This is a genomic window from Yinghuangia aomiensis, assembly GCF_039542225.1.
Lineage (GTDB): Bacteria > Actinomycetota > Actinomycetes > Streptomycetales > Streptomycetaceae > Yinghuangia > Yinghuangia aomiensis.
In genome coordinates this window covers 1-55,925 of record NZ_BAABHS010000037.1, presented here as the reverse complement: position 1 = coordinate 55,925, position 55,925 = coordinate 1, and the positions used below count along the sequence as shown (strand labels likewise).

51 protein-coding genes and 1 pseudogene are annotated in these 55,925 nt (G+C 72.8%); 20 read left to right on the top strand and 32 right to left on the bottom strand.

Translation table 11 applies throughout. The features are described 5' to 3' along the window. Window positions 1–36 precede the first annotated feature (36 nt). From ABEA93_RS34785 to ABEA93_RS34770, 4 genes are all read right to left on the bottom strand, one after another. Entirely contained in the window at window positions 37–648 is a 612-nt protein-coding gene (locus ABEA93_RS34785) for a class I SAM-dependent methyltransferase (protein WP_345679918.1), read from the bottom strand. Window positions 649–1,071: 423 nt separating this feature from the next. Next, on the bottom strand, window positions 1,072–1,212 hold the full coding sequence (locus ABEA93_RS34780; protein ID WP_345679917.1) for a hypothetical protein: 141 nt from the start codon (window positions 1,210–1,212) through the stop codon (window positions 1,072–1,074). Then, the gene (locus ABEA93_RS34775) at window positions 1,209–2,306 is read right to left on the bottom strand and encodes a hypothetical protein (RefSeq protein WP_345679916.1); all 1,098 of its coding nucleotides are present in this window, start codon (window positions 2,304–2,306) and stop codon (window positions 1,209–1,211) included. Before ABEA93_RS34775 ends, ABEA93_RS34780 begins: the two co-directional genes overlap by 4 nt. 201 nt (window positions 2,307–2,507) lie before the next feature. Further along, window positions 2,508–3,329, bottom strand: a complete 822-nt coding sequence (locus ABEA93_RS34770) for an alpha/beta fold hydrolase (RefSeq protein WP_345679915.1) — start codon at window positions 3,327–3,329, stop codon at window positions 2,508–2,510. 258 nt (window positions 3,330–3,587) lie between these two features. Between ABEA93_RS34770 and ABEA93_RS34765 the strand changes: the two genes are divergently transcribed. Beyond that, window positions 3,588–4,376: an SDR family NAD(P)-dependent oxidoreductase gene (locus ABEA93_RS34765; protein WP_345679914.1), complete on the top strand. Its 789-nt coding sequence runs from the start codon at window positions 3,588–3,590 to the stop codon at window positions 4,374–4,376. 78 nt (window positions 4,377–4,454) lie between these two features. Here the strand turns inward: ABEA93_RS34765 and ABEA93_RS34760 are convergent, their stop codons facing one another. Together ABEA93_RS34760 and ABEA93_RS34755 are read right to left on the bottom strand one after the other, a co-directional pair. Then, complete coding sequence (locus ABEA93_RS34760; protein WP_345679913.1) at window positions 4,455–5,687, bottom strand: metallophosphoesterase; 1,233 nt, start codon at window positions 5,685–5,687, stop codon at window positions 4,455–4,457. A gap of 78 nt (window positions 5,688–5,765) precedes the next feature. Continuing rightward, on the bottom strand, window positions 5,766–6,431 hold the full coding sequence (locus ABEA93_RS34755) for a TetR/AcrR family transcriptional regulator (protein WP_345679912.1): 666 nt from the start codon (window positions 6,429–6,431) through the stop codon (window positions 5,766–5,768). A gap of 91 nt (window positions 6,432–6,522) precedes the next feature. Between ABEA93_RS34755 and ABEA93_RS34750 the strand changes: the two genes are divergently transcribed. The 3 genes from ABEA93_RS34750 (at window position 6,523) to ABEA93_RS34740 (ending at window position 9,113) form a co-directional block, all read left to right on the top strand. Then, window positions 6,523–7,452: a zinc-binding dehydrogenase gene (locus tag ABEA93_RS34750; protein WP_345679911.1), complete on the top strand. Its 930-nt coding sequence runs from the start codon at window positions 6,523–6,525 to the stop codon at window positions 7,450–7,452. A 152-nt stretch (window positions 7,453–7,604) separates the two neighbouring features. Further along, window positions 7,605–7,961 carry a hypothetical protein gene (locus tag ABEA93_RS34745; RefSeq protein ID WP_345679910.1) on the top strand — a complete coding sequence of 119 codons (357 nt, stop codon included), beginning with the start codon at window positions 7,605–7,607 and terminating at the stop codon, window positions 7,959–7,961. 195 nt (window positions 7,962–8,156) lie between these two features. Further along, entirely contained in the window at window positions 8,157–9,113 is a 957-nt protein-coding gene (locus ABEA93_RS34740; protein WP_345679909.1) for a DUF4328 domain-containing protein, read from the top strand. Window positions 9,114–9,213: 100 nt separating this feature from the next. On the opposite strand, the gene ABEA93_RS34735 is transcribed toward ABEA93_RS34740, so the two are convergent. Together ABEA93_RS34735 and ABEA93_RS34730 are read right to left on the bottom strand one after the other, a co-directional pair. After that, window positions 9,214–10,062 (bottom strand): hypothetical protein, encoded by an 849-nt coding sequence (locus ABEA93_RS34735; protein ID WP_345679908.1) that lies wholly within the window; start codon window positions 10,060–10,062, stop codon window positions 9,214–9,216. A gap of 201 nt (window positions 10,063–10,263) precedes the next feature. After that, window positions 10,264–10,539 carry a hypothetical protein gene (locus ABEA93_RS34730; protein ID WP_345679907.1) on the bottom strand — a complete coding sequence of 92 codons (276 nt, stop codon included), beginning with the start codon at window positions 10,537–10,539 and terminating at the stop codon, window positions 10,264–10,266. Window positions 10,540–10,821: 282 nt separating this feature from the next. Between ABEA93_RS34730 and ABEA93_RS34725 the strand changes: the two genes are divergently transcribed. The 3 genes from ABEA93_RS34725 to ABEA93_RS34715 all read left to right on the top strand — a co-directional run bounded on the left by ABEA93_RS34725 (window position 10,822) and on the right by ABEA93_RS34715 (window position 12,672). Beyond that, window positions 10,822–11,574, top strand: a complete 753-nt coding sequence (locus ABEA93_RS34725; protein ID WP_345679906.1) for an RNA polymerase sigma factor — start codon at window positions 10,822–10,824, stop codon at window positions 11,572–11,574. 3 nt (window positions 11,575–11,577) lie between these two features. Continuing rightward, window positions 11,578–12,243, top strand: a complete 666-nt coding sequence (locus ABEA93_RS34720; RefSeq protein ID WP_345679905.1) for a hypothetical protein — start codon at window positions 11,578–11,580, stop codon at window positions 12,241–12,243. A gap of 255 nt (window positions 12,244–12,498) precedes the next feature. Beyond that, entirely contained in the window at window positions 12,499–12,672 is a 174-nt protein-coding gene (locus ABEA93_RS34715; RefSeq protein WP_345679904.1) for a DUF6461 domain-containing protein, read from the top strand. Window positions 12,673–12,727: 55 nt separating this feature from the next. On the opposite strand, the gene ABEA93_RS34710 is transcribed toward ABEA93_RS34715, so the two are convergent. After that, entirely contained in the window at window positions 12,728–13,720 is a 993-nt protein-coding gene (locus ABEA93_RS34710; RefSeq protein ID WP_345679903.1) for a zinc-dependent alcohol dehydrogenase family protein, read from the bottom strand. A gap of 107 nt (window positions 13,721–13,827) precedes the next feature. Then, entirely contained in the window at window positions 13,828–14,043 is a 216-nt protein-coding gene (locus ABEA93_RS34705) for a hypothetical protein (RefSeq protein WP_345679902.1), read from the bottom strand. A 175-nt stretch (window positions 14,044–14,218) separates the two neighbouring features. Here ABEA93_RS34705 and ABEA93_RS34700 point away from each other — a divergent pair, with 175 nt between their 5' ends. Beyond that, complete coding sequence (locus ABEA93_RS34700; RefSeq protein WP_345679901.1) at window positions 14,219–14,761, top strand: pyridoxamine 5'-phosphate oxidase family protein; 543 nt, start codon at window positions 14,219–14,221, stop codon at window positions 14,759–14,761. A gap of 85 nt (window positions 14,762–14,846) precedes the next feature. Here ABEA93_RS34700 and ABEA93_RS34695 read toward each other — a convergent pair whose 3' ends face one another. From ABEA93_RS34695 to ABEA93_RS34685, 3 genes are all read right to left on the bottom strand, one after another. Continuing rightward, a complete protein-coding gene (locus ABEA93_RS34695) occupies window positions 14,847–15,986 on the bottom strand; it encodes an alkene reductase (RefSeq protein WP_345679900.1) in 1,140 nt (379 codons plus the stop codon). 85 nt (window positions 15,987–16,071) lie between these two features. Continuing rightward, the gene (locus ABEA93_RS34690; RefSeq protein ID WP_345679899.1) at window positions 16,072–17,292 is read right to left on the bottom strand and encodes an MFS transporter; all 1,221 of its coding nucleotides are present in this window, start codon (window positions 17,290–17,292) and stop codon (window positions 16,072–16,074) included. Window positions 17,293–17,341: 49 nt separating this feature from the next. Further along, window positions 17,342–18,070: an SDR family oxidoreductase gene (locus tag ABEA93_RS34685; protein ID WP_345679898.1), complete on the bottom strand. Its 729-nt coding sequence runs from the start codon at window positions 18,068–18,070 to the stop codon at window positions 17,342–17,344. Between the two features lie 130 nt (window positions 18,071–18,200). Between ABEA93_RS34685 and ABEA93_RS34680 the strand changes: the two genes are divergently transcribed. Further along, window positions 18,201–21,404: an AfsR/SARP family transcriptional regulator gene (locus ABEA93_RS34680; protein WP_345679897.1), complete on the top strand. Its 3,204-nt coding sequence runs from the start codon at window positions 18,201–18,203 to the stop codon at window positions 21,402–21,404. Between the two features lie 81 nt (window positions 21,405–21,485). Here ABEA93_RS34680 and ABEA93_RS34675 read toward each other — a convergent pair whose 3' ends face one another. The 5 genes from ABEA93_RS34675 to ABEA93_RS34655 all read right to left on the bottom strand — a co-directional run bounded on the left by ABEA93_RS34675 (window position 21,486) and on the right by ABEA93_RS34655 (window position 29,417). Continuing rightward, entirely contained in the window at window positions 21,486–21,977 is a 492-nt protein-coding gene (locus ABEA93_RS34675; RefSeq protein WP_345679896.1) for a hypothetical protein, read from the bottom strand. Window positions 21,978–22,098: 121 nt separating this feature from the next. Next, on the bottom strand, window positions 22,099–23,700 hold the full coding sequence (locus ABEA93_RS34670; protein WP_345679895.1) for an ABC transporter substrate-binding protein: 1,602 nt from the start codon (window positions 23,698–23,700) through the stop codon (window positions 22,099–22,101). 193 nt (window positions 23,701–23,893) lie between these two features. Beyond that, a complete protein-coding gene (locus ABEA93_RS34665; RefSeq protein WP_345679894.1) occupies window positions 23,894–27,808 on the bottom strand; it encodes an ABC transporter ATP-binding protein in 3,915 nt (1,304 codons plus the stop codon). 60 nt (window positions 27,809–27,868) lie between these two features. Next, window positions 27,869–28,345 carry an NUDIX hydrolase gene (locus ABEA93_RS34660; protein ID WP_345679893.1) on the bottom strand — a complete coding sequence of 159 codons (477 nt, stop codon included), beginning with the start codon at window positions 28,343–28,345 and terminating at the stop codon, window positions 27,869–27,871. Window positions 28,346–28,433: 88 nt separating this feature from the next. Then, complete coding sequence (locus ABEA93_RS34655) at window positions 28,434–29,417, bottom strand: polysaccharide deacetylase family protein (RefSeq protein ID WP_345679892.1); 984 nt, start codon at window positions 29,415–29,417, stop codon at window positions 28,434–28,436. Between the two features lie 512 nt (window positions 29,418–29,929). On the opposite strand from ABEA93_RS34655, the gene ABEA93_RS34650 reads away from it, so the two are divergent. Beyond that, the gene (locus ABEA93_RS34650) at window positions 29,930–30,130 is read left to right on the top strand and encodes a hypothetical protein (RefSeq protein ID WP_345679891.1); all 201 of its coding nucleotides are present in this window, start codon (window positions 29,930–29,932) and stop codon (window positions 30,128–30,130) included. 600 nt (window positions 30,131–30,730) lie between these two features. On the opposite strand, the gene ABEA93_RS34645 is transcribed toward ABEA93_RS34650, so the two are convergent. Further along, window positions 30,731–31,003 carry a helix-turn-helix domain-containing protein gene (locus tag ABEA93_RS34645; protein WP_345679890.1) on the bottom strand — a complete coding sequence of 91 codons (273 nt, stop codon included), beginning with the start codon at window positions 31,001–31,003 and terminating at the stop codon, window positions 30,731–30,733. 232 nt (window positions 31,004–31,235) lie between these two features. On the opposite strand from ABEA93_RS34645, the gene map reads away from it, so the two are divergent. Further along, the gene (map, locus tag ABEA93_RS34640; protein WP_345679889.1) at window positions 31,236–32,003 is read left to right on the top strand and encodes a type I methionyl aminopeptidase; all 768 of its coding nucleotides are present in this window, start codon (window positions 31,236–31,238) and stop codon (window positions 32,001–32,003) included. Window positions 32,004–32,015: 12 nt separating this feature from the next. On the opposite strand, the gene fabG is transcribed toward map, so the two are convergent. Both fabG and ABEA93_RS34630 read right to left on the bottom strand, forming a co-directional pair. Continuing rightward, window positions 32,016–32,765 (bottom strand): 3-oxoacyl-ACP reductase FabG, encoded by a 750-nt coding sequence (gene fabG, locus ABEA93_RS34635; protein ID WP_345679888.1) that lies wholly within the window; start codon window positions 32,763–32,765, stop codon window positions 32,016–32,018. Window positions 32,766–32,848: 83 nt separating this feature from the next. After that, window positions 32,849–34,618 (bottom strand): serine/threonine-protein kinase, encoded by a 1,770-nt coding sequence (locus ABEA93_RS34630; protein WP_345679887.1) that lies wholly within the window; start codon window positions 34,616–34,618, stop codon window positions 32,849–32,851. 315 nt (window positions 34,619–34,933) lie between these two features. Between ABEA93_RS34630 and ABEA93_RS34625 the strand changes: the two genes are divergently transcribed. The 4 genes from ABEA93_RS34625 to ABEA93_RS34610 all read left to right on the top strand — a co-directional run bounded on the left by ABEA93_RS34625 (window position 34,934) and on the right by ABEA93_RS34610 (window position 41,114). Next, window positions 34,934–35,872 (top strand): SDR family NAD(P)-dependent oxidoreductase, encoded by a 939-nt coding sequence (locus ABEA93_RS34625; RefSeq protein ID WP_345679886.1) that lies wholly within the window; start codon window positions 34,934–34,936, stop codon window positions 35,870–35,872. Window positions 35,873–36,427: 555 nt separating this feature from the next. Next, on the top strand, window positions 36,428–36,814 hold the full coding sequence (locus ABEA93_RS34620) for a hypothetical protein (protein WP_345679885.1): 387 nt from the start codon (window positions 36,428–36,430) through the stop codon (window positions 36,812–36,814). 270 nt (window positions 36,815–37,084) lie between these two features. Next, window positions 37,085–38,680 (top strand): fibronectin type III domain-containing protein, encoded by a 1,596-nt coding sequence (locus ABEA93_RS34615; protein ID WP_345679884.1) that lies wholly within the window; start codon window positions 37,085–37,087, stop codon window positions 38,678–38,680. A 112-nt stretch (window positions 38,681–38,792) separates the two neighbouring features. Continuing rightward, on the top strand, window positions 38,793–41,114 hold the full coding sequence (locus ABEA93_RS34610) for a HelD family protein (RefSeq protein WP_345679883.1): 2,322 nt from the start codon (window positions 38,793–38,795) through the stop codon (window positions 41,112–41,114). A 28-nt stretch (window positions 41,115–41,142) separates the two neighbouring features. On the opposite strand, the gene ABEA93_RS34605 is transcribed toward ABEA93_RS34610, so the two are convergent. The 4 genes from ABEA93_RS34605 to ABEA93_RS34590 all read right to left on the bottom strand — a co-directional run bounded on the left by ABEA93_RS34605 (window position 41,143) and on the right by ABEA93_RS34590 (window position 44,815). Further along, entirely contained in the window at window positions 41,143–41,742 is a 600-nt protein-coding gene (locus ABEA93_RS34605) for a septum formation family protein (protein ID WP_345679882.1), read from the bottom strand. A 250-nt stretch (window positions 41,743–41,992) separates the two neighbouring features. Beyond that, entirely contained in the window at window positions 41,993–42,598 is a 606-nt protein-coding gene (locus tag ABEA93_RS34600) for an FMN reductase (protein WP_345679881.1), read from the bottom strand. Then, a complete protein-coding gene (locus tag ABEA93_RS34595) occupies window positions 42,595–43,713 on the bottom strand; it encodes an LLM class flavin-dependent oxidoreductase (protein ID WP_345679933.1) in 1,119 nt (372 codons plus the stop codon). The genes ABEA93_RS34600 and ABEA93_RS34595 overlap by 4 nt, the downstream gene beginning before the upstream one ends. A 133-nt stretch (window positions 43,714–43,846) precedes the next feature. Continuing rightward, complete coding sequence (locus ABEA93_RS34590; RefSeq protein WP_345679880.1) at window positions 43,847–44,815, bottom strand: aldo/keto reductase; 969 nt, start codon at window positions 44,813–44,815, stop codon at window positions 43,847–43,849. 95 nt (window positions 44,816–44,910) lie between these two features. Here ABEA93_RS34590 and ABEA93_RS34585 point away from each other — a divergent pair, with 95 nt between their 5' ends. Beyond that, window positions 44,911–45,276 carry a cupin domain-containing protein gene (locus tag ABEA93_RS34585; protein WP_345679879.1) on the top strand — a complete coding sequence of 122 codons (366 nt, stop codon included), beginning with the start codon at window positions 44,911–44,913 and terminating at the stop codon, window positions 45,274–45,276. A 52-nt stretch (window positions 45,277–45,328) separates the two neighbouring features. On the opposite strand, the gene ABEA93_RS34580 is transcribed toward ABEA93_RS34585, so the two are convergent. From ABEA93_RS34580 to ABEA93_RS34570, 3 genes are read right to left on the bottom strand one after another with little or no spacing between them, the layout of a single operon-like run. Continuing rightward, complete coding sequence (locus tag ABEA93_RS34580; protein ID WP_345679878.1) at window positions 45,329–46,603, bottom strand: alpha/beta fold hydrolase; 1,275 nt, start codon at window positions 46,601–46,603, stop codon at window positions 45,329–45,331. Window positions 46,604–46,629: 26 nt separating this feature from the next. Further along, window positions 46,630–47,520, bottom strand: coding sequence for an SDR family NAD(P)-dependent oxidoreductase (locus tag ABEA93_RS34575; protein ID WP_345679877.1), 891 nt, complete (start codon window positions 47,518–47,520; stop codon window positions 46,630–46,632). A gap of 29 nt (window positions 47,521–47,549) precedes the next feature. After that, window positions 47,550–49,127, bottom strand: coding sequence for a flavin-containing monooxygenase (locus tag ABEA93_RS34570; RefSeq protein ID WP_345679876.1), 1,578 nt, complete (start codon window positions 49,125–49,127; stop codon window positions 47,550–47,552). A 129-nt stretch (window positions 49,128–49,256) separates the two neighbouring features. Between ABEA93_RS34570 and ABEA93_RS34565 the strand changes: the two genes are divergently transcribed. Continuing rightward, complete coding sequence (locus ABEA93_RS34565) at window positions 49,257–49,871, top strand: TetR/AcrR family transcriptional regulator (protein ID WP_345679875.1); 615 nt, start codon at window positions 49,257–49,259, stop codon at window positions 49,869–49,871. 204 nt (window positions 49,872–50,075) lie between these two features. Here ABEA93_RS34565 and ABEA93_RS34560 read toward each other — a convergent pair whose 3' ends face one another. Both ABEA93_RS34560 and ABEA93_RS34555 read right to left on the bottom strand, forming a co-directional pair. Then, on the bottom strand, window positions 50,076–51,485 hold the full coding sequence (locus tag ABEA93_RS34560) for a CoA transferase (RefSeq protein WP_345679874.1): 1,410 nt from the start codon (window positions 51,483–51,485) through the stop codon (window positions 50,076–50,078). Window positions 51,486–51,540: 55 nt separating this feature from the next. Further along, complete coding sequence (locus tag ABEA93_RS34555) at window positions 51,541–51,969, bottom strand: MarR family winged helix-turn-helix transcriptional regulator (RefSeq protein ID WP_345679873.1); 429 nt, start codon at window positions 51,967–51,969, stop codon at window positions 51,541–51,543. A 138-nt stretch (window positions 51,970–52,107) separates the two neighbouring features. On the opposite strand from ABEA93_RS34555, the gene ABEA93_RS34550 reads away from it, so the two are divergent. From ABEA93_RS34550 to ABEA93_RS34540, 3 genes are all read left to right on the top strand, one after another. Next, window positions 52,108–53,037 (top strand): MBL fold metallo-hydrolase, encoded by a 930-nt coding sequence (locus ABEA93_RS34550; protein ID WP_345679872.1) that lies wholly within the window; start codon window positions 52,108–52,110, stop codon window positions 53,035–53,037. A gap of 211 nt (window positions 53,038–53,248) precedes the next feature. Continuing rightward, on the top strand, window positions 53,249–53,623 hold the full coding sequence (locus ABEA93_RS34545) for a hypothetical protein (RefSeq protein ID WP_345679871.1): 375 nt from the start codon (window positions 53,249–53,251) through the stop codon (window positions 53,621–53,623). Window positions 53,624–53,753: 130 nt separating this feature from the next. Then, entirely contained in the window at window positions 53,754–54,209 is a 456-nt protein-coding gene (locus tag ABEA93_RS34540) for a DUF4442 domain-containing protein (RefSeq protein WP_345679870.1), read from the top strand. A 69-nt stretch (window positions 54,210–54,278) separates the two neighbouring features. Here the strand turns inward: ABEA93_RS34540 and ABEA93_RS34535 are convergent, their stop codons facing one another. Together ABEA93_RS34535 and ABEA93_RS34530 are read right to left on the bottom strand one after the other, a co-directional pair. Next, window positions 54,279–55,673 carry a type I glutamate--ammonia ligase gene (locus tag ABEA93_RS34535; RefSeq protein WP_345679869.1) on the bottom strand — a complete coding sequence of 465 codons (1,395 nt, stop codon included), beginning with the start codon at window positions 55,671–55,673 and terminating at the stop codon, window positions 54,279–54,281. A gap of 150 nt (window positions 55,674–55,823) precedes the next feature. Further along, window positions 55,824–55,925, bottom strand: a pseudogene (locus ABEA93_RS34530) (IS982 family transposase); the annotation flags it as partial.

Genomic DNA, 55,925 nt, shown 5'->3' with positions numbered 1-55,925 from the left:
CCACATCGAGCAGGAAAACCCAGCCGTCGGGGTCGGTCACCAGCACTGGGGCGGCAACGTAGCGGCGCGGGAACGCGGCAAGCCACTCTTGTCGCGGCAGCAGGGCGGTTCCGGCGGCGAACGGTCGGTCATCGGCCGCCTACGGTCGTCGGGGGACGCGCACGATGGCCTCCCACTGCGCCCGGCTCCCGCCCTGCTCCGGGGCCGTTCGCGGCGGGTGAGCCGGATCGGGAGCACAGGTTCGCAATCGGCCGGCAGCTCGGCAAGTTCGGTCTCGGAGTAGAAGTGCACGGCGAGACCGGCTTTGTCGGCCCGGTGGCCGCCCGCGCGGTAGCGCACCGTGAGGGAGCCGTCGTCGTGCTCGCCGATCACGTCGTGCGCCCGCACGATGTCCGTGCCGACCGCATTGACCCGCACGCAGAACAGTCCGCCGGGTGCCACTCGGCGCAGGGCCGCGGCGAGGATGCCGCGGGCTTGGTCGCGGGTGCCGTGCTGGAACACCTGGATGCCGACCACGACCGGATATGCGGTGTCGTCCGGCAGCGTGTCGAGGGACCCGTGGAGAAGCAGCCCGGCCCGTTCGGGCGCACGGTTGGCGAGTTCGGCCAAGCCGACCGCGGATTGCGCACCTCCCAGACAGTCGAACACCCGTTCCAACGATGACGGCGCCCGGCAGGTTACGGGGGTTCGGCCGACAGACCCGGACTTCACGCTTCGGTGGTGCACTGTGGCCGGCCGGTCCGTGCGGTGTGCTCGAAGTCTTAGGGGCCGCGAGGGGATTGGGTTTCCGCACCCGGAGGGCCGACGTGGGAGACCGCGACGAGCGGGCCGTGCCTTGCGGTTTGGCCTATGAGCGAGGCGGCGGTTGCACAGGCACGGCGGTAGCGCTGAGGGGTTCACTGCCGCCGTGACGTGTGTCGGGGCCGGCGGTGTGGGTGTTCCGCCAGGCCCCGTACGCGGGCGGGTAGTCGTCGAGAGCGCGGCCGCGCCGACACATTCCCTCGGGGGGATGCAACGGCCGACGTCAGACGGATTCGGGCGCCGCCTCGGGGACCTCGGCGCCGACACGCACTACCCGCTCAGTCCGGCGTACCGCCTGCACGCCGCTCGATTGGTAGGGAGGTTGTAGGGGCTGAGCATCATCGTGAAGTTGCCCCACTGCCACGTGTTCGCGTCCATTTCGGCCAAGCCGTGCACGACTTTGCGGGTCACGTCGTCGAGTTCGCCGTATGGGGGCAGCGGCCGTGGTTTGTCGGCGCCGAAGGCGACGTAGAGCACCGCCGAGGTGACCGCGAACGCCGAAGGCCCCGAGGTCCGGCCAGGCCGGCGAGCAGCGCGTCCAGTGCCCCGGCCGCCACGGTCCGGTCCACGGCGGCCAGTGCGACCGACGTGTAGCCCCGCAGGTCCCCGCTCTGGAACGGCACACCGGGGCCGTCCTGTGCGGGCGGCTCGACAACCGCCGCCGCCAGAATCGCGACCACGTCGGCGTCCGCCGCGCCCAGTCGGGCCAAGCCGACCGCGGCGGACCAGCACTGCAACGGCTCTTTGGCGCGCAGTCGTTGCCGCAGGATGCCGATCGTCTCGGCGTCCTCTGCGTCGGTCACCAGCGCGACGGCAAGCAGGGCACAGGCCGCCACCGCGGGCAGTTGCTCCTCGGCGAGCAGTACATGCAGGCGGGGCACGATCAGCCCCGCCTCTTCGGGGAACCAGGCCAGCACGTAGACCGCGCCGGTGCGCACTGCCGCGTCGGGATCGTCGAGGAGCGCGAGCAACTGCGGGACGTGTGCACGCACCGCGTCGTAGACCGCCAACTCGTGGCGCGCGTACTCGTATGACCCGTCGGGGTCGAACATGTGCAGCCGCATTTCCCGTACCCGGCGGTCTCCATCGTCGACTGCCTCGTCCACCCATTCCTCGACGCGTCGCCGCATCTCCTCGCGGTCTCCGGAGCGCAGTTCCTCGATCTCCGCCCGCCAGCCGTCGATGTCCAGGCCCTGCGGGAGGTGGGCTTCGTCGTAGCCGACCGTAAGCGAGCCGATCAGACCGAGGATCGCAGCCCGATCCCGTGTGTCCGCGTCGGCGGCCAAGCCGACAAGGAAGGGCACAGCGTATGCGGAGGCTTCATAACGGGAGCCTTGGTGAAAGATGTTGCCGTACAGCGCGTGCAGTGCCTTCTCGCGGGCCGCGGCGTCGTCCGCGCGCAGCGCCCGGAGCAGCCTCGGGACGTCCTCTGCGGATCCGTAGGCGTGCTGGAGTGCGGCCCAGTCGACCGCGTCCAGGCCGTCGAGTACATCGGTGATCGTCATGTCCTGCCATTGTTCATATCCGACCGACAACGCAGGTCTGCCGGCTGGCGCCCGGGGCCTCTCCGGCAGCCGTTGTACTCCGGCGAGGAGGCGCGGTCCGGCAAGCCGCCCCAGTTCGGCTGTGAGTGCCGTTGCCGGTTCGGTGTGGTGGCGGTGTGGCCCCGGGTGAGGGCCGCACCGCCACCGACCACTCGATGCGGATCAGTCGGCGAGGAACGCCAGCAAGTCGGTGTTGAAGGCCTGTTCGAAGGCGCCGTTCAGGCCGTGCGGGGCTCCTTCGTACACGCGCAGGGTGGCCTTCGGCAGCAGTTCGGCGCTGCGCAGGCCGGAGGTTGTGATGGGGACCATCTGGTCGTCGTCGCCGTGGGCGACGAGGACCGGGATGTCGATCTTCGGGAGGTCGTCGGTGAAGTCCGTTTCGGAGAAGGCCTTGACGCAGTCGTAGGCCGCCTTGAAGCCGACCTGCATGCCGCCGAGCCAGAACTCGTCGCGCTTGCCCTGGGAGACGGCGGCCCCCGGGCGGTTGAAGCCGTAGAAGGCTTCGGAGAGGTCCTTGTAGAACTGCGAGCGGTCGCCTGCGATGGCGGCGCGGATGCCGTCGAGGGCGTCCATCGGGACGCCGTCGGGGTTGGCGTCGGTCTGCAGCATCAGCGGCGGGACGGCGCCGAGGAGGACGGCTTTGGCGACGCGTCCGGTGCCGTGCCGGGCCAGGTAGCGGACGACTTCGCCGCCGCCGGTGGAGTGGCCGACCAGGACCGCGTCGTGCAGGTCGAGGTGCTCGATCAGTTCGGCGAGGTCGTCGGCGTACTGGTCCATGAAGTTGCCGTCCCATGGCTGCGACGACCGGCCGTGCCCGCGTCGGTCGTGCGCGATCGCCCGATAGCCGTGCGACGCGACCAGGTGCGCCTGCGGATCCCAGGCGTCCGCGTTCAGCGGCCAGCCGTGCGAGAACACGACCGGACGGCCGGCACCCCAGTCCTTGTAGAAGATCTCGGTGCCGTCCTTCGTCGTGATCACCGGCATGGCTGCTCCTCCAAATGGGGTGGCGTTTCGCCCACGCTAAGCCGACGCATCGGATCCGTCACGGGGATTGCTCCGGGCACTCGGGCCGCGTGTCGCGGGCGGCCCGCCGCCGAGGGCACGCATCCTCGGCAGTCGCGTGGATGTTCGGTTCAGGGAAATCCGGGCAACCTGGACGCGTCCTTCCGCGTGGGGCCGGGCGTCTGCCGGGCTCCGACGCGGGGGCGTGGGGGATTGCCGATGTGCGGAAAGGGCCCCGTCATGGATCTCGGAATCACCGGCAAGACGGCCGTCGTCACGGGTGCCGGGCGCGGCATCGGCCTGGCCGTGACCCGCGCGCTCGTCGCGGAGGGCGCCCGGGTGGTCGCCGGGTCCCGCTCGGTCACCGACGAGTTGGCGGACCTCGCCGCCGACGGCCGGGTGGTGCCTCTCGCCGTCGACCTTGCCGAACCGGGCGGCCCGGCCCGGCTGGTCGCCGTGGCCGCCGAGGCGTGCGGCGGCGTGGACATCCTGGTCAACAACGTCGGCGCGGTCCGCCCGCGCACCGCGGGGTTCCTCGCGGTGACCGACGACGATTGGGCCGCGACCCTGACCGTCAATTTCCTGGCCGCCGTCCGCGCGACCCGGGCCGCGCTGCCGTTCCTGCTGCGGCGGGGCGGCGGGAGCATCGTGACGGTCTGCTCGGTCAACGCTTTCCTCCCCGACCCGCTGGTCGTCGACTATTCGGCGGCCAAGGCGGCGCTCCTCAACTTCTCCAAGGCGCTGTCGAAGGAAGTCGGCCCGCAGGGCATCCGGGTGAACACCGTCAGCCCCGGCCCGGTCGCCACGGCCCTGTGGCTGGGCGAGTCCGGGGTGGCGGCGTCGGTCGCCGAGGTGTCGGGCCACACCCCCGACGACATCGCGGCACAGGCCGCATCCGGTGCGGTCACCGGCCGGTTCACCCGGCCGGAGGAAGTCGCCGACCTGGTGGTCTACCTGGCGGGGGAGCGGGCCGGGAACATCACGGGTTCGGACTTCGTCGTCGACGGCGGCCTGGTCACCACTCTGTGACGGCGCCGCTTCACCCGCGGGTTCGCGGCCGCGTGCGGCACCGCTCGGCCGGTGCGGTGCCGGCCGTACCCGGGCCCGTCAGGGCGTCGAGCGCAGGGTGAGCAGGGTGATCTCGCTCGGGGCGAAGACGCGGAAGGGCGGGCCCCAGAAGCCGGTGCCGCGGCTCGTGTAGAGCCGGGTGCGCTCGCCGTGGTGGCTCAGGCCCTGGACCACCGGCTGGTCGAGGCGGACGAGGAGGCCGAACGGCCAGATCTGGCCGCCGTGGGTGTGTCCGGAGATCTGCAGGTCGATGCCCGCGGCGGCGGCCTGGGGGATGTACTTGGGCTGGTGGGCGACGAGCAGGACCGGGAGGTCCGGATCCGCGCCTGCCAGGGCGCCGTCCAGGTCGGTGCGGTGTCCGGCCAGTCCGGAGTGGTGGGCGGTGACGTCGTCCACGCCGGCGAGGACGAGGCGGTCGCCGCCGCGTTCGACGACGACGTGGCGGTTGTGCAGGGCCTCCCAGCCGAGGTCGGTCATGCGGTCCAGCCAGCCCTGGGCCTCGCCGAGGTACTCGTGGTTGCCGGTGACGTACACCCGTGCCAGTCGCGCCTGGACCGCGCCGAGGGGCGCGGACTGCTCGCGGCGTTGGGCGGGCGTGCCGTCGGCGATGTCGCCGGCGTGGACCACCACGTCCGCGTCGAGCCGGTTGACGGCCTCGGTCACGCGCGCCGACCAGGCGGCCCGGTCGATCGGGCCGTAATGGGTGTCGGCCAGGACGACGACACGGGTTCCGTCGAGGCCCGCGCCGAGCCGGGGCAGGGGAACGTCCAGCTGCCGCACGCGGGGTACGCGCATCGCTTCGTAGTGGCCCCACGCCAGCAGCCCGGCCGAGACCGCGGCGACAGCGCATGCGATCACCCGGGCCCGGTCGGCGCCGCCGATGCCGAGACCGATGAGCAGGAGGTGTGCAAGGCCGCCGAGCACCGACCAGGTGAACAGGACCCAGGCCACCCCGAGCGTGGTGTCGGCAATGCGGGCCGCACGGTCCGCGCGCCGGGCATGGCCCGTGAACATCAGGAACGGGAAGGCGACCAGGGCGCCGACGAAGACGACGGTGCCGGTCACGAAGACGGGGAGCGGCCAGTCGGTGCCGGAGCCGAACAGCGTCCACCACGGCAGCAGGAAGAGCAGGGCGAGGACCAGGAGGAGGACCCCGACGCCGCCCAGCCGCCGCAGCACGCGCGGCGGCTTCGCCTCGCGGGGGCGGGGCGGGGTGTCGGTGGGCGTCCGGCCGGACGCCTGGACGCTCCTGGCGTCGGAGTCGGTCGGCATGCGCCAAGTCTCGCAGACGCGGCGGAGTGCGGTGCGGAGGAGAGACCGAGGCTGACGAGGCCCTTGCGGTCGCGTCGACTAGCCCGTGGCGCGCGGCGTCGCGGTGACGGTCACGCTCTGCGGGATTGCCGCGAAGGCGGTGCGGAGTTGGGCGGTGAAGGTGTCGCGGTCGGGTTCGCCGGGGAGTTCGACCCAGCGTTCCAGGGCCCAGTGGTTGGCGGCGGCGAGGAGGTCCAGGGCGAGCCGGGGGCGGGGGTCGTTCGGGTCTTCGATGGTGAGCCTGCGCCGCAGTGTCGCGAGGGACGTGCGGATGGTGTGGTCGCAGAACTGCAGGCCGTGGGCGTCCATCGACGGGTTCTTCGCGGCGAGGCGGCGGCTGAGTCGGACGCGGCGCGGCCATGCCTCGTCGGTCATGCGGTCGACGGCGGCGAGCAGCGAATCCTGGAGGAAGGCCAGCAGGGTGCCGCCGCCGGTGACGGGGCGGGTCTCCAGCTCCTCGGTGAAGGCCGTCCACATGTCCTGGGTCGGCGCCATGACGACGTCTTCCTTGCTCGCGAACGTGCGGAAGAACGTGCGCTTGGAGACCTCGACGGCGTTGCACAGGTCGTCCAACGTCGCGCCCTCGAAACCGCGTTCGGTGAACAAGTCCAGTGCGGTGCCGATCAGTGCTTCGCGGGTGCGGAGCTTCTTGCGTTCGCGCAGGGACGGTTGCGGGGCGGTGCGGTCGGCTTCGGTGGCAGTCATGGTGCCGCCAGTGTAGCCAAAGGAGCGAATGCCGCTGATAGGCTTTTGCCACTGAGTGGCACAATCGGTGCCCACGAAAGGCGGCCTTGCCATGCGCGCACTCCTCGTCGACCGTTCCCACCCCCGCAACCTGCGTCTGGGCGAAGTCCCCGACCCCGAACCGGCTCCCCACCAGGCCCTCGTCCGCGTGCACGCGATGTCCCTCAACTTCGGCGAAGCCAAGTACGTCCTCGCCGAAGCCCCCGACGGGTCGGTGCCGGGCTGGGACGCCGCCGGGGTCGTCGAACGCGCCGCGGCGGACGGCTCCGGCCCGTCGGCAGGCACCCCCGTCGTCACCCTCGGGTGGGATGGCGCGTGGGCCGAACTCCGCGCCGTCGACACCTCCTGGCTCGGCACCGTGCCGCCCGACGCCGACCTGGGCGTCATCGCCACCGTTCCGGTCGCAGGCGCCAGTGCCCTCCGGGCCCTCCGCCGCCTCGGCCCCCTGCTCGGGCGCCGCGTACTCGTCACCGGCGCCACCGGCGGCGTCGGCCGCTACGCCGTCCAACTCGCCCGCCGCGCGGGCGCCCACGTGATCGCCTCGACCGGCGACCCGGCAACCCATGCCCTCGGCCTCCAGGCCCTCGGCGCCCACGAAGTCGTGCGCGCGCCCGAGGAGTTGACCGGACTCGTCGACGGCGTCGTGGACATGGTCGGCGGCCCCCAGCTCGTCGACGCGTACGCCCGCCTCGCGGAACACGGCACCCTCGTCTCCGTAGGCCGCGCCACCGACGCCCCCGAGCACTTCCCCTCGCACGCCTTCTCCGGCGCACCCGAAGCCCACGACCGGGCCATCGTCAGCTTCTTCCTCCTGCGCTGCACCGACCTCGCCCCCGACCTCACCTTCCTGGCCTCGTTGGTGGCCGCCGGCGAACTCGACCCCCATGTCACCTGGCGGGCCCCGTGGGAGAAGGCCGCCGAAGGCGTCGACGCTCTTCTCGGCCGCGCGGTGCATGGGAAGGCGGTTCTGGACGTCGTCTGAGCCGCGGCGGGCAGGGGTGCTCACCGCGCGCTGGGTGGCGTGGGCGTGCCGCGGGGCGGGAGACCCGCGGCCGGGCGAAGTGCCGTCTCGACGCGGCGAGGGAGCGGCCGCATCATGATCGGGGCGCGGAAGCTCGACGGGGGGCGGTCCTCATGAACTGGCGCACGGTGCCGAACCGAAACCTGTGGCAGGTCTTCCTCGGCCTGGCCGGCGTGCTGGGCTTGCTTGCCTTCCTGGGCGGTCCGCAGAGCGGGGAAGTAGCAGGGCTCATCGCCGTCTCGCCGTGGACGATGGGTGGTGGCTGGTTTCTGGTAAGCGCGTCGCGGCCGTATGTCAGCTTCAACGAGTCGGCCGTGCGTGACCGCGGCTACGTGAAGACGCACACACCGCCGTGGGCGGAAGTCCGTGCCGTTCGCGTGGCGACGCATCAGGATCGTCCCGCTGTGCACGCCATGCTGCCACGGGTTGATGTCTCCCTCGGCGGCGCCGGGCCGGATCGGGTCGGATAACGACTCGGTGATCGACAACCGTCCGGTGATGACGATCTTCGTCGGAAGCGGAATGATGCGGTGCACACTTTCCGGCCGTGGGGGATGCTGCGTGCCGCTGATTTCCGGTGGGGGCTTTGGTTGATCTGTTCGGAGTGTGAGGCGCGTTCCACGCGCGAGGACCGCTGTACGAACTGCGGTGCCGAGTTGTGGGCGATGCCGGACGACGGCGAGGCGCCGGGCGACAGACCCGGCGGGCCTGCCCCGGGGTGGCAGGCGGACGCCACCGTCACCAAGTGGGTGGCGCCGCCTCCGCCCCCGCCGGCCATGGGCCGGCAGTTGTACGGGGTGCGGGCGAACCGGGGGCTCGGCATCGCGGTGGGGGTCCTGCTCGGCGTCGATGTGCTGCTGGGCGTCCTCAACGCGATTGCCCGGTGGCGGACCGCCGAGGCCGCGGACGACCTCCTCCGCGGCAGCGGAGACGGGGGATTCCCGGGGGGCACCGAGCAGGACCTGGAGACGGTGAACTCCGCGATCACGTTCTCGGACAACGTGTACGGACTGACGGTGCTCGGGTTCATGATCACCGCCGTGGTCGCGACGGTGTGGTTCTACCGGGCACGCGCCAACGTCGCGCTGTTCGGCCTGTACCAGCCGGGTCTGGCCGCCGGCTGGTCGATCGCCGGATGGTTCTGCCCCTTCGTGAACTGGTGGTTCCCGGCGCGCATCGCCAACGACATCTGGAAGGGCAGTGATTCACGGGGCCGCCGGGAGCGTTTCCCGCTGATCCTCGCTTGGTGGCTGGTCTTCCAGCTGGGCATCGTCCTGGAATTCGTGGGCGGCAGCGACGAAGCCGGCGAGTTCGCGCGGCCCGATGCCCTCACGACGCTCCGGGACAACAGCTACGTGTCCCTGGCCGCGTCCCTCGTCAGCGCGGTGGCGGCCGTGCTGTTCGTGCTCGTCGTGCAGCGCATCACCGTCATGCAGCTGGACCGCGAACGCGAACTGTGGGCATGGACCGGGCACGGCGGGCTGCCGCCGCTGGGACATTGGCCGGTGCCGGTGCCGGTGCCGCTCCCCGGGGCGGGGGCGGACAAGGCGCCTCCGCCTCCGCTCAACCCCGCGAACTCGGCGGGCGGTGGGGAGAGCAGCGGGGCGGGCAGCGGTAGCTGACGCGGGACGCCCAACGCGGGACGCCCAACGCGGGACGCGGGTGGGCGTCACGGCGCGGCCTGCTGCCGCCGGCAGCAACGCGAGTTCGCCCATGACAGGGTCAGGCGATCGCGTCGTCCTCGCGTTCGAGAGGCCGGCCGCGGGCCCAGGTGTGCAGCGCCTCAATTGCTTCCGCCTGGGTCAACGCCCCTTGGCCTTGTGCCAACTCCTTCAGGTGCCGGGCCGCCGCGCCGACCAGAGGGCCGGGGCCGACGCCGAGCACCCGCATGATCGTGCGGCCGTCCAGTACGGCGGGCAGCAGGTCGAGTTGCCTGCGTCCCTCGTCTGCGGCGTAGGTTCGGAACGCATCTTCTCGCCGCTCCAGCGCGGCCGCATAGCCTCGTTCCCGGTCGGCGCGGCCCACGGTGCGCCATGCGTCGGTGTCGCGTTCCCAGCCGAGGCCGACCCGGTGGAACACGTCGGCGTAGGCACGCTGTTCCGTGCCGCCGGGGGAGCCGGGGCCGGACCCGGGGGAGGCCGGGTCGTGCGCCACGGCTCCGAGCAGGGACAGGGCGTGGTTGACCGGCCAAGACGGACGCGGTCCGCGGAACTCCGTGTCGTACGCCGGGCCCCACAGCCGCGCCCCGGCCCGCCATACGACAGCGGCCTGCCATCCTGTGCCGCCGGCGAAGTCGGCGGCCACGTACGCCACCGTCCCGTGCCGGGACCACGCCGCGGCCACGGCCTCGAACGCGGGCGACATCGGGGCGAGGGGCTCGTCCGGCTCCAGCGGCCCCGGCGCACTCGACGGCTCATTCGCCCCCGACGCGGATGCCTCGCCCACCGGCACGTCCCGCGCCGGCACCAGCCCCAAGCCCTGGCGCAGCGCCGCCACCGGTACGGAGTCCGAGCCTGCGAGACAGCCGCGCAGCAGGTCGAAATCCGCTATGACTGCTGATAGTTCGTACATAAAACCCCCTATTTCAGGACGCGGTCGGCCCTTCGATGCGTTCGATCTTCGCGCAGCGCGCCGCCGGGGCGCTCCGACCGCCGGGGCCCGTCCCCGCCCCCGCCCCCAAAAGCACCGGACCCCGGCCCGCAGGCGCGACCTCGCGGCTCCCCCTCGGTGCGCGAAGTCGCCCGCCCGCGGGCCGGGGTCCGGCTTACCCGGTCAGCGCACCCACAGCTCGTAGTTCTCCACGGGGCTGCCGCCGGTGCACTGGTAGGCGCTCCAGCGGTGGGTCGCGATGCCCTGGTTGCCGGTGTCGGCGCAGGCGCTCGCCCAGAAGTAGTCGGTGATGTACGTCCAGCCCGGCCCGGGCGAGTGGCACGGATGCTCGCAGGCGGCCGTCGCCGGGGCGGCCTGCGCCGGGGCGGCGGCAAGCACGCCGCCGAAGGCGAGGGCGGCACTGGCGGTCACGGTCATCACCAGGTTGCGCAGTCGCATGATCGTCTTCCTTTCGCGTGGTGACGGACATGGGGTACACGTCCGAACCCCGCCCCCATGACGACGCCTTCCATGTGACCTGCATCACACGCGAATGGGCTATCTGCAGTCACTCGTTCGCGTGCAATGGTGACGTTACGTGTGGCTTTGCTCACTTTGCGTTCTAGGGTGAGGTCCATTGCACACGCAGGCGCCCAGGCGCACGCAGGCGCGCTCGTACACGCGCCGGCGCGGACGCCGCACCGCATGCGCAGCACACTCGGGGAGCGGGGGGCGGCCACCATGGACACGGCCGATGAACTGGCCACGGTGCCGGGCGGGCCGGGCCCGGCGGGCACGTCCGTCGGCACCCGGCCGCAGGGGCGTCGGGAAGTCTTCGACTCGGTCTTCGCCGGCATACTGCCGCGGCTGTACCGTGCCGCGGTGCTGCTCACCGGCGGCGGCGCGCACGCGCAGGACCTGGTGCACGACGCGTACCTGAAGATCGGCCGCCGTCCGGAACGGTTCCTGGCCCACCCGGAGCCGTACGCGTACGCGTTCACCGCCGTGGCCAACCTGGCCCGCGACCAGTGGCGGCGCAACCGCCGCCAGCTCCCGGCCGGTGAACCGGCCGACGACTGGCACCGCGAAGGCGTGTGGCCCGGGGGCGGCCGGCTGCCGAACGCCGCCGCGGGCGAGGACGCCCTGATGCGGGAACGCCAGGACGGTGTCGAGGTGGTGCGGCTGCTGCGTCGCCTGACGTTCAAGCAGGCGCGCTCGGTGCTGCTGGTCGACGTGGAGGGCTACACGATCGACGAGGCCGCACAACTGATCCGCACCCACCGCAGCACCGTGGCCATCACACGCCGCCGCGGACTGGAACGGCTGCGGTCACTGATCGAGCAGGAACGTGCCGCCGAGGTGCAGGGCGCGGGCGGCGAGGTGCACGGCGCGGCCGCCGCCGCGCTGCCCGCGCAGCCGCACCCCCATCCGCTTCCGGATACGGAAGGGTGGCACGTCCGGCCAGGGAACTCCGAGGGGCAAGGAGACGGTTGAGCCATGGCATCCCGGCAGCACGGTCCGACGGCGCCGCCCGGCCATCCGCGCGAGCGGATAAGCGACGAGCAGATCGGCGCTCTGCTGCGCCGCGGCGCCGAGACCATCACGGTGCCTCCGGCCTTGATGGCGCGGCTGCAGGCGGCGGCGCGGGAAGACGAGGCGGCGCGCTCCCACCCGTCGGGGGGAGCGCGCCGCCTCGCGCTGGGAGGACGCATGCGCGTTGCGTTCGCGGTCGCGGCGGTTGCCGCCGCGCTGGTGCCGGCGGCACTCGCCGCCGACGCGCTGCAGCACGGCGGGAACGACCACGGCCGCAAGGCCGCGGTCCAGGCGCCGCCGCCGCCGTCCGGGATCGCCCTCACCGTCTACAACGTCGAGGAGGCCTGCCGGCCGCTGCGCACCCTGGAGTGTGCTCTGGGGCTGGCCCGTTCGCCGTACACCCGGTACACCGCAGCGAACGTGGTGGCCCACGTGTGGCACGGCGACGTCCTGAACGCCGACTGCGTGGTGCGCGACGGTCAGCTGGTCACCGACGAACACGGCATGTCGTCGGGTCGCTGGTACCACGTGACGTCACCGCAGGGCTGGCTGCCGGGGGTCCGCACGCGCAACGAACTTCCGCTGCCGGACTGCCCGATGCTGGTACCGGCCGAGACGCCCGCACCCTGACGGCGTCGGCGGCACCGACGGGGGTTCCGGTACCCGTTCGGAGGCCTGGGCGAGGCCGGCGGTCTGTGGTGGGAATGCGCTTGGGGTCTCGGCCGTTGTACCGCTCGGTCGGTGAGTCCGGTGTCCCCGGGCCCTACCTATCGCCGCCGAGGAATACCGGTTCGGCCGGAGCCTCGGTGAGCCACTCGCCGAGAGGCGACCCGCTCACCGGCCATTCTTCGTCTCCGCGATGGTCACCGGCGGAGCCGAGCGCTGATGCGGGCAGTCGGCTGCGACGTCGACGGGGAAGGGGGGCCGGACGGGTACGACGAGAAAGCGGCCGTCCTGGCCCTGGCGGAGAGGCTGACCGGGGTGCGGATTGCCGAGGGGTTCCTGTCCGAGGCCGAGTTCCGGCTGATGCGTGTGCCGGGCGTACCCGGCGAGGAATAGCGCGGGTTGGTTGTGGCGGCCGCCGCCCGGGAACGGGCGGCGGCCGTTGTGCGGGTCAGTGCTCGACCGTGGCGACGATCTTGCCTATCTGGGTGCCGGATTCGAGGTGGCGGTGGGCGTCGGCGATGGCCGTGAGGGGGAAGGTGCGGTCGACGACGGCCTGGAAGTCCCCGGTGCGGAGGCCTTCGGTGACGAAAGCGTGGGCGCGGCGGAGGCGTTCGGGGTCACGGGTGACTTCGTGGACGGTGAACGTGCGCAGGGTGAGCGCGGGTAGGCCGAGGTCGATGCCGGGGAACGGCGTGGGCCGGCCGCTGAGCGCCCCGTAGACGATGACGCTGCCGCCGGGGGCGGTGGTGCGGGCGAGGTCCGTGACGCCCGGACCGGCGACCGCGTCGAACGTGTGGTCGGTGCCGCGGCCGTGGGTGAGGTCGAGGATCGCCGCCGCGACGTCCTGGGTGTCGTTCGTGAGGACGTGGGCGGCACCGTGGGCCAAGAGAGTGGCCTTCTTGGCGTCGGTGCGGGTGACGGCGATGGGGGTCGCGCCGAGGCGGCGGGCGACGCGCAGCGCGGCGAGGCCGACACTGCTGGACGCCGCGGTGACGACGAGGGTGTCGCCGGGAGCCAGCGTGCCGGCGAGGGCGCCGTAGGCGGTGAGGTACGGCATCCAGACGGCGGCGCCGTCGACGGCGCCGACGGTGTCGGGGCGGGGGATCACGGCGGACGCCGGGACGAGAGCGTGGTCGGCATACACCGCGTAGTCGTTCTGGGAGAACGCCGGGATGACGCTGACGGTTTGCCCCGGCGTGAATCCGGCGACCCCGACGCCGACGGCGTCGACCGTGCCCGCGGCTTCGGTGCCCAAGCGGGCGGGGAACCGTGCCACCGGTTCGATGTAGTTGCCGTCGCGCCACAGGACTTCGGCACGGTTGAGGCCGATCGCGTCGATCCGCAGCCGTAGTTCGCCGGGGCCGGGCGCGCCGACCGGGAGATCGGCAAGGGCGAGGACATCGGGTCCGCCGTGCTGGTGGAACAGGACGGTGGTGGCCATGGCGCAGCTCCTTGGGGAGGTTGGGGACCGTCGTCCCCGTGTACGTGGGACAGGGGTCCCGACCGCCAACAACCGCTCCGCGCCGGTTTCGATTCCGGCAGCAGCCCTCACATCGGCTGGTTCGCGAACAGCTCCAGGTGACCGCACGACGGGCACCGGAACACCTCGACGACGAACTTGCGGCTCTGCCCGTACCCCTTGGGGCCGCCCAAGGCGCCGCGTCGCAGCAGGCCGCTGACCCAATGGGCAAGGTGGCCGCCGGCCATGACGTACCCCTCACCCAAACCCACATGTCCGCACGACGTACACGCCAACTGATTCATCGCAGCAGCCTGACGGACGAACGACCCCCTGGCTTCACGGACTTCCGTCGAGTTGGGCGGGTCGGGGCCGGAGAAGTCCGCGCGGGCAAACCTCGGCGCAGGGCCACCGATGATTCGGGCTCCTCCCCCCGGTCTATAGGAATTCGGACAGGAAGCCGAGCAGGAAGGACCCTTTATGCCCGCCCACCCCACGACCGAGCTGGACGCCCGCTACAGCTCCGCGGTCAACCCGCGCCCGGGTGCCGAGAAGGCCACCGCGACCGCCTGGGACGACGCGCGGCGCCAGACGCAGGACGCCGAAATCCTCCAGGTCGTCACGGTGCGTCCGGACGGCCGACCGCACATCACCCCGGTGATCGCCGTCTGGCACGACGGAACCCTGTACTTCTCCACCGGCCCCCAAGAACAGAAGGCGAAGAACCTCGCCCGCAACCGGCACTGCGCGCTGCTGAGCGCGGGCGGCGTCCTCACCGAGGGCCGCGACGTCGTCGTCGAAGGCGTCGCGGCGCAGGTCCACGACCCCGCCCTGCTGGAGGAGGTGATCCGCGCGTACGAGGCGAAGTACGGCGCGCACATCACCTCCGCCGAAGGCACGTTCCACGGCATCGGGGACGCCTTCCGCGAGGGCCAAGCTGTCGTGTTCGCGGTGGCCCCCGCCACGGCGTACGGCTTCGGCCGCGACAACGGGGTCTACACCCACACCCGCTGGACGTTCTGACGTCCGCGGCCGCCCCGGCGTCGCGTAGGCCGCCGCACCCGGACCCCAAGGCCCGGGTGCGGCGGCTCGTCGGCTCGGCCGTAGTTCACACTCCGGCGGCGAGGGCGGCGCGGTCCAGTGCCGGGTAGTCCGTGTAGCCCTCCGCCCCGCCCGTGTACATCAGCCCGGAGTCGCGCACCTGGTTGACCGGGGCGCCGCCGCGCAGCCGGTCCACGAGGTCCGGATTGGCGAGGAACGGCCGGCCCAGCGCGATCAGGTCGGCGCCCGCGGCGAGCAGGCGTTCGGCGGCGGCCTTGCCGCCGTCCTCGGGGAGCGGGCCGCCCCAGCCCAGCACCGGGTTGGCGATCAGTACGCCGGTCCAGGCCGCGCGGAGTTCCCGGAACAGCGGCTGGTCGGGGTCGGCGAACACGACGTGCAGGTACGCCGGGCCGATCTCGGCGAGCGCGGCGACGAGTTCCGGGTAGATCGCCTCGGTGTCGCCTTCCGCCATCGCGTTCGCGGTGACGCCGGGGGCGATGCGGACGCCGACCCGCTCGGCGCCGATCGCGTCGACGACGGCGCGGACCACCTCGACGGTGAACCGGATGCGGTGGGCGACCGGGCCGCCGTACGCGTCGGTGCGCCGGTTGGTGTCCTGACCGAGGAACTGGTGGAGCAGATAGCCGTTCGCGGCGTGTACCTCGACACCGGCGAAGCCCGCGGCCACCGCGTTGCGGGCGGCGTTCGCGAAGTCCTGCACCGTGGACCGGATTTCCTCGACGGTCATTTCGCGCGGCACCACAGGCGGACGCGACCCGGACGGCGTGTGCATCGCGTCGGGGAACGGCACCGGCGACGGCGCGACGGGGTGCAGTCCGCTCGTCTCCGGGTGCCCGATCCGGCCGCCGTGCTGGAGCTGCAGGAACATCCGCCCGCCCGCGGCGTGCACGGTATCGGTCACCGCCCGCCAGCCCTCGACGTGCGTATCGCGGTAGATGGCGGGGATGTTCGGGTACGTCGCGCCGACCGCGTTGGGCGTCGTGGCCTCGGCGATGATCAGCCCGGCGCCGGCCCGCTGCGCGTAGTACTCGGCCATGATCGGCAGCGGGGTTCCGTCGTCCGCGGCCCGGTTGCGGGTCATCGGGGCCATCACCAGGCGGTTCGGCAGGTCGAGCGGGCCCAGCCGGGCGGGGCCGAACAGGTCGCGGGCGGCGGAGGCGGCGGCGGGGGCGGAGTTCGTGGTCATGACGGAGGTCCTTCCGGACGTCGGGCGTCGGGTGCTGAGAGCTGGGGTGCTTGGTGCTTCGAGTGGGGAGGGGAGCGGGGGAAGTTCAGGCCGCGGTGCCGCGATCGCCCGGGAACCCGTGCCGCCGGGCAGCCGCGACCACGGCTGGCACCGGTACCAGCAGCAGGAGCGCGCTCCACGCGAACGCGTCGGCCCCGAACAGGTTGAAGAGGAGTCCGCCGAGCAAGCCCCCGGCGGCCATCGCCGTGTTCCACAGCGTGACCAGGGCGGCCTGTGCCGCGTCGGCGGCGTCTCCGGCCGCGTCGCCCGCGGCGGTCTGCAGCAAGGTCGGTACGCCGCCCCAGCCGAGGCCCCACAGGGCGGCCGCGGCGTAGACGACGGGGGTGCTTTCGGCCCACAGCGCGAGGCCGGTCGCGGCGACCGCGACGAGCAGCGTGCTCGCCACCGTCAGCGCCCGGAGCCGGCGGTGGATGAGCGCGCCCACCACCCAGATCGCGAGCAGCGACGCCGCGCCGAACACCAGGAGCACCGTGTCCGTCGACGAGCCGAGGCCGAGGTCGTCGAGGAGCGTGGCGATGTAGGTGTAGAGGATCGTGTGGGCGAGGACGAAAACGAGCGTGACGGCCAGCACCGGCAGCACGCCGGGCACCCGCAGCACGGCCCGCAGGGGTGTTCCCGCGGCGCGCTCGCTGCCCGGCTGGTCCGGCACGAGGACGGCGATCCAGGCGAGCAGCAGCAGGGTCAGGCCGGTCATGAGCAGGAACGCGGTCTGCCAGTTCACGGCTTGTCCGAGGAACGTCCCGGCCGGGACGCCGAGCGACAGTGCGAGGGGGATCCCGGCCATCGCCACGGCGACGGCCCGGCCTTCGAGGTGCGGCGGGGCCAGGCGCCGGGCGTACCCGGCGAGCAGCGCCCACGCGACACCGGCGGCGACGCCCGCGACGAAGCGGGCCGCCATCGTCAGCGCGTACGCCGACGACAGCGCGGTGACCGTGTTGGCGGCCGCGAAACCGGCCATCGCGGTGAGCAGCAGCCGCTTGCGCGACCAGCGGGCGGTGGCGGCGGTGAGCGGGATCGCGGTGAGGGCGGTGCCGACGGCGTAGACGGTCACGGTCTGCCCGGCCGCGGACTCGCCGACGCCGAGGTCGGCGCCCATCGCGGGGAGGAGTCCGGCGGGCAGCGTCTCGGTGAGGCTGGTGACGAAGACGGCGGTGGCCAGGGCCAGGAGGGCGGGGAGCGGAAGCCGGTCGGTGCTCGGGGGCGGGGGAGCTGCTTGGCGGGGTATCCCGGGTGCGGTGGCAGACATGGTGAAGCGTCCTGTTCGTGAAAGGGGAGAGCGGTGCACGGGAGACGCGCTAGCTCCGGAGGCCCGGGCTGCTGTCGGACCGGAGGCCGCCGTCGACGGCGAGCACCGTGCCGGTGGTGAACGTCGCGTCCGCGGCGAGGAAGAGCGCGGCGCGGGCGACGTCGTCGACCGATCCGCGGCGGCCGAGCGGTGCGGTGCCGGACCGGAGGTTCCGGGCCAGGGGCATGTCGATGGCGCCGGGTGCGACGGCGTTGACGCGGACGCCGCGGTCCGCGAGTTCGACCGCGAGCACCCGGGCGAAGGCGTGGACGGCCGACGCCGTCATGGCGTACACGCCCGCATCGGGCATGCCGGGGCGGCAGGCGTCCGCCGCGATCGTGGTGAAGACGACGGCGCCGTCGTCGGCGAGCAGCGGCGCCAGCGCCTGGGCGGCCAGGTAGGTGCCCTTCGCGGTGGAGGCACAACCGTCGAGCGCGCCCTGGGCGGTGGGGGGCTCGGCGCCGACGAACAGCATGTCGACCGTGCCGAAGACGCGCTGCGCTTCGGCGGCCAGCGCCGCGGCGGCGTCCGAGGCGTTCGCCGCGTCGGCGGCGGACAGGTCGCAGGCCACCAGCGACGCCGCGCTGCCCAGCCGGCCCGCGGCATCGGCGAACCCGTGCGCCCCGTCGGCGGTCACCAGGACCTGGGCACCGCCCTCGACCAGGCGCTTGGCGATCGCAAGGCCGACGCCCGTGGTGCCGCCGACGACGACCGCGTTCCGGCCCGCGTACTTCGGCATGGTGTGCTCCCTTCGGCCGCTTCGTTCCGGTGTGCCGTGCTTCCGACAGGAACGACTCTGGCCGAGGGCGCTTCGGGCCGGCTGATGATCCGCTGACGGTGCGCCGTAAGGCGCTGTGTAGCGTTCAGCCATGCGTTTCGGGGTGCTCGGGCCACTGGCGGTGTGGGACGCCGCGGGGGAGCCGGTGAAGGTCCCCGAGGCGAAGGTCCGCGCGCTGCTCGCCGCCCTGCTCGTCCGGGAAGGCCGGGTGGTCTCCGCGGACCGGCTGGTCGACGACCTGTGGGGCGACGACCCGCCCGGCAACCCGGCCAACGCGCTCCAGGCCAAGGTGTCGCAGCTGCGCCGCGCGATCGGCCGCGACCGGGTGCCGCGGCAGGGCCCCGGCTACCGGCTCGACCTCGCCGACGGCGCTGAGGCGGCAGAGGTGGACGCCATGCGGTTCCTGGCCTTGGTCGCCGAGGCCCGCGCCGTCGCCGATCCCACGGAACGCGCCGCCCGGCTCGCCGGCGCACTGGACCTGTGGCGCGGACCGGCCTACGCGGACTTCGCCGACGAGGCGTTCGCCCGCACCGCGGCCGACCGGCTCGACGAACAGCGTCTCGCCGTTCTCGAAGAACACGCCGAAGCCCGCCTCGCCGCGGGCGACGACCCGCTCCTCACCGGCGAACTCGCCGATCTGGTGGCCCGGAACCCGCTGCGCGAACGCCTGCGTGCCGTGCACCTGCGGGCGCTCTACCGGGCCGGGCGGCAGAGCGAGGCGCTGGCGTCCTACGCCGACCTGCGCAGCCGACTGGCCGACGACCTGGGCCTCGACCCGAGCCCCGCGCTGGCGGCGCTGCACGAGGCGATCCTGCGGCAGGACCCGGCGTTGGACGTGCGGGCCGAGCGGACGGACGCCGGCACCGCGGCTGCGCCCGCGGCCGCCCCGGACCCCGCCCCGATCAGCTCCAACCTCCCGGCCGACGTCACCCCGCTGATCGGCCGCGACGCGGTGCTCGCGCACGTCGCCCGGTGCATGGACGAGGCGCGCCTGGTGACGCTGACCGGCCCCGGCGGTGTCGGGAAGACGCGGCTGGCCATCGCCGCGGCCCGGCGCCGGATCGACCCGGCCGCCGCGGCTTCGCCGGTTCCGGACAGCGTCCGGTTCGTCGAACTCGCCGGCCGGTACGGCGATGCCGCCGACCTGGCCGCCGAAGTCGCCGCCGTCCTCGGCATCCGCGACGACACTCCCGCGGGCGCCCCGCGCGTCGGCATGCCGTCGGCGCCCGCCGAACGCCTGGTGCAGGCGCTGCGCGACCGGTCCGTGCTGCTCGTGCTGGACAACTGCGAGCATGTGGTCGACGCCGCCGCGGAGTTGGCCGCGCTGCTGCTGCGGGGCGCGCCGGGCGTCCGGCTCCTGGCCACCAGCCAGGAGCCGCTCGCGGTCGCCGGCGAGGCCGTCGTGCTCGTCGAACCGCTCGAATCGGCCGAAGCGCAAGCCCTGTTCCTGGCCCGGGCGGCAGCCGCCGCGCCCGGGTTCGGACCGTCCGGCGGCGACCCGGCCGCGGTCGCGGAGATCTGCGCCCGCCTGGACGGCATCCCGCTCGCCCTCGAACTCGCCGCGACCCGGGTGCGGGCACTCGGCGTCCGCGGGCTGGCGGACCGGCTCGGCGACCGGTTCGGGCTGCTCACGTCCGGCCGCCGCGACGCACCCGCCCGGCAGCGCACCCTGCGCGCCGTCATCGACTGGAGCTGGGAACTCCTCGGCGCACCCGAACGCATCGTGCTGCGGCGCCTGGCCGTCCACCGCGACGGCTGCACCCTCGACGCGGCCGAGGCGGTGTGCGCGGGCGACGGGGTGGCGTCCGCGGATGTCCTGGACCTGCTGACCCGGCTCGTCGAACGGTCGCTTGTCGTGGTCGTCGCCACCCCCGCCGGGACGCGCTACCGGCTGCTGGAAACGATGGCCGCCTACGCCCACGACCGGCTGCACGAAATGGCGGACGCCACCGACACACAGACCCGGCACCTGCACTACTACCGGACCCTCGCCTCGGCCGCCGAACCGCACCTCCGCGGCGCGGACCAGCAGCTCTGGCTCGCCCGACTCGACGCCGAAGCCGCCAACCTGCGCGCCGCGCTCGACACGGCGCGCGAGGACCCGTCCGAGGCGGCCCGGCTCACCGTCGTGCTGTGCTGGTGGTGGCTGCTCCGCGGCCGCCTCACCGAGGCCCGGCGCCGCCTGGAAGCCGCCCGTAAAGCGGCCCCGGACGATGTCGAACTCGTGCTACTGCACTATGCGTTCGCCCGCATGACCGGGGAACCTGCCGCGCCTGTCGACGGCATGGCCGGCGGGGTGCCCGATGCGGTGCGCCGGGCCCGGGCGTTGTGGCTGTGCGCGTACGGCGAGTTCAGCGCGAACGACATGTCCGCGAGCGCGGAGCTGAACGATGCCGCGGTGGCGCATTCCGAGGCGGCGGGCGACCGTTGGGGCGTCGCCGCCGGACTCGCCCTGCGTGCGATGCACGGGCTCTTCACCGGCGACCTGGCCGCTCTCGACCGCGACGGCCTGCGCGCCGCCGAAGCGTTTCGCGAACTCGGCGACCACTGGGGCGAGTTGCAGACCGTCTCGCCCCTGGCTGCGCACGCGCAGATCCTCGGCGACTACGCCACCGCCGAACGCCGCCAACAGCAAGGCCTGGCCCTGGCCGAAGAACTGAACCTGCACGCCGAGGTGTCCGCCCGCCTCTCCGGCCTCGGCCGCCTCGCCCTGCTCGCCGAGGACTGGCCGAAAGCCGCCGAACTCCACGAACGGGCCCGCAAGTTGGCCGCCGAGCAGGGCTACCGCTTCGGCGAGGCCGCCGCCGAAACCGGTCTCGCCCTCGGCGCGCGCCGCTCCGGCGCGTTCGACGAGGCCGAAGCCCGGCTCCTCGGCATGCTGAACCGCTTCGTCTCCCCGGCGGGCGACCACCTCCGCTACGCCGAACTCGGCTTCACCGCCGAACTCCGCGGCGACCGCGAGGCCGCCTTGGCACACCACCACCACGGCCTCGACCGGGCCTTCACCCTGGCGGACCCCCGCGCTTTCGCCCTCTCCCTGGAGGGCCTCGCCGGCGCCGAATCCCTCACCCGGACAGGCACCCTCCGCGCCGCCGTCCTCCTCGGCGCCGCCACCGCCGCCCGCGACAGCGTCGGCGCGCCTCTCCCCCCGGCCGAACGCACCGACGTCGACCGCATCACGGCACGTACCAAGGCGGCCTTGGGCGAACACGCCTTCCGCGAAGCCTTCGACCGCGGTACGGCAATGACCCCCGAAGCCGCCGCGAACCTGGCCCGGACACCGACGGCCCACTGATGCCGGAGCCGGACGGCCGAGCGGCGGATGTCGGCCCGGGCCCGCGCCGGTGCCGTATCGGCGCGGGCCCGGGCGGACCGGTCAGTCGAACACGATCGTGTTGCCCTGATCGATGTGGCAGTCGCCGTTGCACGAGACGGTTTCCTGGCCGGCGGAGTTGACGTCCAGGGTGATGGACATGGAGCGGCCGTCGTTGCTCTGGTAATCGGCCGTGGAGCGCTCCGAGAACGTGACGGTGTCGCGGAGCAGCCCGAAGATGGTGCCGGGGAAGTTCGCGTCGCCGGTGTGCCGGGTGAGCGTGAGGGTGGCACGCGAATCGTTCTGGATCACCGCGGTGAACGTCGGTGCCGGGGTGCCTCCAACGCCGGTTCCCGGGCCGCCCGCGCCGATCGAGCCGACGGTGTTGTCGTGGCCGGCGTTGAAGACGTTCTGTCCGGCGAGCTGGTTGTTGTTGCCGACGACGACCACGGTCGAGGGCGGCGGAGCGGGGGCATCGGCCACGGCGATGCCCGGGAAGCAGGCAGCGCCGACGGCCGTCAGCAGGACAGCGGCTCGCTGGAACGTTCGGTGCACGTCGGACCCTTTCGTGACGGATGGTCCGGGCCGACACTAGGACCGAATCCTCGCCGCGTTGCGGATCGTCCCTCGGTTGGCGCATGTCGAAGGCGCGCCCCCGCGTCCGCTCCTCCTCACATCACTTCAGTCCGATGCGGTCCATGAACACCACCCCCGCGTTGTAGACCTCCACTCCCGTCACCTTGTCGTTGTAGATCGGGCCTACGACGGCCTCCGAGTACACCCACAGCGGCATGTCCTCGATCAGGGCACGTTGCAGGTCGGAGTAGGCCTGCTTGCGGACCGCGGGGTCGGAGCTGCCGCGGCCGGTGAGGAGGGCCTTGTCCACCGCGGGGTTCTTCCACGAGCCGTAGTTGAGGGGGCTTTGTGAGAAGAACGCCATGAACAACTGCGGCTCCGGGTCGACCACCCAACGTTGGGTGAGCAGGCCTTGGAAGTCGTGCTGGATCGCGGACTTCTGGATGTACGCGCCGATCTCCAGTGCCTCGATCTTCATCGACACGTTGGAGTAGGTCAGCAGACGGCTCTGCATGTACTCCGCCGTCTTCTGCGACGACGGGTTCTGCGGAATCAGGTACGAGAAGTCGACCTTCTTCCCCTCCGCCGCCAACTGGTCGAACAGCTTCTGCGCCTCCGCCCGGTTCGGCGGCGGCTGGACGAACGCCGGGTCGAAGAAGGCGGATTGGGACGAGAACAGGCCCTTGGCCGGGATGTAGCCGTTGTTCAGCGTCTTCGGGATGTCCGCAGGATCGAGGGCCAGCGAGATCGCCCGCCGGGCCCGCGGGTCGTCGAAGGGCGGGCGCGAGAGGTTGAACATGAAGTACTGGCCGCCGTCGACGCGCAGCACCGACGCGTGCGCGTCCTTCGCCGCCTTCTCCAGCAGCGCCGGGTCGGAACTGGTGAACACGTCGGCCTGGCCGTTCTTCACCGACGCCAACTGCTGCTGGATGTCGGGCACATTGCGCACCGTGAACCCGTCCAGCTTCGGCAGGCCCTTGTCCTTCTGCCAGTACGAGGGGTTGCGCGCGAACACCTGCTCGCTGCCGCGCGTCCAGCTCTTCAGCACGAACGGGCCCGCGCCGACCGGCTGCGTGCCGTACACCGCCGGGCCCTTCGCGAGCTGCAACGGCGACTCGATGTACGTGAGTTCCTGCGCGAGCGTGCGGTCGAAGTTGGCGTTCGGCGTCTGGGGGACGATCGTCAGCGTCAGCGGATCTGCCACGGTCAGCTTCAGCCCGGTCGCCGCCGCCCGGTGCAGCGAACCCGTCGCCGGATCCGCGTGCATCTCCCAGTTCGTCTTCACCGCCGCCGCGTCGAACGGCGCGCCGTCGCTGAACTGCACCCCCGAACGCAGCTTCAGCACCCACGACTTGCCGCCGTCCGGCGACGTGATGCTCTCACCCAGATGCGCGAGGAGCTTCCCGGTGCCCGGCTGGATCGCGAACAGCGGGTCGTACAGCGCGGACAACCGCGGCTCGTCGGTCACCGCCACATAGGCCGTACGGAACGGGTCGAGCTGCGCGGAATCCTGCACGGCGAGCATCGTGATGGTCCCGCCGGTCTTCGCGGGCGGCTGCGCACTGGCCGCACCGGTCGCGGCCGGGGGAGCGGCGCTGGGCTTCGGGGACGCCTTGTCGCCGGAACTGCTGCACGCCGACGCGGTGAGCGCCAGCGTCAGGGCGGCGGCCACACCTGGACCGCGGAATCTTCGTGTGGGCATGGGGGATCGGGGCAACGTGCACACCTCCGGGGCGGGAAGCGACGTGCCGGATAAGGAGCAGCCACAGTAGGGCCGGGCGGCGGCCAAATACATGCCCTCGAAACGGTTTCTTCCGATCACTTCACGGACATGTCCGCATGAAGCGCCATCCCGACCGTTGTTTGGCCGCTCCTGTGCTCCCCGGCTGCGCGGACTACGCGACCCGCTCGTGCGCCCCCGTGAACGCCGCCCACAGACCCGCGTATACCCCGCCCGCGTCGACCAGTTCGGCGTGCGTGCCGGTCTCCACGATGCGGCCCCGGTCGACCACCGCGATGCGGTCCGCCTTCGCCGCCGTCGTCAGCCGGTGCGCGACCACCAGTGTGGTGCGCCGGAGGGCGAGTTCGTCCGCCGCGCGGGTCACCGCCGCTTCGGTCGCCAAGTCCAGCGCCGCTGTCGCCTCGTCGAGCAGCAGGATGTCCGGGTCCACCAACTGCGCCCGGGCCAGCGCGATCAACTGCCGCTGCCCGGCCGACAGGGTGCGGCCGCGTTCGCCGACCGGATGCAGATAGCCGCCCGGCAGCATCGCGATCGCGTCGTGCGCGCCGACCGCCCGCGCCGCGGCCTCGACGTCGGCGTCCGACGCGTCGGGGCGGCCGTACGCGATCGCGTCGCGCACCGTGCCCGCCGCCAGATAGGCCTCCTGCGGCACGACGCCCAGCCGGTGCCGGTACTCGGCCAGATCCCAGTCCCGCACGTCCACACCGTCGACCAGGACCGCACCGGAGCCCACGTCGTAGAAACGCGCGACGAGCTTCACCAAGGTCGACTTGCCGGCGCCGGTCTGCCCGACGAGCGCGACCGTCTCACCCGGGGCGATCCGCAGGGAAATACCGGTCAACGCCTCCGGAGCCTTGCGCGTTCCGCCGCCCCCGACCGGCTCACCGGCCGACGTGTCCGGCGCTTCCGTCGCATACGCGAAGTGCACGTCGTCGAACACGATCTCGCCCTTGAGGCCGGCCTCCGGCACCGGCACCGGACGCACCGGGGCCGGCGTCGACGTCGGCGTCCGCAGCAGGTCCCGGATCCGCCGCAGCCCCACCGCGGCCTGCTGATACCCGTCGAACACCTGCGACAGCTGCTGGATCGGCGCAAAGAACATGTCGATGTACAGCAGGTACGCGATCAGCGCACCCGCCGTCATCGTCCCCGCACCCACCCGGTGCGCCCCCACGATCAGCGCCAGCGCCGCCGCCACGTTCGACAGGAACTGCCCGAACGGGAAGTACATCGCGATGTACCGCTGCGCCGTCAGCCGCGAGTCGTAGTAGTCCCGGCTCCGCGCCGCGAACCGCGCCGAGTTGCGCTCCTCGCGGCGGAACGCCTGCGCGGTACGCATGCCCGCGACGTTCTCCTGCAGGTCGGCGTTGACCACGCTGACCTTCTCGCGCGCGTCGTTGTACGCCGCCGACGACCGCTTCCGGAACACCACCGTCGCGGCGATCAGCACCGGCAGCACGCTCATCACGACCAGCGCCAGCTCCCAGTCCAGGATCAGCAGCGCCGCCATGATGCCGAAGAACGTCAGCACGCTCACCACCGCGCTGACCAGCCCGGTCTGCAGGAACGTCGACGCCGCGTCCACGTCGGTCGTCATCCGGGTCATGATCCGCCCGGACATCTCCCGCTCGTAGTAGTCCAAGCCCAGCCGCTGCAAATGCGCGAACGTCTTCACCCGCAGCGTGTACAGCAGCCGCTCGCCGGTCCGCCCCGCGATCCGCACCTGCGCCACGCTCACCAGCCAGTCCGCGGCCACCACGCCCAGCGCGACCAGCGACACCGCCATGATCGTGCTCGTCGCCGCGTCCGCGACACCCCGGTCGACGCCGGTCCGGATCAGCGCCGGCAGCGCCAGCTGCGCCGCGGCGTCCAAGGCCACCAGCAGCAGGCCGATCAGCAGCGGCCACCGGTACGGCCGCAGCAGCGATTTCAGGGTGAACTGCGGGTCTTCGGCACGTGCCGCATGCTCGTCGATCCGCGGCGTATCGGTCGCGGGCGGCAGCGCCGCGACCTGCGCGAGGAGTTCCGGGGTGGCCGACAGCATCGACGCGAACCCGCCGCCGGGACCGCCGCGCCCGCCACCGCCACCGCCGCCGAGGGCGACGGACTGCGCGGCAGTGGGCTGAAGGTCCGAGGGGGCGTCGTCCGGGGCCTGGGAACGGTCCCAGAGCTCGGGTGTGACGCCGTCGACGCGGCGGGTCGAGGCGGCCGGGGCCGCCGGAACGGCGGGGACCGCAATCTGCTTGCCCGCGGTGTCCGCGACCGACTCCCGGCCTTCCACGTCCGCGTCGCGGCCTTCGGCGTCCTCGCCCGGGCCGGACAGCAGCAGACGGAACAGCGGGCAGCGTTCGTCCAGCTCCTCGTACGTGCCGATGTCGACGAGGCGGCCGCGGTCCAACACGGCGATCCGGTCCGCGAGCTGCAGCGTCGAGCGGCGGTGCGCGATGAGCACCGTCGTGCGGCCCGCCATCACCCGGCGCAGCGTCGCGTGGATCTCGGCCTCGACCTTCGGGTCGACCGCCGACGTCGCGTCGTCCAGGATCAGGATCCGCGGATCGGTGATCAGCGCCCGCGCGAGGGCGATGCGCTGGCGCTGGCCGCCGGAGAGGGTCAGGCCCTGCTCGCCGACGACCGTGTCGTAGCCGTCCGGCAGATCGGAGATGAAGCCGTCCGCTTCGGCGGCCCGCGCCGCCGCGCGGACCTGCGCGTCGGTGGCGTCCGGACGCCCGTACGCGACGTTCGCGCGCACGCTGTCGGAGAACAGGAACGAGTCCTCCGCGACCAGGCCGATCGCCTCGCGGAGCGACCCGAGCGTCACGTCGCGGACGTCGTGGCCGTCGATGCGGATCGCACCGCCCTGCACGTCGTAGAACCGCGGCAGCAGCATCGACACCGTCGACTTGCCGGACCCCGACGTGCCGACCAGCGCGAGCGTCTCACCCGGCGCGACCGCGGCCGTGAACGAGTCCAGCACCGGGCACGACGCGACGTAGCCGAAGCTGACCCCGTCGAACTCGATCCCCGACGCCCGGGCCGGCAGCGGCGGCGCATCCGGCTTCTCGGTCACCAGCGGCTGCGAGTCGATCACCTCGTACACCCGCTCGACCGACGCCCGAGCCTGCTGCCCCATCGTCAGCAGCCCGGCCAGCAGCCGCACCGGGCCGACCAGCTGCCCCAGGTACGTCGAGAACGCCAGGAACGTACCCAGCGTGATCTCGCCTTGGATCGCCAGCCAGCCGCCCAGCGCCAGCACACCGACCTGGCCGAGCGCGGGAATCGCCGCCAGGGTCGGCGTGTAGCGGCTGTTCAGCCGGACCGCCCGCATCCGGGCCGCGAACAGCCGCCGCCCGGAATCCTCCAGGCGGCCGACCTCCTGGGCCTCCTGCCCGAAGCCCTTGACGACCCGTACACCGGTCACCGCGCCGTCCACGACACCCGCGAGCGAGGCGGCCTCCTGCTGCGCCGCCCACGTCGCCGGGAACAGCCTGCGCCGCGACATCCGTGCGATCACGAACAGCCCGGGACCGACGGCGACCGCCACCAGGGTCAGCAGCGGCGACAGCGAGAACATGACGACCAGCGAGATCACGAACAGCAGCGCGCTGCCGGTGAGCATCGGCAGCATGGCCAGCACGCCGGAGATCATCGTGATGTCCGAGCCGGCGCGGCTGACGATCTGCCCCGTCTGCAGTTCGTCCTGACGGGCGCCGTCGAGCCGGGACAGTGCGCCGAAGACCTGGTTGCGGAGGTCGTACTGCACCTCGAGGGACAGGCGCCCGCCGATATAGCGGCGGATGAACGACGACCCGAAGTTGATCACCGCCGCCCCGAGCAGCAGGAAGGCGAGCGGGGCGAGGGGGCGGTTGTGCGCGAGCACGGCGTCGTCGATCACGGCCCGCTGGACGAGCGGCACGAACGCGGTGACGGTCATGCCGACGATGGACGCCCCGAAGGCCCACAGGACGCTGCTCTTGTGCCGCCAACAGGCACCCAGCAAGCGCCGCAACCACCCGCGCCCGGCGGCGGCACGCGGAACCTCGGTAGCGGCCTGCGCCGCGGGGGTCGTCACAACCGCCAAGTATAGATGCTTAGCACGTCTAACGATTATGAGATTTTCCTGGGGCGCGCTTTACGCGCAGGTGAAGGTGGCGTCGTTCATCGGCGGCAGGAGGGCTTGCGCGGGCTCGGCGGGTGCGCGCGGATGGGCCGGTCCGGCGAGCGGGACACGCGGGAAGAGGTGGAGGCTGCCGGTCTGCCGGTGATTGAGCCAAACGATATCGCCGGGGCCGACTTCGTCGTCTTCGGTCGTCCGGAGGCCGGTGCGCAGGACTGGGGCGAGGTGCGCCCGGTAGACGAGATGCAGCTTGCGGGGCGGGGTGCCGCCGGGGCGGGACACCATCGCGTCGACGAGCCAGGTGAAGGCGGGAGCGGGAGCGTCGGGGGCCAGGCGCAGGCCCAGCTCCTCGTGCAGCTCGCGGCGCAGGGCGTCGCCGAGGTCCTCGCCGGGCTCGACATTCCCTCCGGGCAGGGAGTAGTGGCTCGCGCCGGTCGGCTTGACGCGGCGGACGAGTGCCACGTCGTCGCCGTCGAAGACGGCGGCGGCCACCCGGATTTTGATGTGGTGGAAGGGGGGTTCGTGAGTGGGTTGGGGGTCGTCGGAGGCATGGCGGCGACCCTGGCGGCGGGGGATCGGCTCAGAGATAGTCCTCCAAGCGTGCAAGTGCGAAGCCCTGGCCGGTCACTTCGCGGAGGACGCGGCGGAGCATGTCGGCCATGCTGCCCTTCCACGTGTCCGTGCCGCGGAAGTGGGTGAGGATGATGTCGCCGGACTGGAGCTTGTGGTCGCCGTAGCGGTACTCGACGCGGTCCGGGAAAGCTTCTTCGTTCCAGAGCGGGACCGCGGTGACGCCGCACGAGCGGGCGATGGCGAGGGCCTCCGCGGTGTATTCGCCGTAGGGCGGGCGGAAGAGCTTGGGGCGGACGCCGATCTGCTTCTCCAAGCTGTCCTGCTGGCCGCAGACTTCGCGCCGCAGGGCGTCACCGCCGAGCTTGCGCAGGTCTTTGTGGTTGAGCGTGTGGTTGTTGACGGCGACGCCGTGCGCTTGGAGGTCGCGGAAGTAGCCGTAGTCCGTGCGGGCAAGGTAGTCGGACACGAACGCGCTGACCGGGACGTTGAGTTCGCGCAGCATGCGGCTGAAGTCCGGGTCCTTCTCCGCGCCGTCGTCGATCGTCAGGAAGACGACCTTGTCGGTGGTCGGCACGCGGCGCACCACGGGCGGCAGTCCGGGGCGGACGATCACGTGCTGGCCGTTGTCGACGAGCACCGGTTTGGTCGCGGGCGGCGCGGGAGCGACGAGCGGGGGAGTGGCGAGCCCCCACGTGCGGGCGGCGGCCTCGCGGGCGGTACGCGCGACGCGCTCGGCTTCGGCGCGCGCCGCCTCGGCTTCGACGGCGGCCCGCGCCTCCGCGGCGGCGCGCTCGGCGGGGTCCCGCTCGGGCTTGCCGGGAACAGCCTTGGCATGCGCGTCCTGCGACGGCGTGGCGGGCCGAGTCGTCGTGGCAGCTTTCCGCGGCCAACCGGACCCGCTGGACGAGGAACAGCCCGCGGCCGCCGAAGCGGCGATCAGGCAGGCGACGGCAAGACGTCGGCGGCGTCGGCGGGGGTACGTGGGGATCACCTCCGGGGCGCGAGGATATGCCCTAGATCATCCCTTATATGGTTATATTCCTGCGGCAGGTGGGGCGAGTGGCGTGTCGGGCGCCGACGGAGGCCGACCGCGCCGACAGCCCCCGACGAGGTTCGCGATATCGCCGGTGAATTCGTCGATGTCCTGCCAAGATCCGAACACGCCGACGAGGACGATCATGGGAGCGGGGCCGGTTCCCGCCCGGCAATCGGATGCGGCGACGCGGTGATTTCCTGCCGGTCCCCGCCGCCGAGACGGTGCCCGCGAACCCGGCCTGCGGACCACGTTCCCAGCCGCGCGCAAACAGCCCCAAAGCCCTCACTCTTCGGGGTGAACTTGCGTGTCCAAGCCCGCTCACGGGCCCTTCGCTTCACCCGTGCGGCTCAACCTGGCGCATCGGAATCTCGACAAAACGCTAGCGTCATGCCGCCGCCACGCGGGTGGCGGGTCACGGCGCCAAGTCCGGGGTGGACGGCGTCGGTTCACGAGGAAGCGAGACAGGCATGAGGTTCGGTTTCCGGCGTGCGGCCGTGGTGGCCGTCGCGGTGCTGTTCGGGTCGATGGCGTCGTTGTACGTCCCCGCCGCGCGGGCGTCGCAACTGCCGCGGATGCCGCGCGTTCCGGACCGCTTCGTGCCGGCGTACTTCGCGTCGCCGTTCCCGGGGTCGCTGTGGGGCGCGGCGGGCACCGCCGCGTTCGTCTGACCGGGGCCGCGGGCGTCCCTCGGCGGTCCGTACGGGTGTGGACTCTCGCGCCCGAACGAATAGTCGCCTGACCGTCCGCCTACCCGTTGCTCCCGCCCCACGCGCCGCTCCGGGCGCACGGACAGGGCTCAGCGTGCCGGCTCCCCCCTTCGGCCGCACGCACGCTCCGTCCGATGCCCCGCATGCGGCGCGGGCGACTCGGGAACGCGCCCGCGCCGCGGGGAGCTTGCCGTCCGGCGGCACGGGCATCAGCTGGTCGGCTCGACACCTCGACCTCCCGGACCCGTAGCGGCGCCGCTCCGATGCGGCGGCGTCTACCGCACACAACGCGTACCGCCCGGCGAAGACACGGCCGCGGCGCGGAAAGTCGGCGGCACACGCCCCCAATCCTCCGATCGGCGCATCGGCCGGCGGCCCGGGGGCGGTGCGGACGGCACCGGTCTTCCGGTACCCCGACGGGGGTACCCGGACCGGCCGTCCGGTGCACAGTCGGCTTGCTCGGGAAAACCGCGCCGCGGCACCGCCCACGCCGGGCGGCGCACCACCGGCGGCGACCACCGCCGGAAAAGTCGCAAGTTGTCGCAACGACCGCCGGAAGGCTCAGGACGCCACGGCGTGATCCGCGTGCCCGGCCGCCAGCATGTCGTCCGCCAGCGTCGCGAGATCCAGGTCGAGGACGCGGGCCAGCTGCGCCACGGTGAAGAACGCCGGCATCGCGATCGCGCCGCGCTCGATCTTCCGCAGCGTGTCCAGCGGCACGCCGGACTCCGCGGCAATCTGCGCGGCACTCCGCGCCCCGCGTGCCTCGCGCAGCGTCTGCCCCAGCGCGCGGCCGCGATACCGCTGTTCCTCGGTCAGGGGAGTTCGCACCATGCGCCGAGTCTAAGCCTTGCCCCCTCGGGGCGAACCAGGCCTCCGTCACCATCGCCAAGATTTTTCGGCTGGGATTTTTTGGTGTGTATTATTTGGCCACTGCTTGGTCGCTGCGTGGCCGCCGCTTGGTCGCTGCCGGGTCACCAGTGGCCGCAACCCCGCCGCAACCCGGCCGCGCCCTGGTCGTCCCCGACCACACCGGCCGTCGTCCCCGCACCGGAAGGCCCCTGCCTTGGTCTCCCTCAAGAGCCACTCCGAGATCGAACTCATGCGCGCCGCAGGCCGCGTCGTCGCCCGGACCCTGCGCGTCACCGCCGCCGCGGCGGTCCCCGGCGTGTCCCTGATCGAGTTGGACCGCCTCGCCGCCGACACCATCCGTGCCGCGGGCGCCGAGCCGAATTTCCTCGGGCAGCGCCCGCACCGTTCGGTGCCGCCCTTTCCCGGCGTGCTGTGCCTGTCCGTCAACGACCGCATCGTGCACGGCGTCCCCGACGACACCGTGCTCCGGGAGGGCGACCTGCTGTCCATCGACGGCGGCGCCGCCGTCCGCGGCTACCACGCCGACGCCGCGATCACCGTGGAAGTCGGCAAGGTCGACGCCGCCGCCACCCGCCTGTCGCAGGCGACGAAGGAAGGGCTCGACGCCGGGATCGCGCAGATGATCCCGGGCGCCCGCCTCGGCGACATCTCCCATGCGATCCAGGAGGTCGCCAAAGCCCACGGCTACGGCATCCTGCACGGCCACGGCGGCCACGGCATCGGCACGTCGCTGCACGAAGACCCGCACGTCGCGAACGAAGGCCGCCCCGGCCGCGGCTACCGGCTGCGCGAAGGCCTCGTCCTCGCCATCGAGCCGATGTACCTCGAAGGCGGCACCGGCGACTACCGGATCCTCCCCGACCAGTGGACGCTCGCCACCGCCGACGGCCGCCGCGCCGCCCACTTCGAACACACCGTCGCCATCACCGCCGACGGACCGCAGATCCTCACCCGGGAATGACGGGCCCGGCGGTCACATCCCGCGGCCGCCCGTCACCTCCACCACCGACCCCGTGATGTAGCTGGACAAGTCCGACGCCAGGAACAGCACCGCATTCGCCACCTCCGAAGGCTCGCCCGCCCGCTGCAGCGGGACCTCGCGTTCCTTCGCCTCCCAGATGTCCGGCCGCATCGCCTCGGTCATCGGCGTGCGGATCAGGCCGGGCTGCACCGCGTTGACGCGGACGCCGAGGTGGCCCAACTCCTTCGCGGCCGCCTTCGTCATGCCGACGATCCCGGCCTTCGCCGCGCTGTAGTTGGTCTGCCCGGGCAGGCCGATCTTGCCGGACAGCGACGAGATGTTGACGATCGCGCCGTGCCCCTGCTCCCGCATCACCAGCGACGCCGCGCGCAGACCGAGCCACGTCCCCTTCAGGTGCACGTCGACGACCGCCTCGAAGTCGTCGAGGCTCATTTTGCGGAGTGTCGCGTCCCGCGTGATGCCCGCGTTGTTGACGAAGACGTCCAAGGCCCCGAACGCGTCCACACAGGTCCGCACCAGCGCGTCCACGTCCTCCGGCACCGTCACGTCGCAGCCCGCGGCCACCGCCGTGCCGCCCTCCGCGGTCAGTGTGTCGGCCGCCGCGCGGGCCGCGTCCGCGTCCCGGTCGCCGATCACCACGCGGGCGCCCTGCGCGCAGAACACCCGGGCGATCGCCAGCCCGATGCCTTGGGCCGCGCCCGTCACCACCGCGCCGCGCCCCTGGAGCAGTCCTTCGACCATTGCCCGTCCTCCTCGCCGCACGCGGCCGGCCCGAGCGGCCGGCACCCCGCATACCTACCGCGACTTGCCCGAACGCGGCACCCCTACCGCGACCGCCAGTAGTCCCGCCGCCGGATCATGTCCCGGGTGAACCCGGCATCCGGCCCGTAGGCGGTCTGCGCCTCCGCCAGGATGAACTCGTACAACTGCGCCGCCCGCCGCGGGTCGCCGGCCGCGCCCGTCCAGTGCGCGTGCGACGACTTCGCGTCCAGCGTGATCGCGGCGATCTCGGACAGCGTCGCCCGGCAGTCCGCCACCACCGCGTGCAGCTGGTAGGACGCCGCCCCCGGGTCCCCGGCCAGCCCCGTCCACAGCGCGAGTTCCGTGCGGACCGCGAGCGTGGCGGGCGCGGTCGGCCCGACCGTCGCCGAGTACTCGGTGACCAGCGACTGGAGCAGCTCCGCCGCGTGCCCCGGGTTGCCGCCGTGGCCGGTCCACAGCGCATGTTCGCCGCGCATGAGGAAGGTGTGCGGATGCGCCGCGCCGAGGGCCTGCGTGAGGTGGTGCACCGCCTGCTGCGCCTGGTCGCGGGCCATCGCGTGCCAGCCGAGGCGGCCCAGCGCGTGGATGTTGCCGAGCTGGGCGAAGACCGCCAGCGTGTGGTGGGCGCCGAACCGGCCCGACACTTCCTGGTACAGCTGGTGGAACGCTTTCGCGGCTTCGCGGTGCTGGTTGCGGGACGCGAGCTGGGCGGCCTGGTCGTGGGCCGCGGCGTAGGGACGTTCCTGCGGGGTCAGCGTGTGCACCGCGGAGTCGAGGGCCGCGTAGCGGGCCTGGCGCGGTTCCGGCGGGTTGACCCGGCCCGGCGGCGGGGCGACGACGGGCACGGCGGGCATGGTGCGGTCCGGGTCGCCGTCGCGCGGCTGGGGCGGCGCGGCTTTGAGGAGGCCGGTCGGCGAGGTCGTCCCGGGCGTGGCCGCGCTGCGGAACGCCTGGAGGAATTCCCATGCGGCGGGGCTGAGCCAGCCTTCCGCGCCTTCGTAGGCCATGAGGTCCACGCTGCTGCCGAGTTCGGCGATGATGCCGGAGGTGCTCGGGCGGCGGCGCGGGTCCTGTTCCACACAGCGCGCGATCAGGTCGCGCAGCGTGGCGGGCAGGGTGGGGAGCTGGGGCACGGGCTGGCCGGGGCTGCATCCGGTGGCGGCGTACAGCATGGTGAGGCCGAGGGCGTAGACGTCACTGGCGGTGCTGAGCGCGTGCCAGCCGACGTGCGCCTGTTCGGGGGCCATGTAGCCGGGGGTGCCGATGGCCGTGGTGCCGCCGGTGGTGGTGGCGCGGCCGGGGGCGCCGGTGGCGATGACGCTGCCGACCGCGTAGACCAGGCCGAAGTCGATGACGCGCGGGCCTTGTTCGTCGACGAGGATGTTCGACGGCTTGAGGTCGCGGTGGATGATGCCGACGGTGTGGATCGACTGGAGGGCTTCCGCGGTGCCCGCGGCGAGCCACATGACCGCGCCGGGCGGCAGCGGGCCGCATGTCTCCACGAGGGTCTGGAGCGAGGGCGCGCGCACGTAGTCGGTGGCTATCCAGGGCACCGGGGCGTGCGGGTCGCTGGCCACGACGGCCGCGGTGAACGCGCCGCTGACCCGGGCCGCGGCGGCCGCTTCGTGGGTGAAGCGGGCCCGGAACTCCGGGGTCGCGGCGTGCTCGGGCCGGATGGTCTTGACCGCCACGCGGCGGCCCGCGGGGGAGCGGGCCAGGAACACCTGGCCCATGCCGCCCGCACCCAGCCGGCCGAGCAGCGTGTACGGGCCGACTTGCGCGGGGTCGCCGGGTTCCAGCGGCGTCCAGGCGCGCGGTACCAACGGGTCCACGCCCCCCTCCCCTCCTGCCTGACGATCCGTCGTGCCATCGAGGGCGCATATATCCGGGTTTCCCCGTAGCGGCCGGGGCGGCCGCCCCGAAAGCGCTCCCGAACAGGGAATCTTTCCACACGCGGCGGCCCGCGGAGTGCGCTCGGCGCGCCGGATGGACGGAGCCGGACCGGAGCGGTCCGGGACGGGTGCTTTTGCCGGGTGCGGCGCGCGGCGGACGAACCGGGCGGATGGGGCCCGCGCCGGGCTTGTGCCCGCGTCCGCCGTGCCGCATAGTGCATGATCGAGTCAAGTATTCTGTCGAGGAGCCGCCCCATGACCGCCTACGGAGCCGACACCACCACCGACGAGGTCGTCGCCGGCATCGACCTCACCGGCACCACCGCGGTGGTCACCGGCGCCACCTCCGGGCTCGGCCTGGAGACCGCCCGGGTGCTGTCCGGCGCCGGTGCGCACGTCGTCCTGACCGCGCGCACCGCGGAGAAGGGCGCCGAAGCGGTCGCCGCGGTCGCCGCCGCCGCGGAGCCCGGGAAGCCCGCCGGATCCGTCGAGGCCGGCGTGCTCGACCTCACCTCCCTCGCCTCGGTCCGCGCGTTCGCCGCCTGGGTGACCGAACGCCACCCGGAGATCGGGCTGCTGGTCAACAACGCGGGCGTCATGGCCACCCCGTTCGAGCGCACCGCCGACGGCTTCGAGCTGCAGTTCGGCACGAACCACCTCGGCCACTTCCTGCTCACGAACCTGCTCGCGCCCGCGCTGCTGCGCGCCGCACCCGCGCGTGTCGTCAACCTCAGCTCAGGCGGCCACGTGGCGAGCGACATCCTGTGGGACGACCCGAACTTCGCGGAGACCGAGTACCACCCGTGGAAGGCCTACGGGCAGTCCAAGACGGCCAACATCCTCTTCACCGTCGAACTCGACCGCCGCCTCGCCGACCGCGGCGTCCGCTCCTACGCCGTCCACCCCGGCATGATCCGCACCAACCTCGGCCGGTACATGACCCGCGAGCAGGGCGGCGACCTGCAGAGCAAGATCAGCCGCGCCGGCGTGCCCGCGATGAAGAGCGTTCCGCAGGGCGCCGCGACCCAGGTCTGGGCCGCCACCGCGCCCGAACTCGCCGCGCAGGGCGGGGTATACGCGGAGGACTGCGCGGTCAGCAGCGGCCACGCGGCGTGGGCCCGCGACCCGGAGTCGGCGGCCCGGCTGTGGACGCTGTCCGAAGACCTCGTCGGCGAGAAGTTCCCCGCCGCCTGACCGGCGGACCACCGAAACCGCGCACCGGCGCGCGGCGGAAAAACGCGCAAAGGAAACAACGGGAAACGGGCCCGCAGACGGGGGGAATGTCTGCGGGCCCGTCCCATGCCGGCCGCGCGCTGGGGGGAGGTGCGCGCTCTGCCGGTCCTCCCGCGACCGGCTTGCGCCGTCGGCGGGGGTCGGACACCGGCCGTGCGGCCGGTATGTCGATCCTACGCACTCCACGATGCCCGACGCCCCACCCCCGCCGCCGGGAGACCTGCGGATTCGGCGCCGCATGCGCGATCCGGACAGCCCCGCGCGCGAATTCCCGACGGGGGCGACCGGATGGGATCGCCTGCGATCGGGCTTGGCCGCAATCTGGCCGCATCCGTGACTTCAGGCCACCTCGCCGCCGCCGGCCCGCCCATCGCGGATTGGCCCAGTCCACTCGCGGCCGATTGGCCCTTGGATCATGGTGACGCCCTCCGCAGACTGGAGAAGACCGAGAACGGACCCCGCGAAACCCGCGCGGCTCTCGCCCGTTCCCGGTCGGTTTCCGGGGAGGTGCCAGTCGTGGAGTACGTTTTTGCCGCAATGGCGGCGCTTTTCTTCGTCGCGCTCGCCGTGCTCGGGCCGCTGTTCGGCGCGGACAGCCGCGACGGCCGCGACTGGCGGCCCATCGGTCCGACGAGGCCTCCGGGGCCACGGCCGCCGGGGCGGATCCGGGCCTTCTGGCGGCGCCAAGTCCGCTTGTGGGAACGGGTCTTGACCGCGCATCAGCCGTGGCGCGGGCAAGGCGATCCACTGCGCTGGCGGCGCGACGGCGACCGGTGGATCCTCGACGGTTCCACCGCACCCGCGGACGACGCCGGGCCGGTATCCGATGCCGGTGCGCTATCCGGCAATGCATTCGACAACCGCGTCGACGACGGGGAAGACTTGCGGCGCATCGGGTCCTGACGGGACCCGGTCCACAATCCCTGTCCGGTGGCCGCCGTTCGACCAACCAACCCCTGTCGGTCGGTGGCTGCCGGGCAGGCTTTCTTCCGCCCCGGTGCGAACTCCCGGGCATCACCCGGGAATCTCACGGGAATCTCACGGCGATCTCCGCGCGCAGCCTCTCGCGGTGGCGCGCGCACGGCGCTACCATCCGCGCGTACGACCGACCGGACACCCGTGAGCTGCGACGACGTCCGGTTCCGGACGCAGCCCACGGGGGTCCCGCACAGTATGGTCGAACGTCTTCGTCACCGTTTCCCGTTCGGCGGCGCACGGCCGCGGCCGCGCGCCGGAGCGCGCCCCGGCGCGGTGCTCCTGGCCGCCGCGCTGGTCGCCCTGAGCGCGCCCGCGGCCGCCGCCCCGGCCGCCCACCGCGCGGCCGGCGAACCCGCGCACCCGGCCCGCCTGACGGCCACCGTCACGACCCAGCACGAAGTCACCGTCACGCAGTCCGGCACGGTGCCGATCCCGGCGGACGCCACCTCGGTGTCGGTCACCCTCTACGGCGCGGCCACCGTCGCCGGCCCCGGCGCGACGGCCACCGGCACCGCCCGCATCGCCGCCGACACGCCGATCAAGCCCGGCGGCAGCGTGACCGTGATGCTCGACCAGATATCCACGTCCTTCGGCGGCACCGCCTTGACCCCGTGGCTGTCCGCGCCCGCGGGCGGCTCGCCGGGGTCCTTCCCGGCCGACCGCAACGTCTTCCCCGACGGCAACGTCGTCATGGGCGGCGGCAGCGGCGCCCCTCGTGCCGTCCTCGTGTTCAGCGTGCCCGCGGGCGACATCGGCGACCTGCCGACCGGCGTCGACTTCGGCAGCACCCCGGTGCCGTCCACGGTCAACCGCAACGTGCCGGTGTCCAGCAGCGGCGCGGCACCGCTCACGCTGACATCCATGACCGCGTCGCCGCCGTTCGCCGTCGAGAACACCCAGACCAGCTGCCGGCTCAACACTCCGCTCCAGCCCGGCACCAAGTGCAGCGTCAACGTCACGCTCACCGTCGGCCAGCGCGGCCCCGTCACCGGGACGCTCACCTTCGCCGGGAACTTCCCCGGCGGCACCCGCAGCGTGCCGCTCACCGCGGCCGGCGTCACCATCCCCGGCGCACCGTCCGCACCGACCGCGACCGCGGGCGACGGCGAAGCCGTGCTGTCCTGGATGCCGCCCGCCGACAACGGCGGCTCCGACCTCACCGGCTTCCAGATCTACCGCACCGGCGGCACCGCGCAGCCGACCCCGATGCTCATCACCACGGTGACCGCCGCCACGCTCGTCTACACCGACACCGGGCTGACCCAGGGCACCGCGTACACGTACGTGGTGCGCGCGGTCAACGCCGTCGGCACCTCGCCCGAATCGCCCGCCGTCACCGCCACGCCCAGCGCCGGGCTGAAGATCGCCTCCGGGGCACTGCCGCAAGGCACCGCCGGACAGCCGTACAGCATGAAGATCCAGGCGCTCGGCGGCACCGAGCCGTACCGGTTCAGCGCGGACGGGCTGCCGCCCGGGATCCTCCTCGACCCGCTCACCGGCGAAATGTCCGGCACCCCCACCGACGCCGGGTCGACGTCCGTCACCATCACGGTCAACGACAGCGCCCTCCCGGCCGCGGAGGCCAAGGTCCAACTGACCCTGACCGTGCAGTCCGCCGCGCCCGCCGCCCCGGCAGGCGGCGGAACCGGGCCGCAGGCCGCGCGCGCCCCGTCCTCCGACGGCGGCTCGGGCGGGATCGGCGGCGCCGTGTGGCTGTGGGCGCTCCTCGGCGTGGCCGGGCTGGCCGCGGCGATCGTCGCCGTGCGGCGGCTGCGGCGGAAACGGGCCTGAGGCAGGGGCGGGCGGGGACGTTCCGGGCGGGATTCCCGCCAGGTGCCCGGCACGTACTAGCCTCGGGTCTTTGGGATCTTTGCCCGCCCTTCCCGCACGAGGAGCCACCCCGATGCCCCTGCCCTCACCCGGGCAGCAGCCTTCCGGCGCGCCCGCGCCGGATCCGGCGACCACGCCGACCGCGCCGCGGCCGGCCCCGGCCGCCCCCGCCGCGGATGCCGCCGCACACGTCAAGCAGCGCGAGATCGACGCCGAGCAGCGGCACGTCGACCGCGCCTACGAGCGGCTCGACGCCATGCGCGGCGAAGCGCAGGCCCTCATGCGCGAGGGCTACAAGCAAGCCCAGGTCGGCACCATGGGCTCGCTCGTGGAACGCGACACCATGGTCTTCCGCGCCGAACTGTGGGCGCGCACCCTGGACGCCGCCGACGACGGCCTCGTCTTCGGGCGCCTCGACCTGCACACCGGCGACGTGTGGCACATCGGCCGCGTCGGCGTCCGCGACGCGGACAGCGAGATCCTCGTCGTCGACTGGCGGGCCCCCGCCGCCGAGTCCTTCTACCAGGCCACCCCGGAGGACCCGCGGCAGGTCGTGCGCCGCCGCGTCCTGCACTGCCGCGGCCACAAGGTCGTCGACGTCGAAGACGACCTCCTCGACCCGGAGAACGCCCCCGACGACCTGGTCGTGGTCGGCGACGGCGCGTTCCTCGCCGCGCTCAGCCGCACCCGCGACGGCAGCATGCGCGACATCGTCGCCACCATCCAGCAGGAGCAGGACGACGCGATCCGCGCCCCCGCCGACGGCTCGGTGATCGTCCGCGGCGGCCCCGGCACCGGCAAAACCGCCGTCGCCCTGCACCGCGTCGCCTACCTGCTGTTCCGGCACCGCCAGCGGTTCGGCTCGCGCGGCGTCCTCGTGGTCGGCCCCAACCCGCGCTTCACCGCCTACATCGAACGCGTCCTCCCGTCGCTCGGCGAAGGCGGCGCCGTCCTGCACTCCCTCGGCGACCTCGTCGACGGCACCACAGCGAACCACCACGACAGCGCGGCCGTAGCCCGGCTCAAGGGCGCCACCGCGATGGTGCCGCTGCTGCGCCGCGCCGTCGACGACACGCCTGCGGGTGCACCGCGCGAACTGCGGATCCGGCACCGCGGCACCGAGGTCGTCCTGGACGCGCGCACCCTCCGCGGCATCCGCCGCGACCTGCTGCACCGCGCCCGGCGCGGCCCCAACTCGCAGCGCGTCGCCGCGGCCAAGGCCGTGCTGGCCGCGCTGTGGGAACGCCTCGCGTCGCGCGGCGCGGGCCGCGGCGAGAAGGAGGCGTTCCTCGAAGACGTCGCCGCCCGCGACGAGTTCGCGGTGTTCCTGGACACCTGGTGGCCGCTGGTGAAGCCGCTGGACATCCTCCGCGGCCTCGCCGACCCGGCACGCCTGGACCGGGCGGCCCGCGGCCGACTCGGCCGCGAGCAGATCGAGCTGCTGTCCGCGTCGTGGCGGCACACCGCGGCCACCGGCGACGTGTCGTTCCTCGACGTCGCGCTGATGGACGAACTCGACGGCCTGGTAGGCCCGTTGCCGCGGCCCCGGCCGAAGATCGCGGGAGTGCCGGAGGAGGACAACCCGTACATCGTCGACGGCTACGACATCTTCACCGGCGAGGCGGTCCGCGCCGCGGCGCCGGCCGACGAGATCCGCGAAGTGACCACGTACGCGGACCGCATGGCCCGCGCGGGCCGGACCCGCGACGAGGCGGAGGAGCCCGCCGAGTACGCGCACATCGTCGTCGACGAAGCGCAGGACCTGGCCCCGATGCAGTGGCGCATGCTCAAGCGCCGCGGCCGGCACGCCACGTGGACGATCGTCGAGGACCCGGCGCAGAGCGCGTGGGAAGACCTCGGGGCGTCGGCGGCGGCGATGTCGGACGCGCTGGGGGAGCGGCGCCGCCACGAGTTCGTGCTCACCACGAACTACCGCAACCCGGCGGAGATCGCCCGGGTCGCGGCGCGGGTGCTGGAGCGTGCGGTGCCGGGTGCCACGCCGGCGCGCGCGGTGCGGACCGGCGGCGAACCGCCGCGGCTGGTCGCCACGGGCCCCGGCGGCATGCCGGACGCGGTCCGCGCGGCGGTGACCGGGCTTCTCGACGAGGTCGAGGGCACGGTCGGCGTGGTCGCGCCGGTCGGCGGAACGGCCCCGTACGCGGCGGCGCTTGCCGGGTTCCCGGCGCGCGTGCAGGTGATGGACGCGCTGGACGCCAAGGGCCTGGAGTTCGACGCCGCGGTCATCGCCGACCCGCGGGAAATCGCCGAACAGGCCCCGAGCGGCCTGCGCACGCTGTACGTCGCGTTGACGCGGGCCACCCGGAGCCTGGTGGTGGTGACGGAGGACCAGGACTGGGCGGCGGATCTGATGGGGGTCGAACCGGCGCGGGCCTGATCGTGTGGGGCCGTTCGCGGCCCTGCACTTACTTGAGCTTGGCGGTGAGCTTGCCCTGGTTGGCGTCCGCGACCATGCACTGCAGGGTGCGGTCGTTGTCCATCATCCAGGACGACGACGACGGGTAGATGTAGCTGTAGCTGTACTTGTTCGGGTTCGTCTGGCGCTCGATGATCGGCGTCAGCAGGGTCTTGCACTTGTCGTCGATGTCGTCCTTGAACGTGAGCGACATCGGGCTCATGGAGTCCGGCAGCGTGTAGATCGCGCCGGCCTCTTCGTCGTGCGGGCTGCTGCACGACACCTTGGTCGTCTTCTCGCCCTCGTAGTTGACGCAGTCGCCGACCTTCAGCTCGATGCGCTTCACCGAGTCGGAGATGTCGGAGGAGCCGGTCGCGGTGGGGTTGCCCGTCGGCTTCTTCGTCGAGGTCGACTTGCCGGTCGGGCTCGCCGTGGACTTGCCGGTCGCATCGTCGGACGCCGAGGCCGAGGGGGAGCTGCTCGACGACGCGTTCGACTTCTTGTCGTCCTTGCCGAGGCAGCCGGTCAGGGCCGTCATGGCAATGATCCCGGAGGCCGCCGCGGCGGTCACGCGCAGAGCGGAAACGCGGGTGGAACGGAAAGAACGCATGGGGGGACGAAAACCTCTCGTGGTCAGTGGGACGGGATGAGTCTGCACCATCGCCACGGCACGAGAATGAGGGAGTCCGCGCTTGACTTGCGCGCCCCCTGTGTGGGACAGGCTCCCCACCTGTCTCCGCATCACCAAGCGTTTTGTATCACAACCTTGGTGACGAAGTATCAGTTCTGTACCGGAACTTTGCCCGGAGAACCAACCGCCCGCCAACCGGGTGTTCGGGTGGCGGGCGGTGCCGCCGCGGTCAGCCGTCCGAGGACGAGGACGGCCGCAACGCGGCCAACTGCTGCGCGAACGGGATCAGCTCCGGTTCGGTGCGCTGCGCCGGCAGCCGGTGCGCCAGCAGCGCCGTGAGGTCGTCGGCGGCGCGGGCGATCCGGGTGTCGAGCCCGTCGGTGCCGCCCCAGTCCTCCGAGGCGGCGTACACGGACGTCGGCACCACAACCGCGTGCAGGTAGGTGAACAGCGGCCGCACCGCATGCTCCAACGCCAGCGAGTGGCGGGGAGTTCCGCCGGTGGCGCCGATCAGCACGGGCTTGCCGGTCAGCGTGTCCGGTTCGACCAGGTCGAAGAACGACTTGAAGAGGCCGGAATAGGACGCGTTGAAGATCGGCGTGACGGCGATGAGCGCGTCCGCGGACGCCACCGCGTCCAGGGCCTCGCGCAGGTTCGCCGGCGGGAAGCCGGTGACCAGGTGCTTGGCGATGTCCGTGGCGTACTCGCGCAGTTCGAGCACCCGGACCTCGGCGTCCGGGACGCCCGCCGCGACCGCCGCCGCGAGGCGGTCGGTCAGCAGGCGGGTCGACGACGGAACGCTCAGGCCGGCGGTCACCGCGACGATGCGGGTCATGCGGTCACCTCCACGGTCTCGGTCGCGGTCCCGGTCCGAGCGGCGGGGCCGTCGGCGACGCGCGCGGCGTGCGTCGGGGCGTCCGGCACGTCCGCCGGGCGGCCCTTCGCGAACTCCTCGCGCAGCACCGGTATGACCTCCTCGCCGAGCAGGTCGAGCTGCTCCAGCACGGTCTTGAGCGGCAGTCCCGCGTGGTCGACGAGGAACAGCTGGCGCTGGTAGTCGCCGAAGGTCTCGCGGAAGCCCAGCGTCTTGTCGACGACCTCCTGCGGGCTGCCGACGGTCAGCGGGGTCTCCTCGGTGAACTCCTCGAGCGACGGGCCGTGCCCGTACACCGGCGCGTTGTCGAAGTACGGGCGGAACTCGCGCACCGCGTCCTGCGAGTTCTTGCGCAGGAACACCTGCCCGCCGAGCCCCACGATCGCCTGCTCGGCCGTGCCGTGCCCGTAGTGCGCGTAGCGGGTGCGGTACAGCTCGATCAGCCGCTGGAAGTGCTCCTTCGGCCAGAAGATGTTGTTCGCGAAGAACCCGTCCCCGTAGTAGGCGGCCTGCTCGGCGATCTCCGGCGAGCGGATCGAGCCGTGCCACACGAACGGCGGGGTGTCGTCCAGCGGCCGCGGGGTCGAGGTGAACGCCTGGAGCGGGCTGCGGAAGCGGCCCTGCCAGTCGACGTTCTCCTCGCGCCACAGCTGGTGCAGCAGCGCATAGTTCTCGATCGCCAGCGGGATGCCCATGCGGATGTCCTGACCGAACCACGGGTACACCGGGCCGGTGTTGCCGCGGCCGAGCATCAGGTCGACGCGGCCGTCCGCGAGGTGCTGGAGCATCGCGAAGTCCTCGGCGATCTTCACCGGGTCGTTCGTGGTGATCAGCGTCGTGGACGTGGACAGCAGCAGCTTCGACGTGCGCGCCGCGATCCAGCCGAGCATGGTCGTCGGCGACGACGGCACGAACGGCGGGTTGTGGTGCTCGCCGGTCGCGAACACGTCCAGCCCGACCTCTTCCGCTTTCAGTGCGATCGCGACCATCGCCTTGATGCGCTCGTGCTCGGTCGGCGTACGTCCGGTGGTCGGGTCCGGCGTGACGTCGCCGACGCTGAAGATCCCGAACTGCATGCCGCTCATGGCCGACTCCCTCTCCTGGCTAATGGTTGAATCGTAAACCATCGGCTACAAGGGAGTCGGCCACGGGGTTATTCCCCGCCTCGGAGCGGTGCCTTGTGTGGGCCTCCGACCTGCGGAAACGGGCTCAGTAGCGGGTGCCCTCCGGGGCCGGGAGCGCGTCCAGCTCCGCCAGATCTTCGTCACTCAGCGTGAGGTCTCCCGCCGCGGCGTTGTCGACCAGGTACTTCGGCGTCTTCGTGCCGGGGATCGGGATCACGTACGCGCCCTGCGCCCGCACCCACGCGAGCGCGACCTGCGCGGGCGTCGCGCCCGCCCGGTCGGCGATCGCCCGCACCGCCGCCACGATCGCCTGGTTCGCGGCGATCGTCTCGGCCTGGAACCGCGGCATCGTCCGCCGCCAGTCGCCCGCCGGAAGATCGTCCACGCTCGCCATCGTGCCGGTCAGGAACCCGCGGCCGAGCGGCGAGAACGGCAGGAACGCGATGCCGTGCGCCTCGCAGTACGGCACCACATCCGCCAGCGCGTCCCGCGTCCACAGCGACAGCTCGGACTGCACCGACGCCACCGGATGCACCGCCTGCGCCCGTTCGATCTGCTCGACCGTCACCTCCGACAGGCCGATCGCCCGCGCCTTGCCCGCCTGCACGGCCTCCGCCAGCGCGCCCCACGTCTCCTCGATCGGCACCTTCGTGTCGACCCGGTGCAGCTGGTACAGGTCGACGTGGTCGGTGCGCAGCCGCCGCAGGCTCTCGTCGATCGACCGCCGGACGTGCTCCGGCCGCCCGTTCAGCTTCATCCCCGACATGCTCGACGTCAGGCCCTGCGGCCCCAGCTCCAAGCCGACCTTGGTGGCCAGCACCACGCGGTCCCGCAGGCCCTCCAGGCCGCGGCCGACGAGTTCCTCGTTGGTGTACGGCCCGTACACGTCCGCCGTGTCGATCAGCGTCACACCCAGCTCGACCGCCCGGTGCAGCACCGCCACCGACGTCGCATCGTCCCGTCCGTCCGGATCGTACGCGTGTGTCATCCCCATGCAGCCCAGCCCGATCACGCCGACCTCGGGACCCGCTGCACCCAGTGTGGTGGTCTTCATGACACCCCTGCCTACCGCATCGGGGCACACTCCGCCCGCAATATCATCGGCGCGGGAACCGGCCGCGGGCGCGGCGCGCACGCGGATAGGCGGCCATGAACGACGACACGGTGTACGTGGGCAACGCGGGGCACGACGCCCCCCTCGACCGCGGCTGGCTCTTGGGCCACTTCAAAGACCCCGGCGACCCGCGGCACAGCAGCGACGTCGAGATCAAATGGGGCACCCACCCGCCGGGCGACCGGCGCGCGCAATGGGCCACCGGCGAAGTCCGCACCGCGCTGCTCGTCCTGATCAGCGGCCGCTTCCGCATCGAACTCCCGGACCGCACCGTGGTGCTGAGCCGCCAAGGCGACTATGTGGTGTGGGGCAAAGGCGTCGACCACTCGTGGGTCGCCGAGGAGGAATCCGTCGTCCTCACCGTCCGCTGGCCGTCGATCTCCGGGTGGCGCGTCGACTGAGGCAGGCACGGGTGCGCCGCCGCCCCGGCCGGCGGCACACCCGCGCGTTTCCTCACCCGGCCGGCGCGGGCTCCGGCGCCGGTGCGGGGGGCCTGGGCCCGGCCGCGGCCCGGCACAGGTCCCGCAGCGGTGCCGCGACCGTCTCCGGACGCTCCGTCAGCACCATGTGCCCGCAGCCGGGTTCGATGTCCAGTTCGGCGTGCGCCAACTCCGCCGCGAGCCGCTTGCTGTGCCCGACCGGCGTCAGCTTGTCGCGCTCCCCGACCACGATCCGCACCGGGACCGACGCCAACGCACCGAGCCTGCCCGCCTTGTCGTGCGCCGCCAGTGCGGGGAAGTACCCGCACAGCGCCTCGACCGACGTGTTGTAGACCATCCACGCACACGACTGCACCACCGCGTCGTCCGCGTTCTTCCCGAACAACCCGCGCCGCGTCGCCCGCACATGCGCCTTCGTCTGCGGACCCGGCAGCAGCTTCCGGCCCCGCGCGAACACCTGCGGACGCTGCTCGCCCAACGCGAAGAACCGCAGCAGCGCCCGGCTGCGCAGCCGGGCGCCCCACCGGAAATGCGGCGCCACCGGGACGAGGTCGCCCGCCGAGGTGGCGCACAGCAGGACGCCGCGCACCCGGTCCCCGGCCTCGAACAGCTCGGGGCGGGCGGCCGCGAGCGCCATGATCGTCATGCCGCCCATGGAATGCCCGCCGAGCACGATCGGCCCGGTCGGCACCGTCGCCTCGATCAACTCCGCGAGGTCCTCGCCGAGCCGGTCGATCGAGAACGGCCGCTCCAGGCCCGCCGTGGAACGCCCGTGGCCGCGCTGGTCGTAGGTCACCACCCGTACTCCGGCATCGGCCAGCGCCTGCGCGGGCACCGCCCAGGAACCGTGCGTCAGCGTCCAGCCGTGCGCGAGCACGACGGTGAGGCCGGCGTCGGCGGGCCCGTACTCGACGACGTGCAGGGCGGCGCCGTCGCGGAGGAGGACGGTGTGGAGACGGCGCGCGGGGAGGACCGGGCGGGGGGAGGGGACGGGGCCGGATCGGGCCGACGGGACGCTTCGCGCCGCAGCCGGTTCCGCGGTGCCGCTCGCCGGTGCCGGGTCGCCGGAGTCGTCCGGCGCCACCGTCGCCGAGCCGCCGACGGCGCGCTTCGGGACGGGCCGGGCTTTGGGGGTGCGCGGCTTGCGGGCGGCCTTCGCGGTCGGGCGTACGGCCGGGGCGGCCGGCTCCTGTACCACCGCCTCCGGCCCGGCGTTCCTCGTGTCCGGCGGCGGTGCCGCGTCCCGCGGTTCCTCCGCCGGTTCGGCCGTCGCGGATATCTCGCTCATGGGGCTCCTCGTGCGGGAGACGTCGGTCAGGTGGCGGAAGGTGCGGCCGGGGGCTGCTTGGCCGCGGCCGGCGCGGCGGGTGCGGCGGGTGCGACCGGGAGCGAGCGGCCCGCGAACAGGCGTACCAGCGGCTCGAGCCCGGCGCCGAGGACGCGCTGGCCGAGGTCGATCGCGGTGGCGTCCGGGCCGACGAAGACCCGGGAGCGGTTGTGCCGGACCCCGCGCAGGATGATCCGCGCGGCGCGCTCCGGCGACGTGGTGGCGAGCTTCTTGTCGAAGTGGTCGGCGATCTCGCCCTGCGGCAGACCCTTCGCGACGCGGGCGCTGCGGGCGATGTTCGTCTTGATGCCGCCCGGGTGCACGGTGGTGACGCGCACGCCGCTCTTCGACAGGGCCATTTCCTGGCGCAGCGATTCGGTGAAGCCGCGGACCGCGTACTTCGCCGCGCAATACGCGCTCTGCGTCGGGATGCCCATCAGCCCGAACACGCTGGAAATGTTGACCAGGTGGGCCTCGCGGGCGCGCCGCAGGTGCGGCAGGAAGGCCTTCGTGCCGTAGGCCACGCCCCAGAAGTTGATGCCCATCAGCCATTCGAAGTCCTCCCACTCCATCTCCTCGACGGAAGCGGTGAGGGCGACGCCCGCGTTGTTGAAGACGAGGTTGACGGTGCCGAAGTGGGCGGCGGTCTCGTCCGCCCACGCCTGCACCGCGTGCCGGTCGGCGACGTCGAGCCGGGTCGCCGTGGTCTCGCTCGCCCCGAGCTTCAGCGCGTGCGCGGCGGTCTCCGCCACGGCTGCCTCGTTGATGTCGGACAGTGCCAACCGGGCTCCGTAGCGGGAGAGTTCGTACGCGAGGGCGCGTCCGATGCCCGATCCCGCCCCGGTGATCGCGGCGACTCGTCCGGCGAAGTCCTGCACTTTCGGCTCCTAGGTTCGGCTCTTCCGGGTCAGCGTCGGGCAGCGGCCGGTTCGGGCAGCTGGTCCCAGGTCCGCGCCCGGTGTCCGGCGGGCGAGAACCTGCGGTTCATGCGCATGAACTTCCACACGAAGTCCGGCCACAGCGTGGTGTTCTTGCCGGTGCGCCGATCCAGGTACCAGCTGACGCAGCCGCCCGTCGTCCACACCGTGCCGGACATTTTGTCCTGCAGCCGCGCGTTGTACGCGTCCTGGGCGGCGCGCGTCACCTCGACGTCGGCGATGTCGTTGCGGTCCATCTGCACGATCGCGTCCACCGCGTAGCGGATCTGCGCCTCGATGACCAGCGTCATGGAGGTGTGCCCGAGCCCGGAATTGGGGCCGATGACGAAGAACAGGTTCGGGAAGCCCGCGACCATGGCGGCCTGGTGTGCGGCCATGCCGTCCTTCCACGCGTCCGCGAGCAGGACCCCGTCGCGGCCGGTGATGGCGTGCGACATCGGCATGTCGGTCGCCTCGAAGCCGGTGCCGAGGATGATCGCATCGCACGGCCGTTCGACGCCGTCGGTCGTGACGATCGAGTGCGCGCGCACTTCGGCGATACCGTCCGTGACGACGTCCACGTTCGGCTTGGCGAGCGCCGGATAGTAGTCGTTGGACAGCAGGATGCGCTTGCAGCCGATCGTGAAGTCGGGCGTGACCTTGGCCCGCAGCTCCGGGTCCGGCACGCCGCGCTTGAGGTGCAGGCGGGCGATGGCCTCGACACGTTCGACCAGCTTGGGGTGCTTGCCGTTGAAGCTCAGCCAGAACGTCTCGCGGCCCCAGAACAGCCCCAGCCGCACGGCCTTCTGCACGGGCGGCGCGGCCCGGTAGACGCCGCGCTCCAGCGGCGTGAGCGGGCGGTCGGTCCGCGGCATGATCCACGGCGGCGTCCGCTGGTACAGGTCGAGCTGCCCGACCTCCGGCTGGATCTGCGGCACGAACTGGATCGCGGACGCCCCCGTGCCGATCACCGCGACGCGCTTGCCGCGCAGGTCGAAGCCGTGGTTCCAGTGCGACGAGTGGAACAGCTCGCCGCGGAACTCGGTGGTGAGGCCCTTGATGTCCGGGTAGGCGGGGTCGGCGAGGGGCCCGCCGCCGGCGATGAGGGCGTTGGCCGTCAGCGGTCCGTGGGAGGTCTCGATCTCCCAGTGCGCCGCGGCGTCGTTCCAGCGCGCGTGCCGCACTTCGTGTCGGAAGCGGAGGTGCGGCATCAGCCCGAACTCGCGGGCGCAGCGGCGCAGGTACTCCCAGATCTCGGGCTGCGGGGAGAACGACCTCGTCCAGGTCGGGTTCGGCGCGAAGGAGAACGAGTAGAGGTTCGACGGGACGTCGCACGCCGCGCCCGGGTAGGTGTTGTCGCGCCACGTGCCGCCGACGTCGTCGCCGCGTTCGAGGATGACGAAGTCGTCGACGCCGTACTTCAGCAGCCGGGCGCCGGCGCCGAGGCCGGAGAAGCCGCTGCCGATGACGGCTACGCGGACGTGCGGGACGGGATCGTCCCGGCGTGCGTCGGTCGGGTCGTCCTGGACCTGCGGCGTGGGGGGCTCTGATGTTCGGGGAGGGGGCACGGTCGTCTCCGGCGCGGTGTCGGCCCGCGGGGGCCTGCCTCGGGGTGGTGGGGTGGGGCTGGGACGACCCTAGGAACATTACTGAACAGTAGTCAATAGTTTCGGCGCCAAGTCCGTACACTGTCCGCCATGCCGTCTCCGCGCCGCACCCGCCTGACCCCCGATCAGCGCCGCGCCCAGCTCCTCCTCCTCGGCCGCGACCTCCTCGGCACCCGCACGCTCGACGAATTGTCGATCGACGACCTGGCGGAGAAAGCGGGCATCTCGCGGGGCTTGATGTTCCATTACTTCAAGTCCAAGCAAGGCTTCCACCGGGCCGTGGTGGAAGCCGCATGCGAGGACTTCCTGGCGCGCACGGCACCCGACCCGGCACTCGAACCACTGGCCCGGCTGCACGCGGTGCTGGGGGCCTTCGTCGACTACGTCCTCGACCACCGGGCCACGTACGTCTCCTTGGTCCGCGGCGCGGCCAGCGCCGACGAGACCGTGCGCGACCTGGTGGAAGGGGCTCGGCGTACCCAGGCCGACCGCGTCACCGCGGGTTGCGTCGAACTCGGCCTGGCCGACACCCCGCTGCTGCGCACCGCAGCGCGCGCGTGGGTCGTCTTCGCGGAGGAGTCGGTGGTGGCCTGGCAACAGCCGGACAGCGACCGGGCGGGACTGGCGGAGTTCCTGGAGCGGACGTTGGTGGCGGTGCTGGGGTGTGTGGACGAGGGAGCGCACGTGCTGGGGGGCGGCGGGTGAGGTAGCGGGTGCGGACGTCGGGACCGGTAGGCGGGCGGGCCGTCCACAGGTATGGCGCTTGCGGATTTGGTGGCAGTGAACGGGCTGCTTTGCTTGCGTTGTTGACTCCGTCGTCGTCGGCGGGGTTGGCGACGGCGGTGGAGGCGGGGGAGGGGGACTCCAGCGTGGGGAGGGGGCCCTATGGCTGAGCCCCCACCGCGCGGCTCACTGCCAAACTGCCGGACTGCTCCCCCAGCCGACCGGCCCCGCAGCCCAGTCCGTCGGCCCGCCCTCAAGGTGGAACGGCGGCAGGGCGTAGTCCAGTCGGGCGCCCGCCATCGTTGCCTGGCTCAGGTGGCCCGCCGAGCGCACCCGCCGCGGGAACGCCGGCAGGTGTTCGTCCGGGTCGAAATGCCGGACCAGCCACGCTGCCGTCCGGGCGAGCGCAAGCTCAAGGTGCGTCCCGCGGCCGTCGTGCTGGCGTTCGGTCAGCGCGCGCAGGACGCCGGCGGCGAGCAGGTAGCCCGTGCCGTGGTCGAGGGCTTGGGCGGGGAGCGCGGCCGGGCGCAGGTCGCCGTCCGCTTCGATCGCGGCGATGCCCGTCGGGGCCTGGACCAGGCTGTCGAAGCCGCGGTACTCCGACCACGGGCCCGGGCCCCACGCCGACAGGGTGGCGACGACCAGGCCGGGGTGGCGGGCGAGCAGCGCGTCCGGGTCCAGGCCGAATCGGGTGAGTGCTCCGGGACGGTAGCCGGAGACCACGACGTCGGCGTCGGCGAGGAGTTCGTCGAGGCGGGCCAGGCCGTCGGGGCTCCGCAGGTCGAGCAGGGCCGAGCGTTTGCCGAGGCCCGTGTCGAGGTGCTGGCCCGGCAGTTCGGGCAGGTCCGGGGAGTCGACGCGCAGGACGTCCGCGCCGAGCAGGGCCAGCGTCCGGGTGCCGACCGGGCCGGCGATCACCCGCGTGAAGTCCAGCACGCGGACCCCGGCGGCGGGCAGCAGCGGACCGTCCGAAGGCGTCGGCCCGAGACGGCGCGGAGTCTCCGCGCCGGTCCGTCGCATCGCCACCGGGAGCAGGTCGGCGAGCCCGGCGCCGTGCGGGTGCGCCCGCCACGCGTCGAGCGTACGTGCCGCGAAGGCCAACCCGCCGTGCTCGCGGACCCGCTCCTCGACGTCCGCGACGGGCAGCATGACGAGGCGCTCGGCGACGGCTTCCTCCGGGTCGACCGGCTCGTCCTCGATGCCCAGGGCGGCGAACAGTGCGGCGCGGTGGTGCGGGTAGTTCGCGTGCAGGCGCACCACGCCGTCCGCGCAGGCGAAGAACTTCGACAGCGGGTCCATGCCGCCGACCGGGTTGCCGTCCAGCCGCAGGTGGCGCTCGCTGGTGAAGGCGATCGCGGCGGCCTCGCTGTCCACGGTGACCGCGGCCAGGTCCGGGTGTGATCCGGCGCGGGCCGCGGCCAGTTCGGCACCGGCCAGGCCCGCCGCGGCGGCGACCGCCTGGGCGAACTCGGTGACCGGGAGGCGGGCGGGAAGCGTGTCGGGGCGTCCGGTGAACGCGGCCGAGGCGGTCAGGGCGGGGTCGCCGCCGAGCGACCGCCAGGCTTCCGAGAGCAGTTCGTGCGGAGTGGGGCGCATGGAGCCATCCCACCACCCGGGCGGCCGGGCCGGTGCGCGGGGTGCCTGAGCCGCCTCAGGGCCGGGCGACGGTTTTCTCCAGCAGTTCCTGGAGGGTGCGCTGCTGCTCGGCGGTGAGGCCGGCCAGCGGCGACTCCTGGGTGAGGAGTCCCAGAAGCCGTTCGCGCAGGGCCACGCCGTCGTCGGTGAGGACGAGGAGCTTGGCACGCCGGTCGGTCGGGTGGGGGTGCCGTTCGACCAGGCCCTGCTTCTCGAGTTTGTCGATGACGAACGTGGCGTTGGACGGCTCGCAGCTCATGCGTTCGGCGAGGTCCCGGGTGGTCATCGGACCGGTCAGCTCGCGCAGCGCGGTCGCCTGGGCCGCGGTGAGGCCGAGCGTGACCGCACGTCGGCGTACGTGGTCGGAGATCTGCGCGGCCAGCCCGTTGACCAGGCCGCACAGCTCGCGCTCGGCGATCGCCTGCGCCTGCGGGGGTGTCGTCATGCGCCCAGCCTAGCAAGTCCATCAAGCAAGAATAAGTGCAGCTTGAATAGTTCTAGCTTGATGCATATGGTGGTGCCACCGCCGAGGCAGCGCCCGGCGGCAACCGCCCGCATCCCCTGACGGAACAGGAGCACGACCATGGCGAACACCGTGACCGACGACAACGGCCTGACGCACCGGGGCGAGCGGCTGCGCCGCCCGTCAGGCGTCGCCTCGGTGCAACTCGGCGACACGAAGGTGACCTTCGTCCCGGACGGCGCGATCCAGGGCCGGCCGCGCGCCTGGCTGCCGGACAGCACCGACGAGTTCTGGGCGGCCCACCCCGAATACCTCGACGATTCAGGCCACATGGTCGCGAGCGTCGGCGGCCTCCTCGTGGAGCACGGCGGCCGCGCCCTGCTGATCGACGCGGGGTTCGGCCCGTACGACCTGCCCGCCGATCCGGCGACACCGAACGGGGCCATGCGCGGCGGCACGCTGCCCGCCAACCTCGCCGCACTCGGCCGCACGCCGGACCGGATCGAGGCCGTGGCCTTCAGCCACCTGCACCCCGACCACCTCGGCTGGGCCACGCACCCCGAGCCGGGCGGCGACCGGCCCCTGCTCGCCCAGGCCGAGTACCTCGTGGCCGAGCCCGAGTGGGCCCCATATGCCGATGCCGCGGGCGGAGGCGTTCGCGACGCGAGCATCGAGGCCCTCGCACCACGCGTCCGCACCGTGGCCGACTACGAGGAGATCTTTCCCGGCGTGCGGGTCCGCATCGCCGCCGGACACACCGCCGGACACGCCGAGTTCGTCATCACGGGAGGCGGCAGGCGGCTGATCGCCTTCGGCGACTCCCTGCACTCGCCCGTGCAGGTGGCGCACCCCGACTGGTCGTGCGTCTACGACCACGACCCGGTCCGCGCCGCCGCGCACCGCCACCGCCTCGTCGCCGAGTTGGCGGAGCCCGACACGATCGGCTTCGGCCTGCACTTCGCCGACGTCGTCTTCGGCCGCGTCCGGCGGGACGGGCGGGAGCTGGGCTGGAGGCCGCTGGATGACGAGGGTGCTGTGGATGCCGGGTGACGGCCGACGGCGCCCGGCCCGCGATCTGCCGGGGATTCCTCCGTAAATGTCGCATCCTCACCAGACCTTTACGAAGTCTCCTTCACCCTTTTGCGGCAAGAAGACCGTCGCGTGGCCCGGACGGCCGGACCGCGACGGACACTGGACGAACGGGGCAACCGTCGTGTCGGAGGCGGCGGTTGGCGGCACTACCAGCGTGGGGAGCACGACCATGCGCAAGATCTGGGGCGGCGACGGAGCCGGCGGCCTCGGGGTCAACGACGCCCTCATGAAAGACGCCCGGCTGAGTGCCGCGGCCCGCGGCCTCGCCGTCCATCTGCTGCTCCTGCCCGAGGCCGCGAAGCCGGACCTCGCCCGGTTCGCGGCCCGGCCCGGGGAGTCGGAGGCGACCATCGAGGGCTACCTCGTGGAGCTGGAGTCCGCGGGCTACCTGCGTCGGCGGCGGCTCGCGGGGGAGGGTGGCCGGGCGTACGAGGAAGCGACGGTATACGCCCAGGCTGCCGCGGCGGACGAGCTGCCGGGGCGCGTGGGGCGGGTATTCCGGTGGCCGGTGCCGATGGGGGTGAGAGCGCGGAACGCGGGGTGAGGGTGCGGAGCGCGGGGTGACGGCGGGTCCGGCTGCGGTGTGCGGAGTGTGCGGGGTGCGCCCGGGGTCGGCTGCGGGCGCGCCGGGGCGTGTCCTTCCCCCGAAAGTTACTTGCGGGTAGCATGCCGGGGTGACCAACGACTTCTCCTTCGTCGGCGACGCACTGCGCCAGTCCGTGCCCTTCGTCCGCACCCTCGGCCTCGAGTTCGTCGAGCTGGACCGCGAGCACGCCGTGCTGCGGCTGCCCGACGAGCCCGAGCACCGCAACCACGTGGGCGGCCCGCACGCCGGCGCGATGTTCACCCTCGGCGAGTCCGCCACCGGCGCGGTCGTGATCGCCGCGTTCGGCGACCAGCTCGGCCGCTCGGTGCCGCTGCCGGTGCACGCCGACATGCAGTACCGCAAGATCGCCATGGGCCCGCTCGTCGCCGAAGCCCGCCTCGGGCGTGCCATCGACGACGTGGTCGCCGAACTCGACAAGGGCGAGCGCCCGGAGTTCCCGATCACCGTGGAGATCCGCACCGAGGACGGCACCCCGACCGCGGGGATGACGGTCGTGTGGACGCTCCGGCCGAACCGGGACTGAGTGGCTGCCGAGTCGGGGCGTCGGCAAAGGCCCGAGTCGTCTCCGGATCAGGTCCGGATCAGGTCCGGGTCAGTACCGCCACCGCGTCGCGTCGGCGATCTCGTCCGGCGTCGCGGTGGCGAACAGCGCCGCCTCGGCCCGGCGGACCGCCGCGACCGCCGCGTGCAGGTCGGGCCCGAGCGCGGCGGCGAGCAGCGCGGAACGGTCGAACGCGGTCGCCGCGTCCATCAGCGACGCGGGCAGCCGCTCCGCCCCGGTGTCCGCCGGGTCGGCGGTGACCTCGGCGGGCAGCGTCAGACCGCGGGCGATCCCGTCGAGCCCGGCGGCAACCACCCCGCCGACCGCGAGGTACGGGTTCGCCGCACCGTCGAAGCACTTCACCTCGGCGTTGGCCGCGTGCCCGGTCTCGCCGCGGCTGCCGGTGACCAGCCGTACCGCGGCCTCCCGGTTCTCCCGCCCCCAGCAGCGGAACGCGCCCGCCCAGTGCGACGGGACGAGCCGCAGGTAGCTGCCCGCGGACGGCGTGCCGAGCGCGAGCAGCGCCGGCAGCGCGTCGAGCACCCCGGCGAGGAACGCTTCGCCGTCGCGGGTGAGGCCGTGCGGGCCGGGGCCGCCCTGCATGACGTTCGTCCCGTCCCGCCAGAGACTGACGTGCAGGTGGCCGCCGTTGCCGACCACGCCCGGGGTCACCACCGGGGCGAACGACGGCCGCAGCCCGTGGCGGGCCGAGACCGCGCGGATGGTGTGCCGTACGAGCACCGCCGCGTCGGCCGCCCCGACCGGGTCGGCGGCGGCGACGGAGACCTCGAACTGGCCTGGGGCGTACTCGGGATGGATCTGCAGGACGTCGAGGCCTTGTGTGTCGAGCGCGTTCATCACGTCGCGCAGGTAGTCGGACAGGTCGACCAGGCGCTGCATTCCATAAGCGGGACCGGCGGTGGGGAAGCGGAGTCCGGTGTCGCCGGTCGCCACCACCCACTCGGTCTCGAACCCGGCCCGTAGCGTGAAGCCCTGTGCGGCGGCGGCCTCGGTCATGCGGCGGGCGAACCGGCGCTGGCAGCCGGGGTGGGGCGTGCCGTCCTGCGTCCACCGGTCGGCGGGCGCCCACGCCCAGCCGGGCTGCGCGGTCAGGGCGACGAGCCGCTCCAGGTCGGGCAGCAGCCGGAGGTCGCCGGTGGGGCCGGGGACGTCCGCGCCGTAGGCCATGCCGTCGTCGACGAGGAACACGTCGAAGCACGGAGCGGCACCCACACCCCACGCGGCGACTTTCTCCAACTGCCGCACCGGGAAGGCCTTGACGCGCGCCAGTCCGGCATTGTCCACCCACCCGACAACGACCGAGTCGACCCCGCGCGAGGCCAATGCCGATCCGAGCGCCCGCCCGTCGGCGGCCCGCGCGGCACGGGCATCGGGGGTGAGGGCGGGAGCGTCCAACGGGGGGAAGGGAGTGGGGGAGCGGAGCATGAAGTCATCCTGCCGGGTGGTTGGCCGGGTTGGGCATGCCCTGTTCGAGTGAAGGTGCAGCGTGGTGTGTCGTTCTGCGCGGCTCGGAGGCGCGGGGACTGCCGCGATCCGGATCGGTGCGGCCGCCTAGACGAGTCTTTCCGAACACGTTCAGTGGTCGTAGGCGGTCAGTGAGCGGCTGACCGCCTGGCCGGTGTGGAAGTTGTGCCACACCGCGGCGGTCAGTGCGAGGACTCGCTGAGCCACGCGGAC

Bases quoted from the DNA above. Each gene is read 5' to 3' on its own strand.
- ABEA93_RS34600 (WP_345679881.1), bottom strand. From the start codon at position 42,598: ATGACCCGCATCGTCGCGGTGACCGCCGGCCTGAGCGTTCCGTCGTCG.
- ABEA93_RS34580 (WP_345679878.1), bottom strand. From the start codon at position 46,603: ATGAGCGAGATATCCGCGACGGCCGAACCGGCGGAGGAACCGCGGGAC.
- ABEA93_RS34745 (WP_345679910.1), top strand. From the start codon at position 7,605: ATGAACTGGCGCACGGTGCCGAACCGAAACCTGTGGCAGGTCTTCCTC.
- ABEA93_RS34690 (WP_345679899.1), bottom strand. From the start codon at position 17,292: ATGTCTGCCACCGCACCCGGGATACCCCGCCAAGCAGCTCCCCCGCCC.
- ABEA93_RS34535 (WP_345679869.1), bottom strand. From the start codon at position 55,673: ATGCTCCGCTCCCCCACTCCCTTCCCCCCGTTGGACGCTCCCGCCCTC.
- ABEA93_RS34720 (WP_345679905.1), top strand. From the start codon at position 11,578: ATGGCATCCCGGCAGCACGGTCCGACGGCGCCGCCCGGCCATCCGCGC.
- ABEA93_RS34605 (WP_345679882.1), bottom strand. From the start codon at position 41,742: ATGCGTTCTTTCCGTTCCACCCGCGTTTCCGCTCTGCGCGTGACCGCC.
- ABEA93_RS34555 (WP_345679873.1), bottom strand. From the start codon at position 51,969: ATGACGACACCCCCGCAGGCGCAGGCGATCGCCGAGCGCGAGCTGTGC.
- ABEA93_RS34735 (WP_345679908.1), bottom strand. From the start codon at position 10,062: ATGTACGAACTATCAGCAGTCATAGCGGATTTCGACCTGCTGCGCGGC.
- ABEA93_RS34565 (WP_345679875.1), top strand. From the start codon at position 49,257: ATGCCGTCTCCGCGCCGCACCCGCCTGACCCCCGATCAGCGCCGCGCC.
- ABEA93_RS34545 (WP_345679871.1), top strand. From the start codon at position 53,249: ATGCGCAAGATCTGGGGCGGCGACGGAGCCGGCGGCCTCGGGGTCAAC.
- ABEA93_RS34645 (WP_345679890.1), bottom strand. From the start codon at position 31,003: ATGGTGCGAACTCCCCTGACCGAGGAACAGCGGTATCGCGGCCGCGCG.
- ABEA93_RS34670 (WP_345679895.1), bottom strand. From the start codon at position 23,700: ATGCCCACACGAAGATTCCGCGGTCCAGGTGTGGCCGCCGCCCTGACG.
- ABEA93_RS34710 (WP_345679903.1), bottom strand. From the start codon at position 13,720: ATGGCCACCACCGTCCTGTTCCACCAGCACGGCGGACCCGATGTCCTC.
- ABEA93_RS34700 (WP_345679901.1), top strand. From the start codon at position 14,219: ATGCCCGCCCACCCCACGACCGAGCTGGACGCCCGCTACAGCTCCGCG.
- ABEA93_RS34585 (WP_345679879.1), top strand. From the start codon at position 44,911: ATGAACGACGACACGGTGTACGTGGGCAACGCGGGGCACGACGCCCCC.
- ABEA93_RS34590 (WP_345679880.1), bottom strand. From the start codon at position 44,815: ATGAAGACCACCACACTGGGTGCAGCGGGTCCCGAGGTCGGCGTGATC.
- ABEA93_RS34615 (WP_345679884.1), top strand. From the start codon at position 37,085: ATGGTCGAACGTCTTCGTCACCGTTTCCCGTTCGGCGGCGCACGGCCG.
- ABEA93_RS34560 (WP_345679874.1), bottom strand. From the start codon at position 51,485: ATGCGCCCCACTCCGCACGAACTGCTCTCGGAAGCCTGGCGGTCGCTC.
- ABEA93_RS34755 (WP_345679912.1), bottom strand. From the start codon at position 6,431: ATGACTGCCACCGAAGCCGACCGCACCGCCCCGCAACCGTCCCTGCGC.
- ABEA93_RS34715 (WP_345679904.1), top strand. From the start codon at position 12,499: ATGCGGGCAGTCGGCTGCGACGTCGACGGGGAAGGGGGGCCGGACGGG.
- fabG (WP_345679888.1), bottom strand. From the start codon at position 32,765: ATGGTCGAAGGACTGCTCCAGGGGCGCGGCGCGGTGGTGACGGGCGCG.
- ABEA93_RS34650 (WP_345679891.1), top strand. From the start codon at position 29,930: ATGAGGTTCGGTTTCCGGCGTGCGGCCGTGGTGGCCGTCGCGGTGCTG.
- ABEA93_RS34610 (WP_345679883.1), top strand. From the start codon at position 38,793: ATGCCCCTGCCCTCACCCGGGCAGCAGCCTTCCGGCGCGCCCGCGCCG.
- ABEA93_RS34595 (WP_345679933.1), bottom strand. From the start codon at position 43,713: ATGCAGTTCGGGATCTTCAGCGTCGGCGACGTCACGCCGGACCCGACC.
- ABEA93_RS34680 (WP_345679897.1), top strand. From the start codon at position 18,201: ATGCGTTTCGGGGTGCTCGGGCCACTGGCGGTGTGGGACGCCGCGGGG.
- ABEA93_RS34685 (WP_345679898.1), bottom strand. From the start codon at position 18,070: ATGCCGAAGTACGCGGGCCGGAACGCGGTCGTCGTCGGCGGCACCACG.
- ABEA93_RS34695 (WP_345679900.1), bottom strand. From the start codon at position 15,986: ATGACCACGAACTCCGCCCCCGCCGCCGCCTCCGCCGCCCGCGACCTG.
- ABEA93_RS34730 (WP_345679907.1), bottom strand. From the start codon at position 10,539: ATGCGACTGCGCAACCTGGTGATGACCGTGACCGCCAGTGCCGCCCTC.
- ABEA93_RS34625 (WP_345679886.1), top strand. From the start codon at position 34,934: ATGACCGCCTACGGAGCCGACACCACCACCGACGAGGTCGTCGCCGGC.
- ABEA93_RS34765 (WP_345679914.1), top strand. From the start codon at position 3,588: ATGGATCTCGGAATCACCGGCAAGACGGCCGTCGTCACGGGTGCCGGG.
- ABEA93_RS34775 (WP_345679916.1), bottom strand. From the start codon at position 2,306: ATGACGATCACCGATGTACTCGACGGCCTGGACGCGGTCGACTGGGCC.
- ABEA93_RS34550 (WP_345679872.1), top strand. From the start codon at position 52,108: ATGGCGAACACCGTGACCGACGACAACGGCCTGACGCACCGGGGCGAG.
- ABEA93_RS34750 (WP_345679911.1), top strand. From the start codon at position 6,523: ATGCGCGCACTCCTCGTCGACCGTTCCCACCCCCGCAACCTGCGTCTG.
- ABEA93_RS34705 (WP_345679902.1), bottom strand. From the start codon at position 14,043: ATGAATCAGTTGGCGTGTACGTCGTGCGGACATGTGGGTTTGGGTGAG.
- ABEA93_RS34770 (WP_345679915.1), bottom strand. From the start codon at position 3,329: ATGCCGGTGATCACGACGAAGGACGGCACCGAGATCTTCTACAAGGAC.
- ABEA93_RS34740 (WP_345679909.1), top strand. From the start codon at position 8,157: ATGCCGGACGACGGCGAGGCGCCGGGCGACAGACCCGGCGGGCCTGCC.
- ABEA93_RS34760 (WP_345679913.1), bottom strand. From the start codon at position 5,687: ATGCCGACCGACTCCGACGCCAGGAGCGTCCAGGCGTCCGGCCGGACG.
- ABEA93_RS34725 (WP_345679906.1), top strand. From the start codon at position 10,822: ATGGACACGGCCGATGAACTGGCCACGGTGCCGGGCGGGCCGGGCCCG.